The sequence below is a fragment of the Lysinibacillus sp. NPDC097279 genome (genome assembly GCF_044761745.1).
Lineage (GTDB): Bacteria > Bacillota > Bacilli > Bacillales_A > Planococcaceae > Lysinibacillus.
In genome coordinates, this window is sequence record NZ_JBIWDA010000002.1 from 441,752 (window position 1) to 498,231 (window position 56,480).

General features: G+C 36.3%; 64 protein-coding genes, 1 riboswitch and 1 other annotated feature (2 of these 66 running past the window's edge). Of the genes, 45 read left to right on the forward strand and 19 right to left on the reverse strand.

Annotated elements, in window-relative coordinates:
* Positions 1 to 612, reverse strand: partial view of a nucleoid-associated protein gene (locus ACIQ1H_RS12220; protein WP_402889059.1) — the 5' portion only. The gene continues 393 nt to the left of window position 1, outside the view; the window shows 612 of its 1,005 coding nt (coding positions 1-612); its start codon is at positions 610 to 612; its stop codon lies beyond the left edge, outside the window.
* A 287-nt stretch (positions 613 to 899) separates the two neighbouring features.
* Between ACIQ1H_RS12220 and ACIQ1H_RS12225 the strand changes: the two genes are divergently transcribed.
* The 3 genes from ACIQ1H_RS12225 to ACIQ1H_RS12235 all read left to right on the forward strand — a co-directional run bounded on the left by ACIQ1H_RS12225 (position 900) and on the right by ACIQ1H_RS12235 (position 2,968).
* Positions 900 to 1,346: a hypothetical protein gene (locus tag ACIQ1H_RS12225; protein WP_402889061.1), complete on the forward strand. Its 447-nt coding sequence runs from the start codon at positions 900 to 902 to the stop codon at positions 1,344 to 1,346.
* A gap of 339 nt (positions 1,347 to 1,685) precedes the next feature.
* On the forward strand, positions 1,686 to 2,075 hold the full coding sequence (locus ACIQ1H_RS12230) for a hypothetical protein (RefSeq protein WP_402889063.1): 390 nt from the start codon (positions 1,686 to 1,688) through the stop codon (positions 2,073 to 2,075).
* A 425-nt stretch (positions 2,076 to 2,500) separates the two neighbouring features.
* Complete coding sequence (locus ACIQ1H_RS12235) at positions 2,501 to 2,968, forward strand: hypothetical protein (protein ID WP_402889065.1); 468 nt, start codon at positions 2,501 to 2,503, stop codon at positions 2,966 to 2,968.
* Between the two features lie 259 nt (positions 2,969 to 3,227).
* Here ACIQ1H_RS12235 and ACIQ1H_RS12240 read toward each other — a convergent pair whose 3' ends face one another.
* Entirely contained in the window at positions 3,228 to 3,635 is a 408-nt protein-coding gene (locus tag ACIQ1H_RS12240) for a hypothetical protein (RefSeq protein WP_402889066.1), read from the reverse strand.
* Positions 3,636 to 3,938: 303 nt separating this feature from the next.
* Between ACIQ1H_RS12240 and cntE the strand changes: the two genes are divergently transcribed.
* Complete coding sequence (gene cntE / locus ACIQ1H_RS12245; protein ID WP_402889068.1) at positions 3,939 to 5,135, forward strand: staphylopine family metallophore export MFS transporter CntE; 1,197 nt, start codon at positions 3,939 to 3,941, stop codon at positions 5,133 to 5,135.
* Positions 5,136 to 5,307: 172 nt separating this feature from the next.
* Here the strand turns inward: cntE and ACIQ1H_RS12250 are convergent, their stop codons facing one another.
* Complete coding sequence (locus ACIQ1H_RS12250) at positions 5,308 to 6,246, reverse strand: BMQ_0737 family morphogenetic spore coat protein (RefSeq protein ID WP_402889069.1); 939 nt, start codon at positions 6,244 to 6,246, stop codon at positions 5,308 to 5,310.
* Between the two features lie 266 nt (positions 6,247 to 6,512).
* On the opposite strand from ACIQ1H_RS12250, the gene ACIQ1H_RS12255 reads away from it, so the two are divergent.
* The 6 genes from ACIQ1H_RS12255 (at position 6,513) to ACIQ1H_RS12280 (ending at position 11,281) form a co-directional block, all read left to right on the forward strand.
* On the forward strand, positions 6,513 to 6,911 hold the full coding sequence (locus ACIQ1H_RS12255) for a DUF3992 domain-containing protein (RefSeq protein ID WP_402889071.1): 399 nt from the start codon (positions 6,513 to 6,515) through the stop codon (positions 6,909 to 6,911).
* A gap of 339 nt (positions 6,912 to 7,250) precedes the next feature.
* On the forward strand, positions 7,251 to 7,427 hold the full coding sequence (locus ACIQ1H_RS12260; protein WP_402889072.1) for a hypothetical protein: 177 nt from the start codon (positions 7,251 to 7,253) through the stop codon (positions 7,425 to 7,427).
* A 125-nt stretch (positions 7,428 to 7,552) separates the two neighbouring features.
* Positions 7,553 to 8,200 (forward strand): response regulator transcription factor, encoded by a 648-nt coding sequence (locus ACIQ1H_RS12265; RefSeq protein ID WP_402889074.1) that lies wholly within the window; start codon positions 7,553 to 7,555, stop codon positions 8,198 to 8,200.
* Positions 8,184 to 9,584, forward strand: coding sequence for a sensor histidine kinase (locus tag ACIQ1H_RS12270; protein WP_402889076.1), 1,401 nt, complete (start codon positions 8,184 to 8,186; stop codon positions 9,582 to 9,584). Before ACIQ1H_RS12265 ends, ACIQ1H_RS12270 begins: the two co-directional genes overlap by 17 nt.
* A 141-nt stretch (positions 9,585 to 9,725) precedes the next feature.
* Positions 9,726 to 10,559, forward strand: coding sequence for a metallophosphoesterase (locus ACIQ1H_RS12275; RefSeq protein ID WP_402889077.1), 834 nt, complete (start codon positions 9,726 to 9,728; stop codon positions 10,557 to 10,559).
* Positions 10,560 to 10,669: 110 nt separating this feature from the next.
* On the forward strand, positions 10,670 to 11,281 hold the full coding sequence (locus ACIQ1H_RS12280; protein ID WP_402889496.1) for a peptidylprolyl isomerase: 612 nt from the start codon (positions 10,670 to 10,672) through the stop codon (positions 11,279 to 11,281).
* A gap of 81 nt (positions 11,282 to 11,362) precedes the next feature.
* On the opposite strand, the gene ACIQ1H_RS12285 is transcribed toward ACIQ1H_RS12280, so the two are convergent.
* Both ACIQ1H_RS12285 and ACIQ1H_RS12290 read right to left on the reverse strand, forming a co-directional pair.
* Positions 11,363 to 11,689 carry a BRCT domain-containing protein gene (locus ACIQ1H_RS12285; protein ID WP_402889079.1) on the reverse strand — a complete coding sequence of 109 codons (327 nt, stop codon included), beginning with the start codon at positions 11,687 to 11,689 and terminating at the stop codon, positions 11,363 to 11,365.
* A 24-nt stretch (positions 11,690 to 11,713) separates the two neighbouring features.
* Positions 11,714 to 12,076, reverse strand: coding sequence for a YbgA family protein (locus ACIQ1H_RS12290; RefSeq protein ID WP_402889081.1), 363 nt, complete (start codon positions 12,074 to 12,076; stop codon positions 11,714 to 11,716).
* A gap of 211 nt (positions 12,077 to 12,287) precedes the next feature.
* Positions 12,288 to 12,501 (forward strand) — a binding site (T-box leader).
* A gap of 50 nt (positions 12,502 to 12,551) precedes the next feature.
* On the opposite strand from ACIQ1H_RS12290, the gene proS reads away from it, so the two are divergent.
* The 18 genes from proS to ACIQ1H_RS12380 all read left to right on the forward strand — a co-directional run bounded on the left by proS (position 12,552) and on the right by ACIQ1H_RS12380 (position 31,434).
* Positions 12,552 to 13,988, forward strand: a complete 1,437-nt coding sequence (gene proS / locus ACIQ1H_RS12295; RefSeq protein ID WP_402889083.1) for a proline--tRNA ligase — start codon at positions 12,552 to 12,554, stop codon at positions 13,986 to 13,988.
* A 519-nt stretch (positions 13,989 to 14,507) separates the two neighbouring features.
* Positions 14,508 to 15,374 carry a polyprenyl synthetase family protein gene (locus ACIQ1H_RS12300; RefSeq protein WP_402889085.1) on the forward strand — a complete coding sequence of 289 codons (867 nt, stop codon included), beginning with the start codon at positions 14,508 to 14,510 and terminating at the stop codon, positions 15,372 to 15,374.
* 14 nt (positions 15,375 to 15,388) lie between these two features.
* Entirely contained in the window at positions 15,389 to 15,565 is a 177-nt protein-coding gene (locus ACIQ1H_RS12305) for a hypothetical protein (RefSeq protein ID WP_402889087.1), read from the forward strand.
* A gap of 647 nt (positions 15,566 to 16,212) precedes the next feature.
* Positions 16,213 to 16,464 (forward strand): phage holin, encoded by a 252-nt coding sequence (locus ACIQ1H_RS12310; protein WP_173478208.1) that lies wholly within the window; start codon positions 16,213 to 16,215, stop codon positions 16,462 to 16,464.
* A gap of 88 nt (positions 16,465 to 16,552) precedes the next feature.
* Positions 16,553 to 18,631: a DUF2339 domain-containing protein gene (locus ACIQ1H_RS12315; protein WP_402889089.1), complete on the forward strand. Its 2,079-nt coding sequence runs from the start codon at positions 16,553 to 16,555 to the stop codon at positions 18,629 to 18,631.
* Positions 18,632 to 18,930: 299 nt separating this feature from the next.
* On the forward strand, positions 18,931 to 19,389 hold the full coding sequence (locus tag ACIQ1H_RS12320) for a hypothetical protein (protein WP_402889091.1): 459 nt from the start codon (positions 18,931 to 18,933) through the stop codon (positions 19,387 to 19,389).
* Between the two features lie 6 nt (positions 19,390 to 19,395).
* Complete coding sequence (locus tag ACIQ1H_RS12325) at positions 19,396 to 19,830, forward strand: PulJ/GspJ family protein (protein ID WP_402889093.1); 435 nt, start codon at positions 19,396 to 19,398, stop codon at positions 19,828 to 19,830.
* Positions 19,830 to 21,344: a DUF7305 domain-containing protein gene (locus ACIQ1H_RS12330; RefSeq protein WP_402889095.1), complete on the forward strand. Its 1,515-nt coding sequence runs from the start codon at positions 19,830 to 19,832 to the stop codon at positions 21,342 to 21,344. Before ACIQ1H_RS12325 ends, ACIQ1H_RS12330 begins: the two co-directional genes overlap by 1 nt.
* A 312-nt stretch (positions 21,345 to 21,656) precedes the next feature.
* A complete protein-coding gene (locus ACIQ1H_RS12335; RefSeq protein ID WP_402889097.1) occupies positions 21,657 to 22,997 on the forward strand; it encodes a VanW family protein in 1,341 nt (446 codons plus the stop codon).
* A gap of 18 nt (positions 22,998 to 23,015) precedes the next feature.
* Positions 23,016 to 24,683 carry a GspE/PulE family protein gene (locus ACIQ1H_RS12340; RefSeq protein ID WP_402889099.1) on the forward strand — a complete coding sequence of 556 codons (1,668 nt, stop codon included), beginning with the start codon at positions 23,016 to 23,018 and terminating at the stop codon, positions 24,681 to 24,683.
* Between the two features lie 15 nt (positions 24,684 to 24,698).
* A complete protein-coding gene (locus ACIQ1H_RS12345; protein WP_402889498.1) occupies positions 24,699 to 25,748 on the forward strand; it encodes a type IV pilus twitching motility protein PilT in 1,050 nt (349 codons plus the stop codon).
* Complete coding sequence (locus tag ACIQ1H_RS12350) at positions 25,745 to 26,950, forward strand: type II secretion system F family protein (protein ID WP_173478215.1); 1,206 nt, start codon at positions 25,745 to 25,747, stop codon at positions 26,948 to 26,950. Before ACIQ1H_RS12345 ends, ACIQ1H_RS12350 begins: the two co-directional genes overlap by 4 nt.
* A 104-nt stretch (positions 26,951 to 27,054) precedes the next feature.
* Positions 27,055 to 27,507: a prepilin-type N-terminal cleavage/methylation domain-containing protein gene (locus ACIQ1H_RS12355; protein ID WP_402889102.1), complete on the forward strand. Its 453-nt coding sequence runs from the start codon at positions 27,055 to 27,057 to the stop codon at positions 27,505 to 27,507.
* A gap of 106 nt (positions 27,508 to 27,613) precedes the next feature.
* Positions 27,614 to 28,588, forward strand: coding sequence for a type IV pilus biogenesis protein PilM (gene pilM / locus ACIQ1H_RS12360; RefSeq protein ID WP_173478217.1), 975 nt, complete (start codon positions 27,614 to 27,616; stop codon positions 28,586 to 28,588).
* Entirely contained in the window at positions 28,588 to 29,181 is a 594-nt protein-coding gene (locus ACIQ1H_RS12365) for a PilN domain-containing protein (RefSeq protein WP_402889104.1), read from the forward strand. Before pilM ends, ACIQ1H_RS12365 begins: the two co-directional genes overlap by 1 nt.
* Positions 29,178 to 29,888: a potassium transporter gene (locus tag ACIQ1H_RS12370; RefSeq protein WP_402889105.1), complete on the forward strand. Its 711-nt coding sequence runs from the start codon at positions 29,178 to 29,180 to the stop codon at positions 29,886 to 29,888. Before ACIQ1H_RS12365 ends, ACIQ1H_RS12370 begins: the two co-directional genes overlap by 4 nt.
* A 58-nt stretch (positions 29,889 to 29,946) precedes the next feature.
* On the forward strand, positions 29,947 to 30,699 hold the full coding sequence (locus ACIQ1H_RS12375) for a prepilin peptidase (protein WP_402889107.1): 753 nt from the start codon (positions 29,947 to 29,949) through the stop codon (positions 30,697 to 30,699).
* 12 nt (positions 30,700 to 30,711) lie between these two features.
* Positions 30,712 to 31,434, forward strand: coding sequence for a gamma-glutamyl-gamma-aminobutyrate hydrolase family protein (locus ACIQ1H_RS12380; protein WP_402889108.1), 723 nt, complete (start codon positions 30,712 to 30,714; stop codon positions 31,432 to 31,434).
* Positions 31,435 to 31,471: 37 nt separating this feature from the next.
* On the opposite strand, the gene lexA is transcribed toward ACIQ1H_RS12380, so the two are convergent.
* Positions 31,472 to 32,089 carry a transcriptional repressor LexA gene (gene lexA, locus ACIQ1H_RS12385; RefSeq protein ID WP_173478222.1) on the reverse strand — a complete coding sequence of 206 codons (618 nt, stop codon included), beginning with the start codon at positions 32,087 to 32,089 and terminating at the stop codon, positions 31,472 to 31,474.
* A gap of 175 nt (positions 32,090 to 32,264) precedes the next feature.
* Here lexA and yneA point away from each other — a divergent pair, with 175 nt between their 5' ends.
* Entirely contained in the window at positions 32,265 to 32,579 is a 315-nt protein-coding gene (gene yneA, locus ACIQ1H_RS12390) for a cell division suppressor protein YneA (RefSeq protein ID WP_173478223.1), read from the forward strand.
* The gene (locus ACIQ1H_RS12395; RefSeq protein ID WP_402889111.1) at positions 32,576 to 33,241 is read left to right on the forward strand and encodes a YneB family resolvase-like protein; all 666 of its coding nucleotides are present in this window, start codon (positions 32,576 to 32,578) and stop codon (positions 33,239 to 33,241) included. The genes yneA and ACIQ1H_RS12395 overlap by 4 nt, the downstream gene beginning before the upstream one ends.
* A gap of 61 nt (positions 33,242 to 33,302) precedes the next feature.
* Here the strand turns inward: ACIQ1H_RS12395 and ACIQ1H_RS12400 are convergent, their stop codons facing one another.
* Positions 33,303 to 33,830, reverse strand: coding sequence for a GNAT family N-acetyltransferase (locus ACIQ1H_RS12400; protein ID WP_402889113.1), 528 nt, complete (start codon positions 33,828 to 33,830; stop codon positions 33,303 to 33,305).
* A gap of 184 nt (positions 33,831 to 34,014) precedes the next feature.
* Here ACIQ1H_RS12400 and ACIQ1H_RS12405 point away from each other — a divergent pair, with 184 nt between their 5' ends.
* Together ACIQ1H_RS12405 and tkt are read left to right on the forward strand one after the other, a co-directional pair.
* A complete protein-coding gene (locus ACIQ1H_RS12405; RefSeq protein WP_173478226.1) occupies positions 34,015 to 34,248 on the forward strand; it encodes a DUF896 domain-containing protein in 234 nt (77 codons plus the stop codon).
* Positions 34,249 to 34,466: 218 nt separating this feature from the next.
* On the forward strand, positions 34,467 to 36,461 hold the full coding sequence (gene tkt / locus ACIQ1H_RS12410; RefSeq protein ID WP_402889115.1) for a transketolase: 1,995 nt from the start codon (positions 34,467 to 34,469) through the stop codon (positions 36,459 to 36,461).
* Between the two features lie 542 nt (positions 36,462 to 37,003).
* On the opposite strand, the gene ACIQ1H_RS12415 is transcribed toward tkt, so the two are convergent.
* Positions 37,004 to 37,885 carry a LysR family transcriptional regulator gene (locus ACIQ1H_RS12415; protein WP_402889117.1) on the reverse strand — a complete coding sequence of 294 codons (882 nt, stop codon included), beginning with the start codon at positions 37,883 to 37,885 and terminating at the stop codon, positions 37,004 to 37,006.
* A gap of 99 nt (positions 37,886 to 37,984) precedes the next feature.
* On the opposite strand from ACIQ1H_RS12415, the gene ACIQ1H_RS12420 reads away from it, so the two are divergent.
* Positions 37,985 to 38,752, forward strand: a complete 768-nt coding sequence (locus tag ACIQ1H_RS12420; protein ID WP_402889118.1) for a sulfite exporter TauE/SafE family protein — start codon at positions 37,985 to 37,987, stop codon at positions 38,750 to 38,752.
* Positions 38,753 to 38,868: 116 nt separating this feature from the next.
* On the opposite strand, the gene ACIQ1H_RS12425 is transcribed toward ACIQ1H_RS12420, so the two are convergent.
* From ACIQ1H_RS12425 to ACIQ1H_RS12450, 6 genes are all read right to left on the reverse strand, one after another.
* Positions 38,869 to 39,501: a response regulator transcription factor gene (locus ACIQ1H_RS12425; RefSeq protein WP_402889120.1), complete on the reverse strand. Its 633-nt coding sequence runs from the start codon at positions 39,499 to 39,501 to the stop codon at positions 38,869 to 38,871.
* Positions 39,476 to 40,513: a sensor histidine kinase gene (locus tag ACIQ1H_RS12430; protein ID WP_402889122.1), complete on the reverse strand. Its 1,038-nt coding sequence runs from the start codon at positions 40,511 to 40,513 to the stop codon at positions 39,476 to 39,478. Before ACIQ1H_RS12430 ends, ACIQ1H_RS12425 begins: the two co-directional genes overlap by 26 nt.
* The gene (liaF, locus tag ACIQ1H_RS12435) at positions 40,510 to 41,190 is read right to left on the reverse strand and encodes a cell wall-active antibiotics response protein LiaF (RefSeq protein WP_402889124.1); all 681 of its coding nucleotides are present in this window, start codon (positions 41,188 to 41,190) and stop codon (positions 40,510 to 40,512) included. The genes ACIQ1H_RS12430 and liaF overlap by 4 nt, the downstream gene beginning before the upstream one ends.
* 50 nt (positions 41,191 to 41,240) lie before the next feature.
* Positions 41,241 to 42,368, reverse strand: coding sequence for an alpha/beta fold hydrolase (locus ACIQ1H_RS12440; protein ID WP_402889126.1), 1,128 nt, complete (start codon positions 42,366 to 42,368; stop codon positions 41,241 to 41,243).
* A gap of 98 nt (positions 42,369 to 42,466) precedes the next feature.
* Positions 42,467 to 43,105 (reverse strand): PspA/IM30 family protein, encoded by a 639-nt coding sequence (locus tag ACIQ1H_RS12445; protein WP_402889128.1) that lies wholly within the window; start codon positions 43,103 to 43,105, stop codon positions 42,467 to 42,469.
* Positions 43,106 to 43,121: 16 nt separating this feature from the next.
* Positions 43,122 to 43,475, reverse strand: a complete 354-nt coding sequence (locus ACIQ1H_RS12450; RefSeq protein ID WP_173478237.1) for a lmo0954 family membrane protein — start codon at positions 43,473 to 43,475, stop codon at positions 43,122 to 43,124.
* 230 nt (positions 43,476 to 43,705) lie between these two features.
* Between ACIQ1H_RS12450 and sirA the strand changes: the two genes are divergently transcribed.
* The 5 genes from sirA to ACIQ1H_RS12475 all read left to right on the forward strand — a co-directional run bounded on the left by sirA (position 43,706) and on the right by ACIQ1H_RS12475 (position 45,851).
* Complete coding sequence (gene sirA / locus ACIQ1H_RS12455; protein WP_173478238.1) at positions 43,706 to 44,131, forward strand: sporulation inhibitor of replication protein SirA; 426 nt, start codon at positions 43,706 to 43,708, stop codon at positions 44,129 to 44,131.
* A 100-nt stretch (positions 44,132 to 44,231) separates the two neighbouring features.
* Positions 44,232 to 44,450, forward strand: a complete 219-nt coding sequence (locus ACIQ1H_RS12460; RefSeq protein ID WP_024361518.1) for a YneF family protein — start codon at positions 44,232 to 44,234, stop codon at positions 44,448 to 44,450.
* 160 nt (positions 44,451 to 44,610) lie between these two features.
* A complete protein-coding gene (locus ACIQ1H_RS12465) occupies positions 44,611 to 45,051 on the forward strand; it encodes a PH domain-containing protein (protein WP_402889130.1) in 441 nt (146 codons plus the stop codon).
* A gap of 75 nt (positions 45,052 to 45,126) precedes the next feature.
* A complete protein-coding gene (locus tag ACIQ1H_RS12470; protein WP_402889131.1) occupies positions 45,127 to 45,639 on the forward strand; it encodes a cysteine hydrolase family protein in 513 nt (170 codons plus the stop codon).
* A 23-nt stretch (positions 45,640 to 45,662) separates the two neighbouring features.
* Positions 45,663 to 45,851 carry a hypothetical protein gene (locus ACIQ1H_RS12475; protein ID WP_402889133.1) on the forward strand — a complete coding sequence of 63 codons (189 nt, stop codon included), beginning with the start codon at positions 45,663 to 45,665 and terminating at the stop codon, positions 45,849 to 45,851.
* A gap of 68 nt (positions 45,852 to 45,919) precedes the next feature.
* Here the strand turns inward: ACIQ1H_RS12475 and ACIQ1H_RS12480 are convergent, their stop codons facing one another.
* Positions 45,920 to 47,092 carry a M20 metallopeptidase family protein gene (locus ACIQ1H_RS12480; RefSeq protein WP_402889135.1) on the reverse strand — a complete coding sequence of 391 codons (1,173 nt, stop codon included), beginning with the start codon at positions 47,090 to 47,092 and terminating at the stop codon, positions 45,920 to 45,922.
* Positions 47,093 to 47,106: 14 nt separating this feature from the next.
* Entirely contained in the window at positions 47,107 to 48,375 is a 1,269-nt protein-coding gene (locus ACIQ1H_RS12485) for an MFS transporter (RefSeq protein ID WP_402889137.1), read from the reverse strand.
* Positions 48,376 to 48,609: 234 nt separating this feature from the next.
* A riboswitch (cyclic di-AMP (ydaO/yuaA leader) is annotated at positions 48,610 to 48,756 on the reverse strand.
* 294 nt (positions 48,757 to 49,050) lie between these two features.
* On the opposite strand from ACIQ1H_RS12485, the gene ACIQ1H_RS12490 reads away from it, so the two are divergent.
* Complete coding sequence (locus tag ACIQ1H_RS12490; RefSeq protein ID WP_402889139.1) at positions 49,051 to 49,521, forward strand: S-ribosylhomocysteine lyase; 471 nt, start codon at positions 49,051 to 49,053, stop codon at positions 49,519 to 49,521.
* Positions 49,522 to 49,589: 68 nt separating this feature from the next.
* On the opposite strand, the gene ACIQ1H_RS12495 is transcribed toward ACIQ1H_RS12490, so the two are convergent.
* Positions 49,590 to 50,561: an alpha/beta hydrolase gene (locus ACIQ1H_RS12495; protein WP_402889141.1), complete on the reverse strand. Its 972-nt coding sequence runs from the start codon at positions 50,559 to 50,561 to the stop codon at positions 49,590 to 49,592.
* A gap of 251 nt (positions 50,562 to 50,812) precedes the next feature.
* Here ACIQ1H_RS12495 and ACIQ1H_RS12500 point away from each other — a divergent pair, with 251 nt between their 5' ends.
* Together ACIQ1H_RS12500 and ACIQ1H_RS12505 are read left to right on the forward strand one after the other, a co-directional pair.
* Positions 50,813 to 51,997: an acetyl-CoA C-acetyltransferase gene (locus tag ACIQ1H_RS12500; RefSeq protein WP_173478253.1), complete on the forward strand. Its 1,185-nt coding sequence runs from the start codon at positions 50,813 to 50,815 to the stop codon at positions 51,995 to 51,997.
* A 22-nt stretch (positions 51,998 to 52,019) separates the two neighbouring features.
* Entirely contained in the window at positions 52,020 to 52,286 is a 267-nt protein-coding gene (locus ACIQ1H_RS12505) for a YqkE family protein (RefSeq protein WP_402889143.1), read from the forward strand.
* A 184-nt stretch (positions 52,287 to 52,470) separates the two neighbouring features.
* Here the strand turns inward: ACIQ1H_RS12505 and ACIQ1H_RS12510 are convergent, their stop codons facing one another.
* Both ACIQ1H_RS12510 and ACIQ1H_RS12515 read right to left on the reverse strand, forming a co-directional pair.
* Positions 52,471 to 52,935: a VanZ family protein gene (locus tag ACIQ1H_RS12510; RefSeq protein WP_402889145.1), complete on the reverse strand. Its 465-nt coding sequence runs from the start codon at positions 52,933 to 52,935 to the stop codon at positions 52,471 to 52,473.
* Positions 52,932 to 53,831 carry an aldo/keto reductase gene (locus ACIQ1H_RS12515; RefSeq protein ID WP_402889147.1) on the reverse strand — a complete coding sequence of 300 codons (900 nt, stop codon included), beginning with the start codon at positions 53,829 to 53,831 and terminating at the stop codon, positions 52,932 to 52,934. The genes ACIQ1H_RS12510 and ACIQ1H_RS12515 overlap by 4 nt, the downstream gene beginning before the upstream one ends.
* 77 nt (positions 53,832 to 53,908) lie before the next feature.
* Here ACIQ1H_RS12515 and ACIQ1H_RS12520 point away from each other — a divergent pair, with 77 nt between their 5' ends.
* The 4 genes from ACIQ1H_RS12520 to xerD all read left to right on the forward strand — a co-directional run.
* A complete protein-coding gene (locus ACIQ1H_RS12520) occupies positions 53,909 to 54,454 on the forward strand; it encodes an NUDIX domain-containing protein (RefSeq protein ID WP_173478257.1) in 546 nt (181 codons plus the stop codon).
* Between the two features lie 65 nt (positions 54,455 to 54,519).
* On the forward strand, positions 54,520 to 55,032 hold the full coding sequence (locus ACIQ1H_RS12525) for a hypothetical protein (protein ID WP_228134421.1): 513 nt from the start codon (positions 54,520 to 54,522) through the stop codon (positions 55,030 to 55,032).
* A gap of 99 nt (positions 55,033 to 55,131) precedes the next feature.
* Complete coding sequence (fur, locus tag ACIQ1H_RS12530) at positions 55,132 to 55,596, forward strand: ferric iron uptake transcriptional regulator (protein WP_069510924.1); 465 nt, start codon at positions 55,132 to 55,134, stop codon at positions 55,594 to 55,596.
* Between the two features lie 175 nt (positions 55,597 to 55,771).
* Positions 55,772 to 56,480, forward strand: partial view of a site-specific tyrosine recombinase XerD gene (xerD, locus tag ACIQ1H_RS12535; protein ID WP_402889150.1) — the 5' portion only. Its footprint extends 194 nt past the window's final position; only the first 709 of its 903 coding nucleotides appear in the window; the start codon lies at positions 55,772 to 55,774; the stop codon falls past the right edge of the window.

The following is a 56,480-nucleotide window of genomic DNA, read 5'->3' on the forward strand; positions in this document are numbered from 1 at the left end:
TGTTTTATGATAATGCTCGTCAGCTACTTTCACTTTCAAAAAACGCTCTTGCCAGTAAACGACATCTTCTTTCTTTTTCGTTTTCATAAAGACAACTGGCGCTTCATCCGCCCCCATATCTACAATGACGGCCATATTATTGATTTTCTTTACATTAATGCCGTCAATGCCATTGACAGTCATTTTATTTTGTTCATTTTTCACATCTAAAAACATTTCTTTTTCTTCAATTTTCACAATGGCTATGACTTTTTTGGCTTCTGTCGACATCAAACAATTGTCAAATAAGCCGATAAACAACTCACCACTTTTAATATTTGGATGCCCAGATGCACTATGTAAGTGCGTGGCAATATGCTTCGACTGTTCAAGGAAACTACCTTCCTCATCAAAAATGGCTTTTACATACGTATATACTTCATTTAAACCAATATTGGATTCATGAAAAAATTCATATTGCTGCTCAAAGTCTAGTTTGTTAAAGGCTAATTGTGTAAACGCCGCTTCTAACATAACCTCTGGCTGCGAAAATGCTTCCTCCCCGAAAACAAGGCTCTCACTTACATAATGCATAACATATTGTGCTAACTTACTATCGCTTACCTCTAACATAATTTTCCACCTTTATCTAATTGTCTCGATAATTTACCATAGCACACCCCACGCAAAATTTACATGGATTTTATATGTTGATAGACCAGGAGTTGGTGAGGTGTAAATAAAGATTCACTTGAGGTGAAGGTGTTATTCTATCCATGTGTGTGGTAGAAAGTGGTGAAATCTAGTGTTCACATTCTTAATATATAGATTAAATCGCGTAATATTCTGACTTCTATTTAATGTAATGTTAGTGATTTGTTATAATTAAAAGTAGAAAATAAGGTTAATAGGAACGGAGGATGATGGATATTCGCAATAAAAAAATATGGTTTTTGTTGATAGTAGTTGTGATTTGGCTAATATGGTTTTACACTAGACCACTAATTACTTTTAAAGAGGCTGTACCAGCATTGGATATTGCGAGCATCAATAATGTTTTGATTTCAGATATGAGACAATCGCATTATATTGAACAAGAGGAGACAAAACGATTTATCTCAATACTAGATAGCCTCTTGATGAAAAAGAAAATAATTCCTAATAGACCAGCTTTTAATGAAGATACTTATATTTACTTTAATTCAGCAAATCCAGATCAATCCTATACAATAATTTTAGACTATGAAAGAAATATAATTGGAATTATCGAAAGGCCCAAGATGATGAAGCAATACATTTTGGAGGATAGTTCTGAATTTTTTCCGTTTGTTCAAAGTTATATACATAATAATGAGGTAGTCGAATAAATTCGACTACCTCATTATTTTATACAGGGATTCGATTACCTTTTTCATCGTAGTAGGCGTGGATTTTTCCCACTCCTGTTACTCCTTTAGTAAACGTACAATTTAAAATTTAGCATAGCCTTTATATGTATTCGATTATAAAAAATATATTTACCAAAAAGGAACTTGGAATTTAAATATAAGTAATTAAAAAGGATTTCAAATTGATAATTTTTGTATTAATATAAACGCAATACTATGAATTGTAGGTTGTAATATAAATAGTTTGTACATATTGGTCATCAAATCCAATGACTTTGGCATTTTGAAACAAAAAAGTGATTAAAGGGTGTGGAAAAGTTGTTGAGAAATAAATTGATTGCAGCAGCCGTTACACTAGTAATCGGAATATTTATTGTTCCACTATTTATTGGCTCCTCATACAGCATATCATTTGGTATTTATGGTGTTACATTTACTGGACCTGCAATGCTTGTAGCCGTACTGGTATCTATCCTGATTGAATACTATAGTAAAATTAAGAATATAATTGCCATGTATATTAAGCATTTACTTTGTGCATTGACCTATTCTTTAATATTTAGTTTGGTCATGTCTAATAGCAAAGCGATGTTCAACGATAGCATTTATTTAACTGTTTCAATAAGTAGTATATATATAACAATATTTGTGATTTTCGATTATTTGCTGAAAGTTTTTTATAAATGGCGATTAAATAATCTTTCTTAATGATTTATCTAACTAAAACAAACCATAGCCAAAAAAGACCGTAAAAACGGTCTTTTTTTGTTGGTTGCCAACTATAATAGGAACGTCCAACGTTTACAAATTCACTTATACAGAAAAAAGATAATATTACGTGAATATATAGTTAAATAAAGGGAAATATATGAAATTTAATATAATTTTTAAAAAATAAAAATGAGGAGGAACTCTATGCGGAAACGTTGGTCTATTTTCAATTGAAATAACTAAAAAATTCTGATAAATTATTAAAAAATAAATGGAGGGGGTTGAAATAGATGAAAATTTAAGTATCCTATCGTTAGAAAGGGTGGGGTGATTACATATTTCAAAGATGTTATATTTGAAAGCCTTTGGGAGGAACTTTAGAAGTTTACTAAAAACAAGTAAATGAAGAAGGTGTGATATCGATGAATAGCAAATCTAAAAAAACAATACTTTTTTCGATGCTTCCTGTGACTTTTGCTGTATCGTACTATCTTATTGGACAACCAAAACCAAAACCCGAGGTTACAAGTGAATTGACTGAGATATTGCCAAATGGTGAAATGAAGGTATCCATTATGGAAAAAGTCGATGAAGAAACAATGAAGTGGCTTGACGAAAAAAAAGCAGATATACAATCACTCATAGCAGAACAAACAGGTTTAAAAGTTGAAGATGTTCTAGTTTCGGCAACCTCTGAATCAAATATAGACGATACAAAGAATCAAGAAATAGCATGTTCCGTTGTGCTACGCACGGAGTCAACATTTGATGACCAAATTATTCAAAACGTAGTAGATGGGATCATCAATGTTTTCAAACAAGATTCGGAGGAAGCAAATATTAGTAAAGAAAACATTGTAATTACAAATAATACTGATGTCCTCCATTAAAAATACAACTGCTATGTAATACAAAAAAAATAACCTTTTGGAAGTAAAGAGGGGCTAAGTTGAAAGTACCTCACTATCACAATTGATATGCTCTCAAAATTTTATTTGTTTTATATACCTACACCTGGGAGCATATCTTGCTTCATTTGGTGCTTTTTTTATGCCAAAAATTCTTTGGCTTATTCCTAGGAACTTGATTAATGCTTTCAATACTAAAAGGGACTTTAGTGACCAACTATCAACTTTAAATATTAAATTTTTATCGAGAATGATAGATTCTATAAACTATGTAAATAATGGAATTTAATAACGACAAGATAATCATCTGTATTGTTATTGTAATAACAACAAATAACACATCTGCAAATAATACAATTTCGCCAGGTGGCAATTCTTGAGCAGGAGTTGATAGAACGGCAATAAACGTAATAATAATCGAACTAAAGAACGCCGCGTAAGCAAAAAGGACGTGTTGATAAAACTGTAGTTTAAATTTGCTAAACCAAAAAATTATATTAATCAGCACTAAAGTAAAAGGGAAAAATATAAATTGATAAATCATCATATTTATTGAGTCTTTTAGGACTGTCCAAAAAAGAATTTGGATAAAAGATATAATGATAATATTTATTGACGCTACAATGAATGAACTATTGCTTTTATGCATTACGTCACCCCATAACTACTTTTTTATCTATTTTAAATACATAAATCTTTGTTTGTAAATTGAAAAGAAACGAGGCAAAACTGTTTTATTTTTCTTGGAAAATAGTAAATAAGAGGAGAAAATGAAACGTAAATATGTACCTTGATAGCGCCTTTAATGAGGTGCTTTGTCTACTCCCAAAACAATTTAAAATAATTGACGAAAAAAAAAGAATAGACTACTATATCATTAAATGAAAATGATTATCATTATCATGCAATAGAGAACATAAGGAGATAGAGCAAAAGGTAGGCGTAACATCGGATGACAGGTAATAATAGTAGTTTAATGAATCGTACTTTTACACCACTGTCTGTAGCAATGCTTCAACTATATGTATTATCTATGTTATTTTTCACGGCGTCGTCCATTTTAACAATTATTTTCCCATTGCAAGCAGAAAAAAGTGGTATTTCTGAAGGTGAAATTGGCTTTATTATGGGCATCACTATGTTTGTATGTATGATTTTAAGACCGTGGGCAGGTCAGATGATAGCGAAGTATAGTGTGAAAGTGATGATGAAATGGCTTTTAGTAGGGCATGCAGTTACACTGACGCTTTATGTATTATTTGGTATCGATAGCATTTATGTTGTGCGTTTGTTGCAGGGTGTTGTGCTCGCTTTTTTTTCAATGTCGATGCAACTAGGCATAAGCGATATGTTAAAAAATGAAGATCGTGGACAAGGCATGGCAATGTATACACTTTCAACGGTTATGCCTTCTCTCTATGGACCTGTTGTGGCTATACTACTTTGGCAACAATTAAATGGTAACTACTTAATAGGGTGTATTATTTTATTAGCGATTATGCCGCTACTTTTACTTATTGGTGCCCCTTTACCACAACAACAAAAGAAATTGGTTTCTTTTTCGTTTCGAGAATTAGTAAGTGCAGTAAAACAATCGACAAGTAATAAAGGACTTGTTATTGCATCAATGACAATCATATTAGGTTCGACAATAATTGGTGCTATATCGACGTTTTTACCTCTATATATGTTGAAGTTCAATCTTGGTAATATAGCCGTTTATTTATTTATTCAAGCACTTGTCGTTGTAGGAAGTCGGTTTATTTTGCGTAAACAGATTCCTTCTGACGGACATTGGCATCCGTATTTCATTGTCCTTGTGCTTTTGTCATCAACCATTGGAACAACAATGCTAGCCTTTGGAGAGCAGCTCGGCAATTTCATTTATTTATCAGCTATTTTTAATGGTTTAGCATCTGCCATGCTATATCCAACAATTATGACCTACATATCGTTTGCCATTCCAGAAAAGAAAAAACATATTTTGCTTGGAGTCTTTCTTGCAACCTATGATTTAGGATTTTCGTTTGGGAGCTTGGCTATGGGGATAGTCGTGCAACTGTCATCGTATGCCATGATGTTTATTGTTTGCTCCTTTGTAGCTCTTATAGCTATTGGGGCAGTTATGTTAAAAAGAAATATTCGTTAAGCGATAAATATCCCTCTGCTCAACTAGTTTGAACAAGAGGGATATTCTTTGTTAACTTTCGAATTTACCGATATAACGGCTATATTAAATTTTACTATTATAGGATATAAAGAAAAATCGAGGAAATGGGGAGGAAGGAAAAGAGCACAAAATAGGAATTAGAAAAACTTACTTATGGAACACTTTCATGAACTTCTAAATGACAGTCGGTACATTTACGTGGCTGACAAAGAGTGGCGATAAGTTCAATGATTACCTTATTAAAAGAATAAATGCTTTGACAAATGGAGAGCATGATAACCAACTCTATGCAATTAGTCTTATTATGAAATGATGATGATGGAATAATATGAGTTCTACAATTAACATCGATAACTTTGAAATTAATTTCTGTCCCTGGAGGTGCACATAAAGCGACTGTTTCAACCTCAGAAAAGGGAAAAATACATTTAGAACAAATTTCTCCTTGATTATTCATAAATTGAACACAAATAAAACCTTCTACTAAAAAATCGACTATATGCAATAAAATAGTTTCTCCTCGCTCATCCGTAACATGAACGCACTCTCTATTTTCTGAACATGTCAATTCTTTGCATGTAATTGAGCTACCACTATCAGAAGAAATAGGGTTCCCATGACAATCCGATACATAACAAATTGTTTGCTTAATATCTCTCGGTGAATTTAGTTTGTAATCATTGCCTGGATGATAATGAAACATAATTTTAAATTCCCCATGGCAGTTTGGCGTATTTCCAATACATTGGACTTCTATCGAGTCAAGATGTGTAAAGGTTGCTGAAAATGAACTACCTTCGTTAACTTCTGCTTGTTTTTCACCATTTACAAATACAGATAAAATATTACCATAGCCGCTTTTAAAGTTTATGCAAATAGAGCCACCAATTTGATTAATGCCGTATGTTGTCCATAATATGGTGCGTTCCAATTGTCCACTCGGAACCGAAAAATCACAACAAATATAATCATCAAACTTTTTTTGCTCTAGTTGAATCATTTCCCTTAACTTTATAACCGTGGAATTATTAACCCAATCGTATATTTTAGATACCTTTACACAATGAACGGATGGTTTCTCATTTTGCATGATTCCCCTTGTTCCTCCCTTCAAAGTAATAGTCTTATCTAGACTATGTTTTTACCATAAATGTGGTCACGGCCATGTTCGAGCATTCGTCTGTCAATTATTTATACAGAAGTAGTTGAGAGATTAGGCAATTCAAAAAAATTATGGGCTCTTAATTACTTTTTATCTATTTAATTTAGCGTTACAGTAGTCTAAATTCTTTCGAACATAAAGCATTTACTATAGAGAACGAATAAATCAGGTGAGTAAGGAGTTGAATATAATTTATGTGTCAAGGTTCTAATGGAAATATTGTCGGTAATTTCAGTTGTTGTGAACCGAAAAAATACGTACAAGATAAAGTATGTAATAGTTTCACAGTTGCAGGTGACGATGTAGTTGGCGCTGAAATCATTTACGCTACTAATGCAAACGAGGTTATTTTCGCATCAGGGTTTATAAAAAATATAGGTAACTTTCCACTTACAGTACAATTTGTAAAAGGAGCTGACCCTGTTGCAGGTACTGGTGGTACAGTCGTAAGACAAACTGCTATCCCAATTGGTGGTGCTTTTACTTTTACAATTTCACGATTCGATACGATTCGTGTATTTGCCACAGGTGCAACAGAAGTACTACCTGCTGCAGGAGAATTCTGTATTACGCCTCGATATGAACTTTCTTAATTAGTTAAGATTTAACAACAATAAAGGTATGCAAAAAATATGGAATTTCATAATAAAAAAGCTGATAGCCGATTTCCAAAATGTTGGGAAATTGGCTTTTTAGGCTATCATTGCTAAATTATTATAGTTATTAAAGAAATAAAAATATCGATTTGTATTGTGTAGAATGCAATCATCTTCTATCTGGAATACTACCTCGTTCAAAAAGCATTGTACCCAGTGTTTAATATGACTTTCTTATATATACATAAGAGATACCGGAATAATTAATTATATTTTTTTATGTGACATGCTTGTGACTTTAGTATTTTACAATGCTTGTGAGGTGAGGGAATGAGAGTGAATCCAAATCGTTCGAAAAGGAGTATTCTTTCGTTAATTTTAGTGATTGTCCTATTATTTGTAGGAGGATGTGCTAGTAAACAGGAAAAAGAAAAACAAATAAATATAGAAGCAGGTACACTAGCAAGCATGTTATCATTTTGGGATGCCCTGAAAATTGGATTAGAAAAGTAAAAATACGTATGCTACGCTATCGTATAAATGTTAGAAAAAAGGTGAAGTCTTCTTTTAAGGTTTTCACCTTTTGCCTTTTATTATTAGAAGAGTTACTGGTAAGACAGATAAGGAGTTTATATAAAGTGAATATACTAATAGCTGATGATGAGAAACACATGACTGCTATCTTGAAAACCTATTTTGAAAAGGAAGGTTTTAATGTCAGTATTGCTTTTGGAGGAGAAGAAGCACTTGAAATTTTTTATTCAAAAAAAATCGACCTTGCAGTATTGGATTGGATGATGCCTAAGGTAAGTGGCATTGAAGTATGCAGAGAAATAAAGAAAGTAAGCTTAACGAAAGTGGTCATGTTAACAGCAAAGTCGTCCAATGATGATGAATTTATGGCATTAGATATTGGGGCAGATGAATATATTCGCAAGCCATTTGATCCGCGAATATTAATTTTAAGAGTGAAAAAAATGCTCGGAACAGAAAAGTTGGCTGAAATAAGAAATTTGAAAATCAATTTACAAAGTAAGAAAGTATTTAAAGACGAAGAAGACATAGTACTCTCTAAAAAAGAATATGACTTATTGAAGATTTTATATGAAAATAAAGGGCAAGTATTATCTAGAAATTCCTTGTTATCGATGGTTTGGGGTTTGGACTATCTTGGTGAGGAACGAACAGTCGATACGCACATTAATAGGCTGCGTGATAAGATTGGAGATGACCATATTATAACCCATAGAGGAATGGGGTATAGTTTTAATGATAAAGTTGAATAAAATTGGAAAGAAATTATTATTGATGGTGAGTTTAATTATGCTCATCGTTTTCGGTGTTTCCTTTTTGTTAAACAATTACTTTTCCGCTGATTATTATTTATATAAAATGAAAAATAATGTTAACGCCGTTTATGAAGAGCTAAAGGATTTAACAATTCAACAACTAATAGATACACAAGAAAACATTGAAAATGATAATAACGTTACAATTGTTATTATTCAAAATAGCGGTAGTACCGATGAAATTAATGAAAATATCGAATTTGCATTGTTTAAAGATAAAATTGTTTTAAATAAATTTTGGATTACAGAGAATTCTCTAGAAAAAATAAAGGAAGGAAAAACTGTACGGCTATTATTTAATCAAGGAAAACTAAAGTCGAGCCTTTTAACTGTGTTGTATGCGAAAGAGCAACATTTAGTGTTAGTAGGAACAGTAGTTGCTCATAATACAGATGCTTTAAAAATAGTAAACCAATTATATTTATATTCCTTATTTATAGGAATTATAATTAGTATATTATTGGTAGCACTTTTCTCTAAGAAAATTATTACTCCTTTAGAGAAATTAAAAAATGTAGCAAAAGATATTACAAATTTAAACTTTAAACAAGTGGAGATAACCTCAGGCGATGAAATTGAGGAGTTGTCACACAGTATTAATGAAATGAGCAATTCTTTGAAAAATGTTCATTCACAATTAGAGAAGAAAAATCAAAGTTTAAATACGTTAATTTCAAGTATCTCTCATGAAGTAAAAACACCATTGTCTTTAATACAAGCATATACAATTGGTATTAAAGATGGTTTTGATAATGGCTCCTATACGGATATTATTTTAGAACAAGTAAATTACACTTCAGAAATGGTCGATTATTTAATCAAACTATCTAAAATCCACGAATTAGAAGTGAAAAAAGAGCCATTCGAATTAAAGAATCTTATTCAAAAAATTATTAAACAATATAATATTGCATTAAGAAATAACAATGTGCATGTAGTGCAAAATTTAGATTCAATACAAGATTCCTTTATTTATGAAGATAGTAATCAAATAGAGATTGTAATGAATAATTTAATAAGCAATGCCATTAAATATGGAGAAGAACAGTATTTTGAAATCAACTTAACAAATGAAGATAAAAACAAAATAAAGTTTTCAATACGAAATAAAACGACAAGTTTGCAACAAGAGCATCTTCCTTTTATTTGGGATGCATTCTATGTAGCAGAAGAATCGAGGAATAAAGAAATTAGCGGGACAGGCTTAGGATTGTCGATTGTTGCTAGCATCTTAGCTAAAAATGATTTACAGTATGAAGTGGTGTTAGTAGACTCGTATATTCGTTTTACAATATGGTTTGATTTAGTTGAATCAAAATAAAACAAAGAACGGGCATCTATTAGGTGCACGTTTTTTTCATTTATTGAGTGCCTTTTTCAGACGAACATAAAAGTACACATTACTGTAACATAGCACCTTTATAATAATGGTTATAGATTTGAAAGGGGCATTCACATTCGAATGAAAAGTTTTAAAAGGATTATAAAAATAGTTTTATTACTGATGGTATTAATAGGTTTATTTATAGGGTACGCTTTTAAAGTTGAACCAACGAGGCTGGTCATTCATTCGTATGATTTAAATGAAGACAAAGGTCAATCAGTCAAAGTAGTTCAAATATCTGATATTCAAGTTAGTGAAACTTACACAATAAAACAATTAAATCGTTTAGTAGAAAAGATTAATCAATTATCACCGGATATTATAGTTTTTACAGGCGATTTATTCGAAAATTTCTCTACATTTCAAGAGAAACAAAAAGTGACTGAAAGTTTATCGAAGCTACAAGCTACGGTAGGGAAATATGCAGTATGGGGAAACCGCGATTACGGTGGTGGTGCATTTAAAATATATGAGGATTTATTAACGAATTCAGGTTTTACTTTATTAAAAAATAGTGGAGTGAATGTCACTGTATTAAATGGTAAGAAGCTATTTATCGGAGGATTAGATGATGGTTTGCTGGGCAATCCAGATGCAGATCAATTACTAGCGACAATGGATGTTGACTATGATTACCAAATAGTCCTTATGCATGAGCCAGATATGGCAGACCTTCTAAAAGATACGTCTATTAATTTGATATTAGCAGGGCATAGTCATGGGGGACAAATTAAAATACCATTTATGAAAACAATGACTACTTCCTTAGCTGAAAAATATAGTGATGGATTTTATACTATTAATAAAAGTAATGGCATGCAGCTTTATGTAAATACAGGAATTGGCACGTCTAGAATTCCTGCTCGTTTTATGGTTCCACCTGAAATCTCTGTTTTTAATATCTATTTGTAAGATAAAGTTGTCGGTCATTATCTTATAGTTATATAATTCAATTAACTGACTAGATAGGGAGTGAAAGAGCGTTGGCACGATCTAAAGTATTGTATTTTGTCGTTAGCCTTATGGCACTCGTTTTTGTTCTGACAGGTTGTGGAACATCAAAAGAGGATAAGACAGCGGAAGAAAATGTTGAATATGCATCTAAAGTGAAGGAAAATCCAATTGTAACGATTACAATGGATGATGATAAAAAAATTGTGATCGAACTAGAGCCTAAAGTAGCGCCAAATACAGTTGCGAATTTTATTTCCTTAGTAAAAGATGGTTTTTATGATGGGCTTATTTTTCATCGTGTAATTCCTGGCTTTATGATTCAAGGAGGCGACCCTGCAGGAAATGGATCTGGTGGTCCTGATTATTCGATTGCGGGCGAATTTACGAATAATGGCTTTGAAAATAATTTAAAACATGAACGTGGTGTTATATCAATGGCACGGACGAATGGCAATCCAAATTCTGCGGGTTCACAATTTTTTATTATGACTGAAGCATCGTCTCATCTTGATGGCGACTATGCTGCTTTTGGAAAAGTCATTGAAGGTATGGAAACGGTAGATGAGATTGTAGCAGTTGATCGAGATGCGACAGATAAGCCGTTAGAAGAACAAAAAATGAAAAAGATCGAAGTGGATACAAAGGGCTTTGACTATCCTGCACCAGTAGTACAAAAATAGAATAATTCTACTATTTAATTTAATAAGCACGTTGATTGACCGCGGGAATGCGGTGGGTCAACGTGCTTTTGTATGGAGGCGCTAAAATTTTTGCATTGAAATAAGCCAAATAAAATCATCTTCCGCAATAATTTGAATGTCATGCCCAAGCTGAATTAAGCGTTCGGCTTTTAAATGTTTTGTGCTCTTCTCTCGTCGGTTCTTACCGAGGATAAGGAAATCTGTCTCTTTTGTTACGGCTCCTTGCATTATTGCGCCATAAGCTCGCGCATTTTTTGCAGCTTCAGAACGTGTCATCGTGGAGAGGGCCCCTGTAAAGACGATTTGTTTATGATAGAATGGATGCATTATACGTTCGGATGGATTCGATAGGTAGATAACTTCGGTATTGTCTTGATTTTTGCTCATGTCGGTTCTCCTAAGAGGTTCATTTTAGAGAAATGTAATATTTAAAATAGTACTTTCTCGTAAATATGTAATGTTATATTGTATCGCTAATTGCTGTAAAAAGTAAAGAAGCGCCGTTATTTTACCAGTGATGAGCAGTTGCTCGTATTGTTGCTTTTCTTCTATTGTGGCAACTTTACGGAAATAACCCCACATATGCTGGCACGCATTGCGCATGCTGCCATTAGTTGGTGTTTGTTGTAATGCCTCTTCGATTAATTGTTCAATTTGTTCATGGGGGAGTAAATCGCGCATTGCTTGCCGAAGCTGATTGTAATGTTTTTGGCTATGAAACATAACACGATATTTTTCTTCACGCCATAATTGTTCAGTTTGTTGACGATTCATACAAGCACCTTCCCTTATAATTGTTTAAGTCTATTACAGTATAAACATCATACATGTTGAGTAACGACATTTCTATGATATATTTAGGCTGATTTATGTTTATCCTAGGACCTTTGACCAATGTAGTTAATCGTTGGTAGAGTCATAATTGTAGATAGATGACAGTAATGATTGAATTACATATAGCAAATTGGTATATTAATGTATAAATAATAAATCGATGATGTGATCAAGTAAATAAGTATTGTGAAACAGATAATATAGCCTAGGCTGAGAGCTATATCACCTCTTCTTATTGAAACCTACCACGGAGATGTCAGTTAACAACTAACCGAGTCGTTTCGTTACAAACGTTTAGAGGGCTTATATATATTTAAGTCGAACTAAGGTGGTACCACGTCAATTAGCGTAAAGACGTCCTTTATGAGGATGCTTTATGCTTTTTTTATTAGTTAAAACATAGGAGGAAAAGAAGATGGCTCAAAAAATAAACGATTTTTCAAAATGGTATGTAGAGACAATTCAAAAAGCAGATTTAATGGATTACACACCAGTTCGTGGTTGTATTGCTTTTAAACCAGACGGCTATGAATTATGGGAGCACATTCAAGCTGAGATGGATAAGCGGTTTAAGGAAACAGGTCACCGTAATGCATACTTCCCAATGTTAATACCAGAATCATTTTTTCAAAAGGAAAAGGATCATATCGAAGGATTTTCACCAGAGCTTCCATGGGTCACAGAAGCGGCAGGTGAGAAGTTAGAAGAGCGCTTGGCTTTACGTCCAACCTCTGAAACAATGATTGGACATTTGTATTCAAATTGGATAAAAAGTTATCGTGACCTTCCAGTTTTAATTAATCAATGGGCAAATGTATTCCGTTGGGAAAAGAAAACACTTCCGTTTATCCGTACTTCTGAATTTTTGTGGCAAGAAGGCCATACTGCTCATGTTGATGAAGAAGATGCACGTAAAGAAACAATGCAAATGTTGGCGATTTATAAAGAAGTTGTAGAAGGATTACTAGCAATTCCAGTATATGATGGACAAAAGACACCATCTGAACGTTTTGCTGGAGCGGTTGATACTTTCTCTATTGAAGCAATGATGAAGGATGGCAAGGCTGTTCAAGCAGGTACATCCCATTACTTAGGTACAAAATTTGCTGAAGCATTTGATATTAAATATTTAAATAAAGAAAATAAACATGTTTATGTCCATACAACTTCTTGGGGTACATCGACACGACTAATCGGCTCTGTCATTATGGTGCATGGCGATGAGCAAGGTCTTGTTTTACCACCAAAGATTGCACCGACGCAAGTGGTATTAATTCCTGTTGGACCATGGAAAAAGAACCCTGCTATTATCGAGAAACTAGATGAAATTTTTGCAGCGTTAAAAGCAAAAGGAATTCGTGTTCGCCTTGATGACTCAGATCAATCGCCAGGCTATAAATTTAATGAGTGGGAGCTAAAAGGTGTACCAGTACGTATTGAATTAGGACCACGTGACTTAGAAAATCAACAAGGATTAATGAAAGCCCGTGATGAAGAGGAGAAAGTTTCTGTAGCGTTAGAAACTATAGTTGAAAGAATTGAAACAGAGCTTGAAACGATGCAAACACGTCTGTTCGAAAAAGCAAAAGCTTTCCGTGCGAACAATTCGCATACACATATTGATTCAATGGAGCAGTTAAAGCAACATTTAGCACAATCTGAACAAAATGAAACAATTCCAGGTTGGATTTTAGCAGGCTGGTGTGGAGACGATGCTTGTGAAGAAAACGTAAAAGAAGAGACAAAATTCACAACGCGTAATATCCCATTCAATCCACCAGTAACAAAGGACACTTGCATCCATTGTGGGAAAGAAGCAAAGCATACTGTTTGGTTTGCTCGTGCATACTAATTGAAGAATTGATATAAATAAAAAGCGTTTCAACAATTTTGTTGAACGCTTTTTTTATGACTTTCTACTCAGGATTCTATAACTTGAACGTACTTCATAACATGAATATGTATTCAATGAAGAAAATTGGTATTATAATACATAATTTTAATAAGAATTGGTTTTAAAATGATAATAGTTTAAAATATGTATATATTTACATTTTAAGGGTATATGATATACTAGTTACTAGTAGGAAAAGTAGAACCATCATAACGGATGGACATGGAAGACACATTATTTTTATTCTGCTAGTTTAAAAATAATGATACATATGGAAGTTCAATTTCATGCATGTTTAGTATTTTTCAGGTCACTTTAGTAAGCGCTTTCACGTTATTGGGAGAGGAATAGAATTATATATGCTAAGTATAATCTATTGTCCATTACCAAGATATCGTACTTTGTTAACCGACCATTTTAATCGATAGAAGACTTAAGGTGAAATCTCAATAAAATAATTAATTGGTAGGGTGAATGATGAAGGAAATGAAGCAATCATTAAAGATAATTGTCGATAATTATCAACTATCAGATGAGTTTAATCGCTGTTTAAACGACTTATTAGATCAACATGAAGGTGGTGATTTCAGTGATTTAAGTAAATTGCATTTTCAAATGAATGGTGGCACATTAACGAAATCGATAGAAGAAGTTTTTAATCTTCTAGAATTATGGATTCTTTTTACAGATATCGTTGATGATATTGAAGACGGTGATGAATCAAAGTGGGGAATAGATGGGAATATATTGCTGAATGCTTCTACAGCTATAGTAAGTATCGTATTGTTGGAGCTAGAAAAGCTTGAGATACCTTATAAAAGAGAGGTTACCCGTTTATTTTGCCATTACTTACTACAAGCGGTTGACGGACAGCATCATGACTTAATGAACAAGATAACATCTGAAGAAATGTATATAGATGTTGTTAAAAAGAAATCAGGTTCATTAATCGCACTTTCATCAACCCTTGGAGCAGTATTAGCGACTGGAAAGTATACATCAAAGCTTGAAATGAGTGCGTACTATATCGCAATTGTTGCCCAATTAAAAAATGATTATCACGACTTATTAAATTCACAAAGAGATTTACAAGTCAAAAAAAGAACCTTGCCATTACTATATCTATTACAATTCGAAGATTCGGCATTTGACGAATTGCGATTGTATTATAGACAGCAGAGGGAGGCAAGTACGAAGATTTGCATAACTAAACAGCAGATTGTAGATTCTGGATTACACGTTTACGTGCATCTAATGCAATCTAAATATCTTAATCTTGCACTAGATTTATTAAAAGAAGTTTATCCAACAAAAAATGTTGAAATATTCAAACAATATATTTAGATGAGGTGAAGGACATGTTAGAAATTACTCAATATCTTCAAAAAAACCGTAACATTTTAGACCTTTTAAAAGAGAATAAAATATCACTTTTAAACATCAATGAATTTGAAAAAAAGTTAATTTTAGAGTCTTTTGAACAAGGTGAAAAGAAAGTATTGAAGAATGCTCTCTCTGCTTACTGGCGCGCGTAGTAATTAAATTAAAGGTCATTTGTATTGTCTTTTCAATGTGGTTAATCCTCCTGACTTCAGGAGTAATTGCTTAAACACAAAATGGGAAGATTTTACGAATTCATGACATATAAGAAAAAAATTAAAGGGATGACGCTATTTATCAATAGTTCATCTCTTTTTTTTAATTCATACATATTCGAAACAAATCTAAATGGGCTAGCTAAAAAAATAGACAGCCCATTTAGATTCACAGTACTTCTGTAATGCAGACAAGTGGTAGGCTGGAAATGCCTTATTTTATCACATGACTTCGACCACCGTCATTTTCCCAACGATCAATATCCCTTCCTTCTTCGTCCCACACTTCAGGTCTTTCACTGTAAGACATTTTTGTCATCACCCTTTATTCTATAGTTCATTTCTATATTATGTTATGCTGTATATTTTCGTTCATAGAAATGGCTGTAATCGCCGATAAAACAATGAAAATCGCTGATAAGCTCGGGCAAATCGCCGATAAAACTGTAACTATATTGATAGAAATTGATACGACAAATTTATTGGGATGAAATCATAAATTCGTCTTGCTAAAGCTATATTTTTGCATATGTGCCAAATTGTAAAGGCGCATATACTGTAGTGAGGAAGGGGGGAGGTGAGGAAATATGAGAATTAACTGGAAAGTACGATTTATGCATAAGCCGTTTGTATTAGCGTTGTTTTCCATGCTGTTACTACTCGCTCAACAAGTAGGAGCTTTGTTCGGCTTTGATTTAACTAGCGGGATGAGCGAGCAACTAACATCCATATTGAATACTGTGTTATCGATTCTTGTATTGATGGGGGTTGTTGTGGATCCGACTACAAGTGGCACCAGTGATAGTGAACGTGCTTTAATGTATCGCAGACCAAGATAGCATTTCATTACATGTAAAAAGTGTAATTTTACAATAGAATGAATATGATATAATGTAAGAAAATTCTAATAGCTAGGGGGATGATTAATTGTCGCTTGAAATGGAGCAGCGAATCGCTAAGCTTGAAAAGGAAATGGAAGCGTTACGACAGGAAATGGACGTGTTAAAGCAACAACAGCCACAACAAAAGACAACTGTAAAAAATGTGAACCGATCCATCACTGTACAACCTGCATTACCAACACCAAAGCCAACACCAACACCGAAACAAATACCGAAAACAAATGTTCAGTCACAGCGTTCATTTGAGGAGCAAATTATGTGGGCGCTCCCGAAAGTATTTATGGTTATTTTAGTGCTGGGCGTGTTATGGGGGCTAAAGCTAGTTAGTGATTATGGCTACTTATCGAACGAGGTGAAAATCATCCTCGCTTATTTATTATCAATCGCATTAGGGGCTATAGCTTATATTTTAGAACATAAAAAGAAGGCATCACCAGCCGTAACTATTTCCTTATATGGTGGAGCATTTATCGTAGGAATTTTAACAACTGCCGCTGGTGCTATTTTATACGAGGTATTAGGTTTAACTTTAGCATTGTTCATCGCCTTTGTGTTGATTGTCTATGGGATAGCCATTAGCTACCTAAAGAAAAATGAGGTGCTTACTTTATTTGTAGCCTTTACCTCGTTGTTACTACCTTATTTACTAGAGTACATGGATTTTAGCGCGTTCATTATATTATTTTTTGTCATCATCCTATTTACAATGCTGCAATTCGTTATTCTTCAGCATAAGCAAAAAATTGCGCTCTATGTCACAACCTTTTTCTCTATTATGGCAGTAAGTATTGTAGCGTTTATGAATAGTGACAATCGAGTAATTTTTGCAATAGGACTGCTCATTACACTTGCAATCTTTTATATGAGTTGGTGTCGCTTATATAATGTGGAATCAAAATGGAAGCATATTCATGCTGGGCTACAATTTAGTTTAGGGCTCTATAGTTTATTACTTCTGAATCTTGTCAGTAGTCGACTTGAATATAATGAAATAATTCTGCTTGGACAATGTATTTTGTTTGTAACTGTAGCGGGTTATAGCTATAAGCAAAAATGGCAGGAGGCATTTGATAGTGCTGTAACACTCGCATTTATTACACTTTGTAATACGGTATTGATTATGAATTTACCAGAAAAGGTTGGCGATTTACTTTTACCATTCATGACATTTGCAGGTGTTATGATGAGCTTACGTCTACGAGCAAGTTTAATGAAGGTCGTCAGTTCATTTGGGTTTGCAATGGCACTTATTTTAAGCTATATCGTCCACGAGCCGACTCCGTTTTTTAGCATTGAACATATTAGCTTAATACTGCCTGGCGTATACCTAATAATTATTTATCTATATACAATACGTGAGAAGGAAACATTAAATGCTTTTGAGAAGATTATGAAGGATTTATACGTGACTGATATTTTAGCTGTTATGACCGCTGGATACTTCCTTGCTTATATTGCTAAGCTTGATAGTGTTTATGTTACAAGTGTGAGCAATTTCCCACATATGATGACTATCGGTATCGTCATCCTGTTTGTCGGCTCGCTATTACTACCAGAAAAATATAAAGGTAGGGCATTAACGCCAGTCGTCGGTGTGTTTTTCCTTTTTGTTACGCTCATGCTTAATGTGATTCCTTATAATATACAAGGGATTGAATGGCTAAATATTGGTACTAGATTAATCTATATTGCAGCATTTGTAGCGATTATCCTTGATTTACTGATGAAGGGGCGCATTTATCAAATTTATCAACAGCTTATGCCGAAATATTTAGATCTAATTGTCAGTACAAGTGTAGTGTTCACAATGATTGCACTTTGCGGTCTAGTGTCCCAATTAGCTTACAACGACCTGATGGATTGGAAGCTTAGCGTTGCACTAACAACCGTTACACTATTCTTGTCGGCAAGTCTGTCATTATGGCTCGGCACTGTCCGTCACTTACGAATACTTCGGCTTTCTGGCTTTGCCATACTTGCCATAGCATTTATAAAGCTTATCTTCTTCGACTTATCGGCACTAGACTTATTAATAAGAGCAGTGCTATTCATTGCAATTGGTGGCATTGGCATGCTACTGTCGGGGCGGTTGTTGAGGAAATAATGATGCTTGGTAAAATAAATATATTAATATAAAGACCATTTGCTAGTGTTAGCTAGCAAATGGTCTTTTCTGTTACAGGGAAATATATGTTGTGGTTCTTTGTGTTCATTTTAAAAGAGAAGAATATACTAAATAAATAAAATTTCATATTGATAAGGAGTATTGTAATTGTTAGGCATATATGGAATAGTATAAATAGCATAATGTAAAGGAAATTTATAGAATGCTAGCACACTGTTACTTGCTAATATATGCCATTCGTTTTACATAATTCATTTAAATAATAGGGAGAGAGGAAAATGCAGGTTAAGAAAAAGGGATTTCATAATAATAACATGGGATTTTCATTAGTTGAAGTCGTTGCCTCCATTGTCATTATTACATTCATTTTATTATCATTTTTCGGTCTGCTTATTCAATCCAATAAGACGGGAAAAAGCTCTGAACAAATAGTAGACGCAACTTATTTAGCACAGCAAGAAATGGAGAAAATGTATAGTTATTTCAAATATGCTACTAAAGATACATGGGAGTCGGCTTTTCCTTATACAAAGGATGAAGCGAATTCAACAAGTAATCTTACTTTATACAATCCAACGATACCTTCGTATGCTAAAAACAAAGAACAAATAATCGTGAAAGCAAAAGATTTGTCACCTGATAATACAGTGAGAATTATTATAGAGGTTTATGATTCTAGTGGTAAGGTCTTAAAAGCTAAAGTAGAGAACATTTTTAGTTTTGTGGAAAAGAGGTAGATTCTTATGTCGAAACTTCAAAATGAAAAAGGCATGACCCTACTAGAAGTTCTAGCCGCAACAATAATAGTAACTATCATTTCGGTATTATTACTAAGCATTTTAATAAATAGTAATAATACTAGTAATAAACAAATGAAAGCGAGCATGCAATTAACGGATACAAGTTATGTTTTAAAAGTTATTACGAAAGATGCCCGCAAGTCTACACAATTAAAATCTAATAAAGATGAATATACATTAAAAAACGATCAAAACACAGAAGAATATATATATAAATTTAATCGTGAGGATCAATTGCTAACAAGAAATACTGAAGTAATAGCTTCAAATGTTTTAGATTTTAAGATTGATAACATGGGTAATTACATTACAATTGAGATTACCCAATCAGGTAATAAACCATTTTTATCCACTATCTATTTTAGAGGAGGGATTTAATGTTTAAATATATTAGACAAGAAAAAGGCTATTCTCTAATTTTAGTCATTTTATTAGTTGCTTTAATTTCCATTCTTGGAATTTCTCTTTTGACATTAACATCTAATTCGCTAGCAATTTCTACGAGTGAACGTGACGATCAATCGGTGTATTATATTGCAGAGGGCGGCTTAAACAAAACTAAAAAGAATTTCGAAGAACTCGTAATAACTACATATGATGAAACTCGATTGATATTTAACAAATTACCAGCTAAGGAGAAAACACCAGAAAAATTCAAAGCACATTTTGTTAATGCATTTGAAAGTAGCTTAAACACCCTCCCAAGTTCAGTAACTTATGAGGAACAATTTAAACAAACTCCTATAGCAGAGATTACAGTCGAACAAGTGAATTTAGAGCCATTGCAATATAAGATAAATTCCGTAGGGACATTAGGAAACAAAAATAGAATTGTAGCACAAACGATAACAATTGATTTAGGCAAGGGAACTTCGACGGGATCGACTTTTACCAATACGTCTGCAATCCATGCGATAAAAAATATCGACATTGGCGGGGGTACATTTAATGGGGATGTTGTCACTGATAGTGGAAAAATTAATATTGATTGGGGAACTACCATCAATGGGAAAATTGGAACGACAGCAGAAAATTTTTCAAAGCCAACTTGGATGAATATTTCGAATGAGTTTATTGGAAATGTAGCATTTCCTGAAAACATATTACCTTCTTTCCCTGAAAGTCTGTTTGCTAATTTAAGTTCAAAACCGCATACAAAGTCCATACAAGTAACGATTGATGGCAAAAAGACGCAATTAAATTTAGATAATAATTCTATTAAAATTGATGGTGGTGGGAATGGAAATATAAACGGAGTTGCAAAATTCAGTGGCGTTCTTCCACTTACTCAAGATATGTATTTAAAGAATTTCACCGTTGCATCTAATAGAGTATTAACGATAGATGTAGGTGATTCAGATAAGAATTTATACATTGATAACTTTGCATTTAATGAACAAGGAAATTTTAACATAATAGGTTCGGGCAAGCTCAACATTTATATAAAAGATAGTTTTAAATTTATGGCTAGTTCAACGATGAATAATAGTGGGAGTTTTGAAAACTTGAATTTATACTATAACGGGTCATCCAATATGGAGTTCGCTGGCGATTCTAGAACGAAGGCATCTATTTACGTTAAGTCTGCAACAATTAAGATTGATGGTTCAGGTAGCATCCAAGGGCGAATTTATTCTGGAGGTCCAAGCATTTCAATAGGTGGAGGGTCCTTTAATCATAATACGTATATCTATGCACCGAATGCTGAAGTGAAATTAAGTGGTTCAGGTACAGTTGTTGGGGGTATAATGGCCTATAGTGTGAAAAGTAGTGGTAACCCTACAGTGACTTATCAAAAGAATTCCAATTCTGATATTACTTCAGGAGAAGAGATAAAATACGAGGAAAATGATAATTTAACCATTTCTAATAGTATGCTTGAAGTAGAATAATTGATAATACTAGAAGTAATGAACTTTGATATTAAATTCAATAAGCAAATAAGGTCTAAACTCGAGATTATACGGGTTTAGACCTTATTTTCTTTTCATCCAACCTATTATTCTCCTATTTATTATTAATAAATTGAATAATATAGCATAAAAAATGATGTCGAAATTCTGAAACATGCCAAAGTTTGGGTAAAAAGGTATATTCAAACGAGATACCTTTGTAGTATTATAAAAATATAGATATATAGTAATGATTTTTAATAATATAATAGACATTCATTTTTTCAATAAATTAGTAAAGGTCGTGAGGCTATGAAATTATATTTGAAGTTGGGTGCGATAATAGTAGGTATAGTTGTGCTGTTAGCTATATGGCTTCCGAACCTAATCATAGATCGTGCGCTAGCAAAAGGTGATGGCTCCACGATTGGAGGCGTACTAGTAAAAAATTTAGATGAAGATGCGATGGAGGTAGCTATACAAGAAGCTATTCGTGTTTGGCAGGATACACCGATTACTGTTGAAGGTGGAGGTGTCACAGCAACAGTCGATCCAAAATTGTTAGTATTTGACGTCGCAAGTTCGATGGCTGAATATCGTACGTTAACGGATAAGCCTTGGTTTGCCTTCTGGGAAGGAAAACGAACAGTTCATCTTCCTTTACAAGTCATAGGAGACGAGCAGCTGACAAAACAGCTTGAATCGATGGGAGTATGGGAGGCAGAAACAACTTTAAATGAAGTTATAGCGCAAGCATCTTATTTAAATAAACATAGCATTGAAGCAACCGTTGCAGATACAACTTCTATGGAAGCAGAGCGACTAGCATTATCAATCGAGCAAATACCGACAAATGCAAAAGGTGTTTTAGCACTAGTAAATACGTTAAATGACTACATTATCGCTCCGAATGAGCCGTTCTCATTGTTAAACGTCTTAGAAGAAAAAGCGGAGGAAGCTAATAATGAAGGGGTAAATTTTGTAGCTTCTTTAATTTATCATACGGTACTACAAACAGAATTTGAGATTTTAGAGCGCCATGCACAAGACAAAAAGATTGAGTATTTACAACAAGGTTTGGATGCAGCAGTCAATAGTGCATTAAATAAAGATTTACAATTTATCAATTATGCTACCCAACCGACTAAATTAAAACTCATGATTGAAAATGACTCATTAAAAGTAGAATTATTAGCTCAAAACAAAGAAAAAGAGATTACAGTTCGTGTAAGTAAAGATAAAATCGTACAGCCGAGAATCATTACTCGTTATTCTAAAGACTTAGCCATTGGACAAGAAGAGATTATTCAAAATGGACAAGAGGGTGTGCGAGTAGAAGTGTACCGTTCAATCGTGGAAAACGGCAGTTCTAGGGAAGAATTGGTGAGCCGTGATTACTATGCACCAATCAATCGAATTGTCGTTCAATCTTCTAGACAACCTGATGTCAGTGATGGAACAAGTAATACTTCCAATGATGCGGATTTACAGGTGGATTTAGATGGGGATGGGTTGGCAGATTCACCTGTACAACCTCCATCTACAAATGGCAACACCTCATCAAACACAACAACGCCAGTAACTACGAATGATCCTGAAATTGTTTATGGTTACTACGATAAAGGCGGTAATTTTGTACAAACAAGTCCTTAATGAGAGGAGCATATGCAAATGGCTGTAAGAACAGGGCGTAAACGTCTAGGAGATTTACTAGTTGAATCGGGAGTTATTACGAATGAGCAGTTAGAATATGCTCTTACGACGAAAACAAAGGAAGAAAAGTTAGGGGATTTTCTTATTAAAGAAAATATCTTAACAGAGCAACAATTAATCGAGGTGCTAGAGTTTCAATTAGGCATTCCACATATTCATTTAAATCAATATTCAATAAGCCCTGATTTACTTCAACTTGTGCCCGCGGAGCTAGCAAAACGTGCAAATATTATTCCAATTCGACGAGAGAAAAACAAGCTATTTATCGCGATGGCTGACCCGATGGATTATTTTGCAATCGAAGAGGTCCGCATGGCAACGGGCTGTCAAATCGAAACAAGTATTGCCGCAAAAGATGATTTATATCGAACACTTACGAAATATTATGATTTACAAGAATCAATGGAAGCGGCATTGCAAGACATTGGGGCGACTGAAGAGGCACAAGTAGAAATCGAACGTGAAGATTCACCGATTGTGCGACTCGTCAATCAAATTATTGCCAATGGTGTTGCGCAACGGGCAAGTGATATTCACTTTGACCCACAAGAAACGGATTTACGGGTTCGTTATCGTGTAGACGGTGTGTTGAGAACGGAACGGTCTTTGCCTAAGCATATGCAAAATATTGTCTTAGCTCGTATTAAAATTATGGGTAACTTAAATATTACAGAAAATCGTATTCCGCAAGATGGACGTATTAAAACGAATGTCAATTTCAAGCCAGTGGATATTCGACTTTCTACGCTACCAACTGTTTATGGAGAAAAAGTTGTCATGCGTATTTTGGATTTAAGCAATGTCGCAAATTCAATAGATCAGCTTGGCTTTACAGAGCGTAACGAAGCATTTTTCCGTAAAATGATTGCGCATCCGAATGGCATTATGCTTATCACTGGTCCTACGGGTTCAGGTAAGTCTTCTACACTGTATGCTGCTTTAAGTAACTTGAACGAAGAGGGCGTCAATATTATTACAGTAGAAGATCCTGTGGAATATCAGCTCGACGGCATTAACCAAATCCAAGTGAAAGAAGAAGTTGGGCTAACATTTGCTACTGGATTACGTTCTATTTTGCGCCAAGACCCAGATATAGTAATGATTGGTGAAATACGAGATTTAGAGACTGCGCAAATTGCTGTGCGTGCGTCCTTAACAGGGCATTTAGTGTTAAGTACATTGCATACAAATAGTGCGGTAGAATCCATTTCACGTTTGCAGGACATGGGGGTAGAGCCGTTTTTACTATCATCCTCATTAGTCGGGATTATGGCACAACGGTTAGTACGCAAAGTATGTCGTGATTGTGGAGAAACATATGCATTTACGAATCACGAATTAGAAATCATGCAGAAAAACGGCATTGAAGGGGTAACACATGGCAGACGTGGAAGGGGCTGTCCTTCATGCAACCAAACGGGGTATCGCGGGCGTATGGCCATCCATGAAATTTTACCAATCGATCGGGCGATTAAAGATATGATTTTAAATCGTAGTGGAGATAGTGCTATTCGCGACTATATGAAACAAGAAGGCTATTACACGTTACTAGCAGATGGATTGTTAAAAGTGGTTGAAGGACAAACGACAACTTCTGAAGTATTACGTGTAGCAAATGCAGACTAGGATGTGAACCGAATGATGACAACATCAAGAAATATAGAAGAGCTATTGACACGTTCATTTGAGGAAAAGGCGTCAGATTTACATTTAACAAAAGGTATTCCTCCTGTATATCGCATCCATGGTCAGTTGGAGCATTACGGAACTGAACCACTTACTTCAGAAGAATTACAAACGATGGTGGAAGCTATTTTACCTGAACATAAACGACAAGAATTTCATACTAAAGGTGAAACAGATTTTAACTATTCATTGCCCGGGAAATGTCGTTTTCGTGTAAATGCCTATCATCAACGAAATGAAATGACAATCGCGGCACGTTTAATAGAAGCAAAAATTCCGTCCATTGAATCGTTAAATATGCCTCAAGTGTTGTATCAGCTTGCTGAAAAACCACAGGGACTTATTTTAGTAACAGGTCCTACAGGTTCTGGGAAATCGACAACACTAGCGGCGATGATTGACTACATTAATGAAACAAAATCAAAGCATATTATTACACTTGAAGACCCAATTGAGTATTTACATACACATAAAAAATCGGTCATCAATCAACGTGAAGTAGGAGTCGATACACAAAGCTTTGCCAATGGTTTGCGTGCTGCACTACGTCAGGACCCTGACATCATATTAGTCGGTGAGATGCGTGACTATGAAACGATTTCAACTGCTATTACAGCCGCTGAAACAGGTCACTTAGTGATGGCAACATTGCATACAAGTAGTGCGCCAACAACGATTGATCGTATTATTGATGTCTTTCCACCACATCAGCAAGGACAAATTCGTGTACAGTTAGCCAATGTGTTAGTAGGTATTATTTCGCAGCGTTTATTTATACGAAAAGATGCAAAGGGGCGAGTTGCAGCAACTGAAATTTTAGTACAAGCACCGTCTATTGCGAACTTAATCCGCAATGAAAAGGTCCATCAAATTCCAAGTGTCATGCAGACAAGCCGTGCGCTCGGCATGCATACATTGGAGTCCTCGATGCAGCAGTTAATTGCGATGGGGAAAATTTCACTCGAGGATGCAAGACCATATATGAATGCGGGTGAGTATCAGTGACCGTTTTTCGCTATAGCGGACGTACTAAAACTGGCACACAGAAAAAGGGAATTATTGATGCAATCAATAAAAAGGCAGCACTCGAAAAATTACGTGCGCAAGGTATTAATGCACGAGAACTAGAAGAGTCAAAAAGTCTTTTGCATAAAGAATTAAATTTCGGCGGTAAAGTGAAGCATCAAGATTTCGTTATTTATTGTCGGCAATATGCAACGCTTATCCGTGCTGGGGTGTCAATCGTTGAAGCTACACATATTTTAGGTGTGCAAACGAAAAGTAAGCCGCTTAAAAAGGCTTTGGAGCAAGTAGAAGAGGACATTCGAAGCGGTACTTCATTTTCAGATGCTGCGGCCAAACATCCAAAAGTTTTCCCAGTAATGTTCGTCAATATGATGCGTTCTGGAGAGGCGACGGGAAATGTTGATGATACTTTAGAGCGACTAGCAGGTACGTTAGAAAAGCAATTTAAAATAAAGAAAAAAGTGCAATCAGCATTAACTTATCCAGCTATTTTATCGGTGCTAACAATCGCAGTAGGGATGTTTTTAATGATTTTTATCGTTCCCACATTTATGGCAACTTTTGAGGATATGGATTTAGAAATGCCATTATTAACGGTAATTGTCGTTAGCGTGTCAGATTGGTTAGTTGAATTTTGGTATATAGTGATTGGTATTTTATTGTTAGCAGTCTTTCTCTTTAGGTATTTCTATAACCATAATAAGCTATTTCATTACAATGTGAATTATGTGGCACTACGAATCCCTGTATTCGGTGTACTAATGCAAAAAAATGTCATTGCTCGGATGACGAGAACATTATCATCTTTGTTCAGTAGTGCAGTGCCGATATTACATGCACTCACGATTGTTGAAAAAGTTGTAGGCAATCCAGTAGTAGGGAAGGTTGTTTTGGAGGCGCGGGAAAATCTCGAAAAGGGTGGTACATTATCAGAGCCATTAGAAAAAAGTTGGCTGTTTCCACCTTTAGTAACACAAATGACATCGATCGGTGAAACAACAGGTTCCCTCGATTACATGTTAGAGAAAATAGCTGATTTTTATGAGGACGAAGTCGATCGCTCGGTCGATACTTTAAAATCGTTAATCGAACCATTAATGATTCTCGTTTTAGCAGGGGTAGTTGGTGTAATTGTAGCAGCAATCTTCCTACCGATGTTCGCACTCTATGAAAGTATGTAAACAATCGAAAACTGAAAGGAGGTGATGGAGAAAAAAGCTAGGTCGTTTCGGGTGTACGTGTTTTCGCACTAATTATATTGAATTATTAAAGGAGGAACACATCGATGTTCAAAAAATTACTGAACAAAAAACTATTAAAAAACCAAAAAGGTTTAACACTTATCGAGTTACTAGCTGTAATCGTGATTTTAGCGATTGTTGCAGCCATTGCGATTCCTGCGATTGGGAATATTATTAACAATTCACGTGATAAAGCGACCGTGTCTGAGGCATTAAATTATATTTCAGGTGCTAAATTAGCGAAAATAGATGATGTTTGTGGAGAAGATAATTCCCCATGTACACAAAATACAACTGATATAGGCAAGTATATTGAAGGAATAGATGGTACTTTTTCAATCGAATTAGAGGGTAATGATTGGGTAATAACTTGGAGCAAATTCGATAAAATAAAAGATACTAAGAAATATAATTTTAATACAACAGATAAAATTAAAGAAACTGCATTAAAAAATAGTTTAGATAAAAAAGATACAACAGAAGAGAAAAAAGATTAACCCTCCCAACTCACTCAGAAGCGTAGCCAAAACTGCGCTTCTGGTTGGGAAATGGATGGTTAATTGTTTAGACACTTCATGCAGTCAAAAGGAGGCATCTTTTCACATGTTTAAAAAGAAAAAGAATTCGCATGTGTCGATTGAGATAAAGGATTATGTTTTGCGTGCGCTTGTGGCAAAAGGTGCTGATCCATCGCAGTGGAAGGGCTATGAGTTGCCATTGGCGCAAGGAATAGTCGAAGGTTCCATCATTAATGATGAAATCGCATTGTTTGAAATGATGAAAACGCATGTTGCTAAATGGGCAGGCAAAAAGCAAAATGCGCGTATTTTTGTGCCTGATACTTCTGTGTTGCTAAAAAGTTTTGAGCATCCGCATGATGTGGAGTCAAAAGAGTTGAAAAGCTACGCGGAAATGGAGCTTGGGCAAACGATACATTTACCATTTCACGAGCCCCTTATAGATGTTTATGATCCAACACCGAATGATGGGCAAGCAATGTTATTTGCGGCGCCATCAGAAGAAGTAAATAAAACGATTGGCTTGTTGCTCGATGTTTCGCTAGAACCGCAAGCTGCCGATATTCGAGCATTGTGTAATATTCGTCTATTAGAGCATATGAATTTACTTGAAATGGACAGAACTTATTTAATAGCAGATTGGTCGATAAACGAATTGTCGATTAGCATTTATTCGTATGGGCAACTAGAGTTTTTACGCTATCAATCGTTTGAGACAAATTTAGCAAAATGGCAACCAAAAGAACAGGAAGAGTTTAGCTACTCATTTCATTTAATCGATGATCAAGACAATTATCAATTGACACTAACGGATCAAATTCTTGAAATTGATCGTATTATGAACTTTTTTAAATTCTCGTTACATAAAGGTGAGAAAAGTGTAGATGATATTTTCCTTTTAGGCGATAATCCATTATTGCCTACGATTACTGAGTTTTTAAGTAATAATTTTACGATGCCTATTACTGTGTTAAATGATGACATGGTGCAAAAATCATTCCCTCAATTTTCAGAGAAGTTTGCGAGTCTCATAGGGCTGGCTTTGAAGGAGGTACACTGATGGTACCTGAAATAAACCTCTTACCGAATTTAGAAAAACAGAAATCAGCACCAATACTGTTATATATAGTTATTATTGTACTCGTTAGTATCGTTTTAGCATTCATGATAATTCAATATTTTCAGGCGAGAGGCGAGGTAGCGACATTAAATGCACAGGAAATAGAGCTGACGGCACAGCAAGAAAAACTACAAATTGAATTAGATGGTATACGGAATATGAACGCAGGCTCGCTTGAGCAATCGGTTCAATTTGTCCATCATGTCTCTTATCCTGTGACACCTTTAATTGATGAGACGCAAGTGTTGTTGCCAGAGCAGACATATTTACGCAATTATAAATTTAATGAAACAACTATAGAAATTACCGCAGATTTTGAAACGATGTCAGCTATTTCAAACTATCTTGATAGCCTAAACGTAAGCCCTTATTTCACGGATATTCAAGTTGGAACAATTGAAAATTTTGAGTTATCGATTGGAGAGCAAAACGAAAGTAATTCGAAAGATAAGTATCAGGAAATACCGCGTTATTCGGTAACCATCACGTTGGCAATTGATTTTATTTATTTGGCTGGAGGTAGAGAATCATGACAAGCAGCAAAAACTCAGCGATTCTTCTGCTTACCGCATTAATCGCAGCCCTGTTATTTGCACTCTATTACTATCTATTAACACCTAAATTGGAAGAGGTAGAGGCGAAGGAACGAGATGTTCGTGCACTGCAACAAGAAATTGCAACAATCCAGGAGCAAATTACGGCATTAGATACGGTACAGCAATCACATGGTGCAAGTGTGCTATCTTTGCGTAAAAAGGTACCTCAAACTCGTGCCATTGAAGGAGTCATCCGAAATATCGAAGAAATAGAAGCAGTAACAGGAACACGGGTTGAAGCTGTAGAATTTAATAATTATGATTCACTCGTGATGGACTCTTCGATTATTGACCCAAACTCGCCAGCAAATGAGGAGCAAGCGGTCACAGCACAACAACCTACTGAAAATAGCGAGCAAGCAGATAGTGAAGAAGGGGATAATGCATTACCAACCTCTACTATTGCTAAAGAATCATTACCAGCAGAGTTGAAGCTAGTGACATTTAGTATTGATGTCGTCGCTATTGATACGAAGACTATGCTTGAATTTTTAAAGGAAATTGAAAAAATTGAACGTGTGATGAAGATCGACACATTGGATATTACCTTAACTGGGGAAGAGGTTGTATTTGAGGAGGATGCAGATTCATCCATTAAAGCTACCGTTCAGGTAACAACCTTCTATTATGAGGGTGAACAATGATGTAATGGCGCGCATACTCCAACGTATGGGCGCTATGTTAGTTTAGGAGGCAATAAAAATGGAAATGGCTTATACAATACTAGTATTCGTATTTGGACTAGTTTTTGGATCGTTTTTTAATGTTGTAGGCTTACGTGTGCCGCTAAAGGAGTCGATTGTTAAGCCGCCATCGCATTGTACAAGCTGTCAAAGACAACTAACCGTAATTGATTTAGTGCCAGTTTTGTCTTATGTTTTTTTAGCAGGTAAATGTCGGCGTTGTGGGCAAAAAATTTCTTGGATTTATCCGCTAATGGAGTTGCTCACAGGCGTATTATTTGCCTTTTCATATTGGCAACTGGGCTTTAGTGAGGAGTTTGTCGTAGCGATACTATTCATTTCATTATTAATAATCCTTGTTGTATCGGATTTTGCATATATGCTTATTCCTGATAAAGTGCTGTTGTTTTTTTTACCTTTACTAGCTATTGGGCGTGTGCTATCACCATTAACGCCGTGGTGGGATAGTATCGTAGGTGCCGTTGTTGGCTTTGGCATATTATATTGTATTGCTGTTGTATCACGCGGTGGTATGGGTGGAGGCGATATTAAATTATTCTTTTTGCTTGGACTTGTACTTGGTACAATAAATACATTATTGACATTATTTGTAGCAGCGGTAATTGGTATGATAGTCGGCATAATCGTGCTTAAAGTACGACAACAAGGGCGAAAAACGCCGATTCCATTTGGACCATCGATTGCTTTAGCTGCAGTTATCGTGTATTTCTATGGGGATGTCATCATTGATTGGTATGTAGGATTATGGTAAGGGGGTATATGGATGAAACCGATTATTGGTATTACTGCATTTGCAGAGGATGATTTATCGTCAAGATTGAATATAGCCTATAGCAAAAGTGTTATTGAAGCTGGTGGCATTCCGCTTATTATTCCACTTGGGGTAGAGGAGGATGTAGCACAAATTTTATCGCTAACAGATGGCTTATTATTATCTGGTGGGCAAGATGTTCATCCATTTGAATTTGGCGCTGAGCCATTACCGAAGCTCGGACAAATACATCCAGAACGTGACAAGGTCGAGCTTGCTTTAATTCATGCGGCCTTTACGAGGAAAATGCCGATTTTGGGGATTTGCCGTGGCATGCAAATACTGAATGTTGCGTTAGGTGGAACTTTGTACCAAGATATTGATAGCGAATATCATAGTACTAAGCTGTTAAAACATACGCAACAAGCAGCTCGCGGTGTAGCGACCCATTATGTGCAAATAACACCTGATACGTTGTTACAATCAATTATCGAGGAAGAAAAAATTGCTGTGAATTCTTTTCATCATCAAGCTGTGAATGTATTAGCAGAAAAGCTAATCGTTGCAGCAAAATCGAGCGATGGTCTAATCGAAGCGTTCGTTCATGAAGAATACCCGTTTTGTTTAGCAGTACAGTGGCATCCTGAAGAACAAGCAATTGTAGGCGATTTAGCTGCACAGAAGCTTTTTGCCGCCTTCACTAGTGAGAGCTTAAAATATAAAAGAGAAGCGTGAGTGCTTCTCTTTTTTGTTTGCTAAGTATGAGAATGCCTTAATGTACACGGCGATATAAGCCGACAACTTGTCCTAAAATCGAAACTTGGTCTACAATTATTGGTTCCATTGTAGCGTTTTCTGGTTGTAAGCGGAAATGATTTCTTTCCTTAAAGAAGCGTTTAACGGTTGCCTCATCCTCTTCTGTCATTGCGACAACAATATCACCGTTATCAGCTGTAGCTTTTTGTTTGACGATGACTAAATCTCCATCAAAAATGCCCGCCTCGATCATCGATTCTCCCATAATTTCTAACATAAATAGCTGATCTTCACTAGTACCGTAAATATCAGGTAAAGGGAAATATTCGTCGATATTTTCGATGGCTGTAATAGGTGATCCAGCTGTCACTTTACCAACAAGCGGTACGTGGATGACACTTTGCTTTTGAATCGAATCTTCTGGTTCTAAAATTTCAATGGCACGTGGCTTAGTAGGATCACGTCGAATAAAGCCCTTTTGCTCTAAACGAGCTAAATGTCCATGAACCGTTGAACTTGATGCAAGTCCAACTGCCTCACCAATTTCACGTACAGATGGCGGATAACCTTTTGCACGTACTTCTTCTTTGATAAACGCTAGTATATCCTCTTGTCTTTTCGAAACTTTTTTCATGATTGCTCACCTCTTTTTTTATATTATTCTTCTTACTATCTTCTTACTAGATAGTATAGCAGAATGCGAACACTTATGCAAACATAGGTTCGAAAAGTGTTTGACAAAAACGTCTGTTCGCTTTATCATAAGAACATACATTCCGAACAAACATTCTAAAAAGGGGTTATGATGAATGAATTGGTTTAAAAAAAATACACATATTTCAATTTTATTAGGCGCATTTTTACTATTTGCAGGTTATCTTGTGATAACTGATCCTGGAGACATTACTTACACTGAAATTAATATCGAACATGGCGATAGCTTATGGTCGTTAGCAGAGCAATACCGTGGTAAAATGGGTACGGATGACTGGATAAAACTTGTGAAAGCCGAGAACGAATTACATAGCGTGAAAATAGTTGCAGGAAAATCACTCGTTATACCAGTAGTGGGTGACAATAAGATACCCACCAATTCAATTGAAATTGCGAGAAGTGAAAGATGATGAATAAACAAAAAACGGCAGTTATTTACTGCCGTGTGAGTACCGAAAAAGAGACACAAAGTTCTTCATTGGAGCGACAACAAGAGGAATTACTGCGGTATGCTAAAGAACAAAGCTACGATGTGAAAAATGTTTTTTTGGATAAGCATAGTGGGTATGATGTTGAGCGCGAAGGATTGCTTGAAATGCTCGATTTTATTAAAGAAAAAGAAATAGATGCATTATTTGTGCAGGATGAAACACGTTTAGGGCGTGGTAATGCACGAATGGCTGTACTTCATTTATTGCAAAAAACGGAAACAGATGTTTTTTCCATGCGTGATGCAGGGCCAGTACAATTAAATGAGATGGATACGATGTTACTCGAAATTTTAGCGATTGTTGAGGAATATCAACGTAAAATCCATAATGCGAAAATTCGTCGTGGCATGCGCCGTGCAGTAGAAAATGGCTATCGTCCTGAAAACAACCTTTCCAATCGCGGCAATCCGAATGGTCAGGAGCGTAAGGAAGTGCCAATAGAAGAAATTGTGAAGCTTCGCAATCGGGGCTTTACTTATGAGGAAATTGCTACGACACTTAGAGGTCTTGGCTTCGATGTAAGTAAAGCAACCGTACATAGGCGATATCAAGAATATCAAGAAAGGTTAGCGGGCGATTAATTTGCACTGCTAATCTTTTTTTATGGGTAAAAACGCTCCTGAATATGATAGATAGTATGAATTAATTTTCCATTAAAGCTAGCCATTCTTCTTGTAAAATAGCGTAATAGTATTCATCCCACCAATCGTCACCATATGGAATACATTTTTTAAAGTATCCTTCACGGCGCATACCGATTTTCTCCATCACACGGTAGGAGGCAATATTTTCGGGCTGGCAAGTTGCAATAATTCTATGAAGCTTCATTGTGGTAAACCCGTAATCCAATAGGGCGTGCGCTGCTTCTGAAGCGTAGCCTTGACGATAATATGCAGGATTCAACACCCATCCAATTTCATATGTATGCTCGCCAAAGTAGGGATGGAAAACTAGATGCCCAATGACTTGTGACTGATCATGCAAAACAATAGCAAAATGCTGTGCTTGCTCACCGCTATTATCAGTTATAAATTTTTGTACCTGCTCTTCAGAGAGAACACCTTCAGGCATGTAGTGCATTACCGTTTTATCGGACATATAGCTATAAACCGCTTGCAAATCATGTGCTTCAAATTTGCGGATATGTAATCGCTTAGTTGTAATGTTCACCTTATTTCCTCCAGTAAATTGTATATTTTTTTCCTTGTATAATTAGTTATACACGACTAACATCTGGAATTCATGTAAATTATGGCTAAGAAGTGTTTTTAAGGGTTGGTATAACTGCATTTTAAGGGAAACCATGCTATACTTTGCATACTGAAGTAATAAAGGTATTGAAAGGTGTGTAACAATGTTATCAAAAGAAAAAATTAACCGAATTAATGAATTAGCAGCAAAAGCGAAAGCAGGCAATTTAACTGAGGAAGAGGCGAAAGAGCGCACTTCTCTTCGCAAAGAATATTTAGATACATTTAGAGCGTCAATGCGTGATACGATTGAAAATGTTAAAATTGTTGATGAAGAAGGTAATGACGTTACACCTGAAAAGGTGAAACAAGCGAAAAAAAATAAATTCTTAAATTAATATGTCACATTTAACCGAGCGCTAGAAAAGTGAATTTTCTATTGTTATAGCTAGATAATATTCGTTGTTCGTTCTTACATTTTTAATTGCAAGTTACAGAATGATGATAAAGTATGACATAAATCTTAAATAGTATAACAAAAGCATTGTTTTCTAAGACAATGTTGACTAAACTGTAGTAGAACAATATATAGGACGAGAAAGGATGTCACAACATAATGACTCAACATGCGGATCAACTAGCGATTAATGCTATCCGAACATTGTCAATTGATGCAATTGAAAAAGCAAATTCAGGTCACCCAGGCTTACCGATGGGGGCAGCGCCAATGGCTTACACGCTTTGGACAAAACAACTTCGCCACAATCCGGCTAATCCAAAGTGGTATAACCGCGATCGTTTCGTACTTTCAGCAGGTCACGGCTCTATGCTTTTATATAGCCTACTTCACCTTGGAGGTTACGGCCTTCCAATGGAAGAAATTCAAAACTTCCGTCAATGGGATTCATTAACTCCAGGACATCCAGAATACGGTCATACTGTTGGAGTAGAGGCAACTACAGGTCCTCTTGGACAAGGTATTGCCATGTCAGTTGGTATGGCAATGGCAGAGCGTCATTTAGCAGCTACTTATAATAAACAAGGACATGATATTGTCGATCACTATACATTTGCACTTTGTGGCGATGGTGACTTAATGGAAGGTGTTGCAGCTGAAGCCATTTCATTAGCTGGTCACTTAAAACTTGAAAAATTAATCGTCTTATACGATTCAAACGATATTTCATTAGATGGTGATTTAGAAAAATCATTCTCTGAAAACGTACAAAAACGCTTTGAGTCATATGGCTGGAACTATTTAAAGGTTGCTGACGGTACAGATGTAGATGCTGTGAACAAAGCAATCGAGGAAGCGAAAAAATCTACTGGCAAACCAACACTGATTGAAGTGAAAACAGTTATCGGTTTCGGTTCACCGAACAAATCAGGTAAATCTGATTCTCACGGCGCGCCACTAGGTACAGATGAAGTTGTATTAACAAAAGCAGCATACGAATGGGCACATGAGCCATTCCAAATCCCTGCTGAAGTATACGATACGTTCAATGCAGCCGCTGAAGTGCAAGGGGCACAATCAGAAGCAGCTTGGAATACGAAATTTGAAGCATACAAAGCGGAATTCCCTGAATTAGCAGCTCAATTCGAAAATGCAATGAATGGTAAGCTACCAGAAGATTTTGCAGCAGAATTACCAGTATATGAAGCAGGTAAATCTGTAGCAACACGTTCATCTTCAGGTGATGCAATTAATGCGATTGCAAAGAAAACACCATCATTCTTCGGTGGTTCAGCAGACCTTGCAGGCTCAAACAAAACAACGATGAAGGGCGCAGGCGATTTCTCAGCAGACGATTATGCTGGTCGCAATATTTGGTTCGGTGTGCGTGAATTTGCAATGGGCGCAGCAATGAACGGTATGGCACTTCACGGTGGTCTAAACGTCTTTGGCGGAACATTCTTTGTATTCTCAGATTACGTTCGTCCTGCTGTACGTCTTTCTGCATTAATGGGTCTTCCTGTAACATATGTATTCACACATGACTCAATTGCTGTAGGGGAAGATGGACCGACGCATGAACCAATCGAACATTTAGCTTCATTACGTGCAATGCCAAATCTTTCTGTTGTTCGCCCAGCAGATGCGAATGAATCTGCAGTTGCATGGGAGCTTGCTGTATCTTCTGAAAACACACCAACTGTGTTAGTATTATCTCGTCAAAACTTACCAGTGCTTGACGCGTCAATCGAAACAGTTCGTGAAGGTGTTACAAAAGGTGCTTACACAGTATCACCTGCTTCTAAAGAAGTAGCAGATGCAATTATTATTGCAACAGGTTCTGAAGTTTCACTTGCTATCGAAGCACAAAAAGCATTAAAAGCTGATGGTATGGATGTAGCAGTTGTGTCAATGCCATCAATGGATCGCTTCGAAAAACAAGATGCAGCATATAAAGAATCCGTTCTTCCGAAAGCTGTCACTAAACGTCTTGCAATCGAAATGGGTGCATCATTCGGTTGGCATAAATACACTGGCTTCGAAGGAGACGTTCTTGCTATCGACAAGTTCGGCGCTTCTGCACCAGGTGAATTAGTAATGGAAAAATACGGTTTCACAGTAGAAAATGTTGTAGCGAAAGTAAAAGCGCTATAAGATTAGCTTTCATAAAAAAACGCAATGCTCTAAGGGAGCACTGCGGCCAGACTGTAGACAAACTCGGAAATTTTCGAGATTGTCTACAGTCCTTTTTTTATTTAAAATATTGATATAGTCGACTACCATTGTTGATTTCCGTTGCGGGAGGTGCTAATTTTTGCAGCAATGAATATAAAAAAGCTTGCTACATGTACATAGCAAGCCGCTTAACTGAAAGAGTGTTCTTGATGACCTATATTCAATTCGTCAAAAAATATATTTAGTGTCTTTGAAAAAGTGAAAAGAGCAACAGTCTGAGGGTAGCAAAAGCTACGGAATTTTATTTAATTATTCTTTTATACTGAAGACCAGTATAAAAGCTTCCATACCAATTGCTCGCATAAGATACAGCATAAGTTGCAGTAAATACTGCATCAAGTATGAAAATATTATTTAAAGACAGTGATAAAAGTGAAAGCACAAGTAAACAAAAAGTACACCACGTATATAGTGGTGTACTTTTTGTTTGACTTTAAAATGTATCGGAATAGCATCTATTGTTATTGCGATATAAAATGTTCTTGTAAATAACTTACAAATTTAGGGTTTGTCAATTCGCTTTTTCTAGTACAAATAAATAAACTTTGCTTAATCTCTACATTTTTTATAAAGATAGGGGCCAATTTCCTCGTTTCTATGCTGTTTGTTACGCTAAGAAGTGGGGCGAGGACAATACCATAGCCAGCTTCTACAGCCTTTAAAGATTCAAATAGCCCTTGCATTTGTAAGCCAATCTTAGGCAATGGACAATTTTGAGCATAAAAAACAGCCTCTAATAAATCGCGTGTCGAACTTCCTTTTTCGCGATAAATTAATTCTTCCTTGGATAATGCACTTAACGAGACACTTTGATTAGCTAATGGATGTGATGGATGGGCAATAAATGCAAATTCGATTTCCATTAATTTTTCAAAATAAAGATCTTCGTGTCCTATATTACTTTGTACAACAAATCCGAAGTCTGCTTCGTAATTTCGAATTTTATCTTCCACTGATTTTACATTTCCTAGTGATACGTAAAATTCTACACCAGGATACATTAATTTGTAATTTGCGATATATTCAGGTAGGACATAATTAATCGGAATGTAAGAAGTCGCAATATGAATTTTTTCTTCTTTTGCGACAAATGCTTTCAGCTTATCCTCAATTTCGGCTTCTAAGTGGAACAAGCGTTGTCCTTGTTCATAAACAAAGCGCCCTTCTTCTGTTAATTGAATTCCTCGTCCTTTACTTTTCGTTAGTTGCAAACCCAACTCTTTTTCTAAATTACGAATTTGGATTGTCACAGCAGGTTGGCTTAACCGTAATTCATTTGCTGCAGCCGTTATGCTCCCTAAATCTGCAACTTTTGTGAAAATTCTTAGTGCATGTAAATTCATTGTTATCACCATATTATAAATTTTTTTTATGATTAGGAAAAAAATATATATTTGTTTTATGTAAATTATAGCAGTAATTTAGAAAGAGAGGTGAGCGAAATGGTAATTTTCTTAAATGAATGGTTTTCAGTAAATGGATTGATGTTATTTTCTATCGGAATAATTGCCGCGATGATTGGTGTTATGTTTGGGGCAGCGGGCTTTGTCTTACTCCCAGCAATGTTATTAGTTGGTGTACCAATTCATGCTACGGTGGCAGTGAATAAGTTCGCAACAGGGATTTCTTCATTTACAAATGTCCTGACACTATTATTTAAAAAAGACATTTCTCTCAAAGAGATGTTGCCATTTATGTTGATGGCATGTTTTGGGGGAGTTACTGGTGCATTTTTAGCAACACGATTGTCCGAACAAATAATGAATATTATGGCTTGTATTATTCTTACTTTTTCCTTTTTTATTGTGCTAAAAAATAATAAAAAGCTAGGGATGGTTACAGAAGGCAATCAGGAAAAAAAGCCATCATCCATCACGCCATTTTTTATTAGTATGTATGATGGTGGTTTTGGTCCAGGCTCAGCATTAATGAATATTATGTATTTTATTAAGAGGCAACATAGCTATGTAAAGGCAGTTGAATTAACGCGTTTCGTGATGTTTTCCAGTTGTATGAGCGCTTTTGTATTTTATTATCTTTTTGGCATTGTCGATTGGGGGATTGCGATTCCAGTTACGGCTGGTTCGATTTTGGGCTCTCATGTAGGAATGAGAATGGTGCAATATATTAAGGTGAAATGGCTTCAAATTACACTGCCTGCTATCTTTCTTTTGTTGATTGCACAAGTTGTGCGGGATTTATTGTTCTAAATTATATGTAAAAAAAGGATAACTGAATCAAATGTTCAGTTATCCTTTAATTGCCGATAGAACCTGATGAATCGCCACTATAAGCACTTAAATCGCCACAAAAACAGCACCTACAGTTATTTTGCCAAACCATTTTGGAAGGCGTAGACGACGGCTTGTGTACGATCTTGAACATCTAATTTGGCTAAAATATTGCTGACATGGGTTTTCACCGTTTTTAATGCGATGTATAAGTCATCGGCGATTTCTTGATTTGCTTTGCCCTTTGCCATTAATAGAAGAACTTCCATTTCTCGGTCTGTTAATTGCTCATAAAGCGGTGTGCTTGAACCGTAGCGCATACGGTGCATCATTTTAGAAGTAACTTCTGGCTCTAATACCGTCTGGCCGCCGATGGTTTTACGGATGGCGTCAGCAATTTGCTTAGCGTTGGATGTTTTTAAAATATAGCTAATTGCACCAGCCTCCAAAGCTGGATAAACTTTATCATCATCTAAAAAGCTTGTGACCATCATGATTTTTGCTTCTGGCCATGATTCTAATATTTTGGCAGTTGCTTCGGCGCCTGTCATGACAGGCATGACATTGTCCATTAAAATAATATCGGGGCGAAGGGCAAGGGCTCGTTCTACAGCCTCTACACCATTTTCCGCTTCGCCAACAACCGTAATATCAGGCTGTGCTGACAAGTAGGCAGATACGCCAATTCGGACCATCTCATGGTCATCCACTATTAGTACTTGTATCAACTTCAACAACCTCCTTCTGTAGGGGAACTTTTACCTCTACAATCGTACCTTCTTCAGGTACAGAAACAATTTTATACGTACAGCCAATTTCAACTGCTCGCTCGGCGATATTTTGTAGTCCATAGGAAGTCGATTTGTCTGCTTCCACATCAAAGCCGAGGCCATTATCTTGTATCCGTAAAATCGCCAAATCATCTCGTGCAACAAGCAATAATTCAACCTCAGTTGCCTTTGAGTGGCGCAACGTATTTGATAAAGCTTCCTGCGCAATGCGGAATAAGTGATCTTCTTCTGCCTTTGATAAAGATATTTCTTCTAGCTCATATTCAATATGAAAATAAACTTTTTGTTGAAGCTCAATAATTAATTCCTCTAAGCCTTGGGCAAGAGTTTTATTGTGTAAGGCAACAGGGCGTAAATGTAATAATAATGCGCGCATTTCAAGCTGTGCCTGCTGTACAACTTTTTCTACTTGCTTTAAGCTTTTAGCATTTTCATCGCTTTCTGTTAAGGCAGAAAGTAACATCGAAGCGGCAAATAATTGCTGTGAAACGGAGTCGTGCAGTTCACGTGCAAGACGTTGTCGTTCGGCAATAATACGCTCTTGGATCACTTTATCGTTCGCTTCAGCGCGTTCATTGGAAAGACGCTGTAAGCTTTTTCGTTGTGTATCAATTAGCTCGCTCGTTTGCACAAGTGCTTTTTTTAGTGGCTTCGGTAGTGCCTGTTTTTTAGGAAGTACAAAATCAGGCTCGACTAACTCCTTCACAAAGCGGGTAGCTTGTGCTTCGCGCGCTCGAGCTGTCATACTAATCCAGCATGAAATGATAAAACTAAGTGCAAATAGACTTATTAAAATAACGCCACCTAACGGGATATTATCATAGTTTTGTTGCCATAAAGGCTGCCACACTTCTTCATTTGGTTCGCCCCAGACAGCAAAGAGAAGGCCGAATGCTGCCCCAATTAATATAAAAAATAAAGTAAAAACTCGCGAAAGAAATGCAATCATTTACGTAGCACCTCCAAATCTCCTAGCCATGTAGCAACATGAATAACGAGGGTACGCTTTGCATCTTCAGGGTTGCCATCTGAGAACACAATACTTTCATTCATGAGCCGCTGTGGACTACCTTGGAGACATGTAAAATCTCCAAATAACGTCGTGTAGTGTAATCGAAACGGAATTTCATAAGGAACATAAATTTGTACTTTGCCAATTCCTTGTCGAATGGTAACTAGACTCGGGCCAGCAGGTAAAATCGTTTGGGTTGTATCAATCGTAATGTCACCAGCAAGACGTTGAATTTGCACATCTTGCCATTTATAGGCATCTACAGGTGCAGGTATTGTACCAAATAGTTCATTTTTGCTGGCTGGTAGCTTTTCGAATTCTAAAGTAACGATTTTCGGTTCATTTTCTCGTTGTAAGTATTGATAGAGCATGTATAAGAGCAAGATAACGATAAATAGGCGCAAACTCCACATCGTAAAGAGGGAGATGGCGATAAAGAAAATCCCAGTCCATTTTAAAAATCGGATGTTTTTCGAAAAGCTTAAATAGAGCAAAATAGCCCCAATGATTAAACAAAAAGCACCACCATTATTGAAAATTGTGAGCTCTACAAAAACGAGTAAAAAGAAGCATAGTACCCAAAATGTAAGTTTATTTGTTGTAAAGTTTTGCAAGAGGGTCACCCTTCTTTCTACTAAATTAAATTCCGAGAAATATTAGAATTCTAGTCATGTGCTTCTACCATCGTTTTAATGGCATTCGGTATTATATTAGCATCGAGGGCATTCGGATAATGAGCAGAATGTTCTAATGTAATAAACTGTTTACCATTTGGTGCATCTATAAATTCATAATATTGTTGTGCCAATTCATAATTAGTCTGTTTATCGTATTTACCTTGAATAAAATATACAGGGACATCAATACGTTTGGTAGACTCAAAAAAGTTCGTCTCTAAAATTTCTTTCTTTAGTTCAGTGCTTTTTACTAAACTAAATTGTGGACCTGAAATAAATGCTTTATATAAATCATGTAGTGAGTAATCAGGGGAAGTAAACGCCCCTTTTATTAAATTAATGACATTCACTTTTTTGATTGTATCATCATCATAATTCATGCCTTTATATTGATTGATAAGATCGCTAAATTGATCTTCCTCGTCTGCAAAATACGGTCCTTTTCCTAAAGTCTCTAATACTTGCAGTGTTTTTTTATCATCATTCGCAATAGCTTCACTTTTTAACCAATGATAACCAAGTTCTTGCCCCTTACTACTATTCGTTAATTGAGAGATACCCATATAGGCGTAAATTTTTTCAGGATAGTGAGCAACTAATTGAGTTCCAATTACTGTACCAAATGATTGACCAATGATAAATATTTTTTCTTGATGATAAGTTTCTCTAATATAATCAACGATAACATTTGCATCATCTGTGAATTGACGAAGGTTCATTGTAGAAATAGATAATTCCTTGTTATAACTTTTACCTGAACCTCTTTGATCATAATACACAGCCACACAGTTATCGGTTATTTCCGAATACAATGTTCGAGCGCTGACGCCATATGGGAAAGGAGAGCCAGGACCACCATGTAAAAATAAACAAAATGGTTTATTCTTATCTTTCCCTTCAACTAATAGAAACTGTCTGTCTCCATTTACATTTACTTCTTTTAGCTCACTAATCCCGCCATTATCTATTAGTTCACTACTTTTTTGTTTAATGTGTTGTTGTGCGATAAAACGATAACTACATAATAGGAAGGTTATAAATAGAAGTATAAGAAAAGTAAAAATACATATAGTAATCAATAGATTAAACCGTTTCCTTTTTTTATTCTTTTTCATGAATCATTATCCTTTATCTCTTTTTATTCCCCCTATGCTCAAAGAAATGGGATGCTTCAATAATTGAGGCATCCCTTATTTCTTTTCATTATAACATGTTATTTCTTTTCAATGAGTAGGGGTGAAGTAGCTTCTGTTGAATTTTTTTCTAGTGCGGCAAGGCGTGCCTCAAAAGTTGTTACCTCATGATCTTTGTCGATACGGTAAGCAAGCTTATCGATATAAGATTCTAAATCCTCGAAATTAGCTTTATTGTTGTTGGCAAGCATACCGTCCATTTGATGGTGCGCACGCGTAACATTTTCTTTCCCCATTAGCTGTAATTGACGAACTTTCATATCTTTAATTTTATGCTTCATTGTTTCAAATTTACGCTCTAACTCAAAGTATTCTTGCGTGCTCGCCTCAATGCTCGCCTGCAACGTATGATTGCGAGTTGTATAAGCTGCTACTTCGTCAGATGCGAAATCGATTAAGTCTTGTTCGCCACTACCTAATGCTAATTGCAGTTGCGCTTCACGTTTAGCTAGTAATTCGGCATTTTGTTTAAGCTCAAGTTCCATTTTTTCTTTTAGCTTACCTTGACGTTCTAATAATTTGCCTGTTTGCTCTGTTTGCTTCTCTGCCTCGCGAATATATTGATTTAACATAGCGATAGGATTTTTTTGTTCCTTTTTATCAAATACTTGATGTAAATCAGCCTCAATTGTGTATCTAAAACGTTGAAATAAGTTCATTAGTAAATCGCTCCTTTTATTTTGTTAAATTTGACCATTCTTTTTCGAAGTTAGTAAACGGGTCTTCTTCTTTCGCTTCCACTGTTGGGATTTTAACGTCTTCCCCATTCCATTTTTTATAGATAACATAAATAATGGCGATTGCTGCAAGACCAATCATTGCTGGAATATTAGAAACAGCTGAAAGCACACCAATTAATCCAACAGTAAACCAAATGATTTTTGCAAATGTCGATTTACTGCCAATGTAGAAATGCATGCCTAGTGCAACGAGTACACCTGAAAATAATAAGCCTGTAATTGGGCCGATTAAGGCAAGTGCAACACATGCTGCAATAATACCTCCAGTTAGTAAAAGAAATTTTTTCATATGTTTTAGCTCCTTTCGTTTGTACCTTTATGTTACCTGTTTGAAAGATCATCTAAAACGGACTGGAAATGGATTTTCATCTAGGTCTTGAGGCTGAGCCATTTTTTTATAAGCTGAAACTAGAAGCTTTTCGACAAAAATAGAAGATGGTTACCTCCTTCGTTTGACAAATTAACATGTTCCAATCCGCTATACTTACGTTAAAGAAACTGAGCGAAGGGGGATTTCTGGTGAGAACCTATTCCATATATAAAATAAAAGAAGAGCATTTAACGTTTATTTTCGGCAGAGAGCGTAAGTTATTAGAAATGATGCAGGGCTGTGAAGATGCCAATGAGAAATCCTTAAAAGAACTCGCGTATATATGTGAAACTGTCCGCTTCGATGAAATTGCTGCAATGCTAGAAGCACAGCTAGATTCTAAATATGCTCATTTAGAACGAGCGCGGAATGCTTTATTTTTAGAGCATCCGATAAAAGGGAAGATGGCGATTTATTTAGTAGATCGTAAAATCTGTGTCTATTGTGAAGGCTCACGAATGCTTGATTTGGATTTATTTCAAATGCTAGCAAAAATGAGTGAGCGTTTTATTGCCTTTAATAAACAAGATAATGAGTGTGGTTGGTTAAAGCCGATGAAGTATACAATGCACTAGGATTTTTCACTATAATATATAGTAACACGCTAGTATTTGGTGTATAATGGAGCGTGGAGAGTTTTTTTCTCGGTATATTGTAGTGGAGGAGGTTGGTTGTATGCCTACATGGGGCTGGATTATTATTGTAATTATCGCATTAGCAGCTGGTGCAGCACTTGGTTTCTACTTTGCACGTCAAGCTATGATGAAATATTTAAAAGAAAACCCACCAATTAACGAACAAATGATTCGAATGATGATGGCACAAATGGGTCGTACGCCGTCTGAAAAGCAAGTACGCCAAATGATGACTCAAATGAACAAATTCCAGAAATAATTGGAATTTTTAAGGAGCAACTGGTTTAGTAAACTGGTTGCTTTTTTCGTTGTTGTTTGAATGAATCGGTACATTCTTATGTACAGCACATTTTTGAAAATAATTACAATTCCATGGAATGTTGATTATAATGTAAGTATAGTAGAAAGGGGATGGGCACATGGTTTTCCGTGCAAAAGTAGACATGTTTTTGTTAATACTCATCTTTTTAGTCGTTTCAATAATGGGTACAATCCCGCTGCTTTCTTTATATAAAGAATTACCTTTCCCCGTTTTATTGATTATTGTCGTGATTTTTATTATTGCTGCAGCATTTGTATGGTGGTATGGCACGTCGATACAATATGTTTTCTATAAAGAGTATTTATTAATTAAAGGTGGACTATTTAAACGTCGTATTCCTTATCAACATATAACGAAAGTTTCACCAACAACAGAAAATACCACTGGCTATAAAAGTACGATATATGATAAAGCCATCGAATTATGTTTGGAATCTACATCCTTTGGAAGTATCAAGATTTTACCAGAGGACAAATTAGCATTTATAGAGGAGTTGAAAAAACGCTGTCCTAATTTGCAAATACAAAACTTTGAGTAACAGTGTACACTAAAGTCTTTTGCTTGATGGATACTATATATATGAAAACATTCGTAAATGAAAGAGGGAAGAGTGATGAAGACTAGTGCAGATGTTTTAATCGTCATCGATTTACAAAATGGGGTTTGTTACAGTAACGAGCATTTATTTGAATTGCAAAATTTACTGACGAAAGTAAATGATCGCATTGCTTTATATCGAGCATTACATAAACCAATTATTTTTGTTCAACATTGTGATGAAGAATTAGTACCTGAAGAGGAACTATGGGCTATTCATGAAAATCTAAATGTGCAAGAACAAGATTATTTTGTAAGAAAAGAACACGCCAATTCTTTTTACAAAACGAACTTAAAAATGATTTTAGACGAGTTAGCTATACAACGTATTGAATTTTGTGGTGCCCAAACAGAATATTGTATGGATGCTACGATTAAATTTGCACATGGCTTGGGATACGAAAACTTTATGGTACGTAAAGCGACTTCTACTGTAAATAATCCATTTATGTCGGCAAGTAAGACGATTGATTTTTATGAAAATATTTGGAACAACAGATTTTTGAAAATGATAGAAGATGAATCGTAAATGCAAAGGGGATGGTGACAACGATGAATTTTTTCTTTCAGTTTGTTGTAGTGTTACTCATTGTTACTTTCCTACATTTTATCAATCAATTGCTATTGATGAAAAAGAATGATTATCAAATCCATTGGAAGTCTATGACGATACTACTGACAATTAGCTTGATTGTGACAGTGCTCCTAAACGTATCTGCCCATTCTATGGAATATAGATAGCAACAAGAAAAGGAAGGTAGAAGAACTCGGTTTATACAAGTTCTTCTACCTTTTGAACATTAGAAAGACTAAGCCTGATTTAACCAGCTAATAGCACTATGCACAACGACCGCTACCCCTAATGGAATAACACCTTCGTCTAAAATAATATTAGGGTTGTGTAATGGGTAGTTGTTGTCACCTAACCCATTGGAGCCTGCCCACATAAACATTGTTGGCACTTGCTGGCTAATGTAAGAGAAATCTTCTGTGCCAGCTAATGGTTCAGCGTCCACTTGTAAATGATTTTCGCCAACAATTTCTTGTACAAAAGGTACGATTTGTTCGCACAGTGCTTCATTATTATAAAGTGATGGCGTAGAGATAGTCTTTAATTCATATGTTCCACGCATCATTTTCACTGTCGCATCTATAATTTGTTGAACTCGATTAAATAGATGATCCCTAACTTCTGGTTTGAAAGAGCGTAATGTAGCCTCTAACTGTGCTGTATCTGGAATAATATTGGCTACTGTGCCGCCACCCATTTTACCAATAACGAGGACAGCTCTTTCTTTAGGATCGATTTCCTTGCTAACTAGTGTATTCATTTGATTGTAAATCGCATTGACAATCATTAATGGATCAATGGCATTTTGCGGCTCAGAGCTGTGTCCACCTTTACCTTGCACTTTTAGAAAGAAGCCATCTAATGATGAAGCGGCGATGCCTGGTTTGTAGCCAAATTTCCCTACTTCTAAATCTGGCGTGACATGGAGGGCAAGGGCAGCATCGACTTTTGGATGTTCGAGTAAGCCATTTTCTATCATATCTTTTGCACCAAGACCAATTTCCTCGGCGGGCTGGAACATTATTTTGACAGTACCTTTGATATCTTTTTCTTTCTCTTTTAGAAGCTTTGCAGCGCCGAGCATGAACGTCGTATGGATGTCATGGCCGCAAGTATGCGCTAATCCATTTGTTGATTTAAACGGTAAATCCGTGTTTTCCTCCATCGGTAATGCGTCCATATCGCCTCTTAGTAAAATTGTTTTCCCGTTGCCATTACCAATCGTCACAACAAGCCCCGCTTGCCCTACTTTTTGAGGTGTTAGGCCCATAGAAAGTAATGTTTTTTCAACGTAAGCGACTGTATTTGGTAGATCGAATCCAATCTCTGGATGTTGATGTAGATGTCTACGATGCTGAATGAATTCTTCTTGAAAATGTTCCGCCATTAGTAATGTTTCATGTTTCGTCATATGAATACACCTCTCTAGTCTAATGAATATTCTATATCTGAAGTCGTATTAACTTTAGGTTTTGTTTTAATGGCAATGACAAACAATGCAAATAAAACGATTGAAAGTACAATTAAGACATTTAACAGTAATCCATAGGAATGATTAATATTATAAATGGCTCCAGAAACTATTGGTGTCAGTGCAGCGCCTAATGAGGAGAATAATGACACAATCCCGAATTTCGCGCTATATTCTTTTTCCCCAAATAGTGATGAAGTTAAGTAAGCAGGTGTAACTGTAACGGCCGTCGCCCCAAATCCAGTAAATATCGTATACAGGATACCAGGTATTAATAGGTCGCCTCTCATTAAAAATAAAAAGCTTACTAAACCAGAGCCACAAATAATAAGTAATGTCGTAATAGTACCCAACTTATCATATAAGCGACCGACTAATAACTTTCCGATAATTACCATTGCTGAACCTAAAGAGAGTAATAATGCAGCATGTTGAGGTGTGCCACCAATATCCTTTAAATAAGGTGCAAGGTTAATGATCATCCCATTGACGACAACACCACCGACAACAATTGCCGCACAAAGTGCCCAAAATGATACAGATCTAAGTGCTTCTCTTTGTGAAAGCCCTTCTACTGATTGTGAAGGTGTCGCAATATTTTTTATTTCACCTAGTGGAACGAGCCCTTTATCTGCAGGCTTAAGTCGAATAACAAACAAGGCCATAGGTATGATTAACACAAACATTGAAATACCCGTAATGAGGTAAGCACTTCTCCAACCGTAATCTGTAATAAGCCAGTTTAAAATAGGGCTAAGAATGACACCGCCAAGCCCACTCCCAGCTAGTGCAATCCCTAAACATAATCCACGCTTTTCGTTAAACCAATTTGTAATTAATACTGGTGCAGGAATAAGTGCAGCTCCAGCCAAAGAAGCCCCCATTAGCACTGCGAATAAGTAAAAGTGCATCGCAGTCGTCGCAAATGAAAATCCTACATAGGAAATGGTGCCAAGCGTCGTAAATATCGTCAAATAAAGACGAATGTCCATTTTCCTCATTACTTTTCCAGCAATCGGGCAAAAAACCATTGATACTAAAGCCATAATCGTATAATACGTCATAAATTCAGTTCGTCCAATGCCCAATTCTTCCGTTACTGGGACAGTATAAAGTGACACTAAATTAATAATTGGTGCATATAAAAATGTCATAATCATGACACATGCCACTACAATCCACCAACCATAAAAGATGCCTTTTTTCTCTTGTTGAGTAGTCATATTGGTTTCCTCCGTTTTTACTTAGTAATCGGGGCATTCCGCTAGTAGATTAGTGACGTTGAATCCGTTTTCAATTATCTCTAACATAATAAATGGCGATACCGACGATTGTTTCATCACGCTTTCTAATTCATTAAAAAGTAATGATGGGGAGTTTTGGAGGTTGTATTGATCATAAGTATTTTAAAGCCCTAAGACCTGTAGATACATCATTTTCAAATGTACAAGCTCCATCTTCCTTCTCATTTAACGCTTACGAGGTTAGCTGACGGATTCGGGCCTTTGAGTAGCCCTACCTTAACAAGGATTCACCCCTTGGATTGAATGTTCATCCAAAAAATTTGGTTCCCCCGCATCCATTGGTTTCAGCGATCTAGAAAGTTGAAACTGCTATGATACTACTATTACAAGAAAAGTTAGTAAATACAGAAAATTTTTTTGACAAATTAGAAGAAAAATTTTTTTACTTAATAAAACCTTTTATCAATAGGGTATTAGATAAACGATAAATAAAAGAAAGAAAATATTTTTTCAAAAGGAAGAAGATTTAGATTGTTATAATTTATAAAATTTGTGTAAGGCTTCAACCTAATTATCATTCTATTTTAAAAATTTACACATTTCATAGAAAACTAGTTATAATAGTTAGTATTGTAAGAAAAGGAGCTGTTAGCAATGGAACGCGAAAAAACAAATGTGGAAAGTTTTGATTTAGACCATACGAAGGTAAAAGCACCTTATGTTCGATTAGCGGGTGTAAAAGTAGGGAAAAGCGGCGATGAAGTCTATAAATACGATATTCGCTTCAAACAACCTAACAAGGAACATATGGAAATGCCGGCACTCCATTCTTTAGAGCATTTATCGGCAGATCTTATTCGTAATTATTCCGACCATATTGTCGATTTCAGTCCAATGGGTTGTCAAACAGGCTTTTATGTATCGTTAATTAATCATAATGATTATGATGACTTACTAACGATTTTAGAAAAAACATTTACAGATGTGACGAATGCAACTGCTGTACCAGCATGTAATGAAGTGCAATGTGGCTGGGCAGCAAGTCATAGCCTTGAAGGCGCAAAAGCGCTTGCACAAGAATTTTTAGCAAAACGTGATGAATGGCATATCGTTTTTGCAGAATAATAAAAAACCTTGCAAATTGTAAAATGTCCGTTATGTAGATGGACATTTTGCTTTGCAAGGTTTTTCATTTAACGATGAAAAGGGATGACATTGGAAGAGGAAGAATCGTAATTAATTTTTTGATAAATAAAACTTTCTAAAAAGTCATGTATTAGATCTTCGTAGTCAGCCATATTTTCATTAAAGGACTGAGCGTGTGCACCTTTGTCAAAAAGCTTTAACTTTTTCGGTCCAGTCTTCTTATTATATAAATCGAGTGACATGGAGGCTGGAATAAATGTATCTGGAATACTATGGATAAAGAGAACGGGCTTTTCGATGTGTGATACAGCTTCAGAAGGCGTTACACTTTTGAATGAATACCCATCACGTAGTCGTATGAAGAAATCGGCGAAACGAATTGGGATTATTGAACCATATTTAAATTCTGTCTTGGCAATTTGTTTAAGTAGCATGGAAAAATCTGAAAAGGCACAATCAGCAATATAAAAATCTGCCCCATCTTCAACTGTTCCCGCATACAACAGCATTGTTGCCGCACCCATTGATTCGCCATGAATACCAAGGATAGCATTATCACCAATCATCGCTTTGACGGTTTTTACAACAGCATCTAAGTCATTTTTTTCATAGTAGCCATAGCTTGTTGTTTTACCGCCCGAGTCCCCATGTCTTCGATGGTCAAAAATTACGGAGTTGTATCCTAGTCGTTCAAAAAGACGTGCGTATTTGACCGAGTTGATTTTATTTTCTGTAACGCCATGGCAAATAATCATTGTATTATTGGTTTGCAGAGGTTGGAACATAATACCGCGAATGGAGTAGCCATTGGGAGAGTCAATATTCAATTCGCATTTAAAATTTTTATTGTACCAAGCTTCGTCAAAACGTTTGGCAGTTGTTTCACGTTCACGAATAAATTCAGGGTCTTTTTGTTGAATGTACATTAATTTATTGGAAAGCGCAAAGCCGAACAACCCTGTTGCAGCAGCGGCGAGCGTCGTTGTAATACCTGAAAATAAAAGCATTTTCTTTTTCATCTTCAATACCTCCACGACTTCTTTCTTTGTATGTCTAGGCATTTGTCCTTAAAAGGGAAATGCACGTTTCTTAATAGTAATGTTCCCAACTCCGTTTGTTTAAAACACGACAACATTTTACAACAACTTGTGAAATACTGCGATTATTTCTGTTATCGAAAATCGTCAAAACATTTGTTAAAATATAGTTATCTGCTAGTAGCATATGCATGCAGTGTTGATTTTTGAACGGGGAAAAGGGGAGAATGATTATGACAAACGAGGTAGTGATTGTTAGTGCCGTGCGTACTGCAATCGGTTCATTCCAAGGAACATTAAAGGATGTGCCAGCAACAACTCTTGGAAGTATCGTTATTAAAGAAGCATTAGCGCGCGCTGGCGTAGCAGGTGAACAAGTCGATGAAGTTATTATGGGGAATGTTTTATCGGCTGGCCTTGGACAAAATCCGGCTCGTCAAGCATCGATTGCAGCAGGATTACCAAATACAGTGCCTGCTTTAACAATTAATAAAGTATGTGGCTCAGGCTTAAAAGCAGTACATTTAGCAGCACAAGCAATTGTAGCAGGGGATGCTGATATCATTGTAGCTGGTGGATTTGAAAATATGAGCCAAGCGCCGTATGTACTGAAAAATGCACGTGAAGGCTTCCGCATGGGCGATCAAAAAGTCGTTGATACGATGATTCATGATGGTTTATGGTGTGCATTTAATGATTATCATATGGGCATTACTGCGGAAAATTTATGTGATGCGTATGAAATTACACGTGAGGAGCAAGATACTTTTGCAGCACGTTCTCAGCAACGTGCAGAAGCGGCTATTGCGGCTGGTAAATTTAATGATGAAATCGTTGCTGTAGAAATTCCACAACGAAAAGGCGACGCTGTTATATTTGATCGAGATGAATTTCCGCGTGCAGGCGTGACAGCAGAATCTTTATCAAAGCTACGTCCTGCATTTAAAAAGGACGGCTCAGTAACGGCAGCTAATGCTTCCGGCATTAACGATGGTGCAGCAGCAGTTGTAGTGATGTCAAAAGCAAAGGCATTAGAGCTAGGGCTTAAGCCAATGGCCCAAATTTCAGCAAATGCGAGCTCCGGCGTCGATCCGTCCATTATGGGTACTGGTCCAGTAACAGCGGTGAAAAAAGCATTAGCAAAGGCAAATGTATCTTTAGAAGATGTAGATTTAATTGAAGCGAATGAAGCATTTGCAGCACAATCAATTGCTGTAGATCGCGAACTAGCATTCAATCATGATAAACTAAATGTAAACGGGGGAGCGATTGCTCTTGGTCACCCAATTGGTGCAAGTGGGGCGCGCATTTTAGTTACACTTCTTCATGAGATGGAGAAGCGTGATGTAAAAACAGGCCTTGCTACACTATGTATCGGTGGTGGACAAGGAGTAGCAACAATTGTTCAACGCCCTTAATGTTAGTAAGAAGGTGAAAGCAATGGGAAAAAAACGAAAACAACAACAGCATGTAGATGATCGTCACACAGCTAGTTTACCAAAGCAAGAAGCTGTTACATTAGCCGATCAGCTAGGTGGCGATGTGTTAGCGAAGTTAAAAGCTGCAAAACAAGAATTATCTGCAAAAGAACAGGCAGCAGAGGAAGAGCGTCAAGCACAGCTAGCCTTTGAGCGCAAGCAACGTGAGAAAAACAAATCGTTTGAAGAATTATTAAACGAATACGGTGATAAAGGCTCTAAATTTTAGTCTTAGTTTTGTAGAAACAGTGAATCTCTTTTGGGAGATTCACTGTTTTTTAGTTAATCGCCGATAGAATGGCAGGAATCGCCGGTAACCAGTTGTTCATCGCCGATAGCATGCCGAGAATCGCCGATACCCCCGTGAGAATCGCCGATAGCATGCTTGAAATCGCCGATAGCCCCAGCGAAATTTATTTTTTAAGCATCCGTATTTTCTTTACGGCTAAGACGAGACTAATAAAAACAATTGCGCCAGCTGTATCGACTAGGACATCTTGCCCGTTCATTGTGCGTCCGGGTGTAAAGCTTTGGCGGAATTCATCTAGCATTGCGATTACTGCCGTTAGGGCAATGGCGACACCCGCAGCAAAACGTCGTTTTCCCCATGCAAAGTAGATTCCGAGCGCAATACAGCCAAAACCTATAAAATGAGTAAATTTTCGAATGAGAAATTCTACAAATTCAAAGTAGCCCCGCTCCTCAACAGACACTACTGTATCCCAATATGGAATTTTTAATACTGACAGTTGTGCCTCAAAAGGTTTATTGGCCAACAGCTCCTCTAGCTCAGGAATAATAGACTGTTGTTCGTAGCTCATGCTAGAGGAAATGGCGAGAATAACTAAAAGGAGCAATAAAATGAGCCATTTTTTCATCGGTAATCTGCGTATTGTTCCGCTTTTGTCAGCGTGTTGGCTACTTCAAAGTTGGTAATGGCATTGACTTTTTCGTAGGCTGTCAGTGTTTGGGCAAGTTGTTCCTGTGAACTAGCACCAATTACAGTGGAAGCAATAGTAGGTTCCTTCAAATTAAAGGCAAGCCCGAATGCATGTAAATCCTCATAGTGGTTTGCTAAGTCAGTTAATGTCGCTGTTAATTCATCTGCTGTATAGGTTTGATAACCGTCAACGCCTTGCAAGCGTTCTTTCCAAGTGTTTGTTAGTAAGCCTTTTGCAACGGTACCGCGTGTTACTACCGAAGCACCTTCACCCGCAATAAAATCTAGCCATTCTTCAGGGCGACGATCTAACGCACTATATTGCATCATGACACTTTTTGCAGAGCTTGCAGGTAAAAAACGTTTAAGTACATTTGGCCGAATAGAGGAAATACCATATTCACGAATGACACCTTCTTTTTTCAAGTTTTCAAAAGTATCAATAATGCCATCCCAATCGTCCTCTATTGTGCCACCATGTAGTTGATAGACATCGATGTAATCAGTACCGAGTCTTTTTAGGCTTTTATAAACCGCCTCTTGAATGTAAGCAGGGGAGGCATCCCAATGCCAGCCTTCCACACCTTCTGTCCAACGATTGCCTACTTTTGTTGCTACAATTACATCTTGTCGACGTTTGCCCAAAATGGAACCAATAATTTGTTCGTTGGCACCAAAATCATATAAATCGGCAGTGTCAATATAGTTAATACCAGCATCTAAAGCCATATCAACGATGGCTGCTGCCTTTTGTTTGTTTGTCGAAAGAGACATACCTCCTAAACTAATTTCTGAAATATATAAATTACTTGAACCGAGCTGTCTTTTTTTCATACGAATGCCCCTCCTTCGATTTCTCTACTTGTAATGGTACAATGAACATATCTGAAGAACAAGCGAGGTTATAGGCAATGAAAAAGTTTGAAGAAAAAACGACACAAACGACATCCATTTATGATGGGAAAATTGTAAAGTTACAGGTCGATGATGTCACATTACCAAATGGCAAGTCGGCTAAGCGTGAAATTATAAAGCACCCAGGAGCAGTAGCTGTCATTGTCATCACCAACGAAGGTAAGCTTGTAATGGTTGAACAATACCGTAAAGCGCTTGAGCGTTCTATTGTAGAAATTCCTGCTGGTAAACTTGAAATAGGGGAAGAACCGATTCATACTGCACGTCGAGAGCTTGAAGAAGAGACTGGTTATGGCGCACATCAATTTGAGTATTTACAAGCATTTGCTACCTCACCAGGCTTTGCGGATGAAGTGATTCACCTATTTGTTGCGACCGATTTATATCAGATTGAAAATAGAGCAGAACTCGATGAAGATGAATTTGTCGAATTACTAGAAGTTTCGTTGGAAGAGGCACAAGCGATGGTCGCGGATGGCCGTATTTATGACGCCAAGACAGCGTTTGCAGTACTTTGGTTTGCTTTGCAACAAGATAAATAAAGTTTAGCATAATAGAAGCGGACGAGCATAAGCTGTAAAAACCTTGATAGAAAAGGAGCATGCTAATGTCTCGTACGGTTTCTCTATTTTATCACGCATCAATTGTTGCAGTGAGCTTCGTTTGTGGCGTCATCTGCTTTCATATTATTGGAGGGGCGAACGCAGAGCCTTTTATTTTATTTATAGAACCTCGTTTAGCAGATGTGGACAGGCAATCTATTTTTCGTTTAGTGCTACCTGTCGCCGCTTCAGTCGGCATTGTATTGTTACTTGCTACACATAGTGTCTTAAAAGTTTTAGTACGTGTTACAGTCGCAATACGCGCAACTTTTTTTGGATTTAGCTCCGTATTTTTACTACAAAAACTTGAGGCGTTTTGGCTATATACGATTTGGTGGTTTCCATTTCAGCTTATCTATTGTATATTGTTGCTAGTATTATGTAATTTACTTGTACCCTCCTGGTCGAAGCGAAAAATCGGGAAAAAGATGAATGGACGGACAATTTTGTTGAATTTTATCGCTTTTTTCATCATAATAGTTGCTGAGTTTATCGTAATATCGTATGTACTCAAGTAATGTAACAGCTAAAAGCAGAAATGTACTTGAAATCTAATCACTATCTTGTAATAGGATTTACTCCTTTGGTATAATGAAATGAGTTTAGGGGGGCGTCACATGGAAAGCCGTATTGATCGTATAAAAAAACAGTTGCATAGTGCTAGTTATAAGCTGACGCCGCAGCGAGAAGCAACAGTTGCTGTTTTGCTAGAGCACGAAGAGGACCACCTAAGTGCAGAGGATGTCTATCTTTTAGTAAAAGATAAGGCACCTGAAATTGGTCTGGCTACTGTTTATAGAACATTAGAATTACTAACAGAGCTTAAAATCGTCGACAAAATCAACTTTGGTGATGGCGTATCACGCTATGATTTGCGCCAAGAAGGAGCTGCACATTTCCACCATCATCTAGTTTGTATCGAGTGCGGTGCTGTAGATGAAATTCAAGAGGACTTACTTGAAGATGTGGAAGCCGTTGTTGAGAAACGTTGGAACTTTATTATAAAAGATCACCGACTAACTTTCCACGGTATTTGCTGGCGTTGTCATGATAAAAACGACGAAACGAATGAAGAACAATAACGAGGAACTGTCTGATGAAATCTTATGTATAGATTGCATTAGGCAGTTTTTTGTTTTTTAGTTTGTTTGCTGTAACTTTCTATTAAACTAGTCAATTCGATTGAAGTGAGCCCTTTCGCACTTTTTTTATAGGCGTGCTAAAATAGAGAATAATTGACAGTTAGGGGGCGTTGTGATGAATGAATTTCAATATGCAATAGAGGATTATATCCATTTTATCCAGGTAGAGCGGCAATTATCCGTTAATACATTAGCATCCTATCGCCGAGATTTAGAAAACTATGTTCATTTTTTACAAGAAGCTGAAGGAATGTCCGATTTTCGCAAAGTAGAACGGACAACTATATTACGCCATTTAGAGCAACTACGCATGCAAGGAAAGACAAGCCGTACAATTGCACGCCATATTTCGTCCATTCGTAGTTTTCACCAATTTTTACTTCGAGAAAAGCGAACAGAGTCTGATCCTACAGTCCATTTAGAAATGCCAACGATTGAACAAAAACTTCCGAACATTCTTTCCATTGAAGAAATTGAAGCTTTACTGGCAGCACCGAACCGCAGTAAGCCGCAGGGTATTCGTGATGTGGCGATGCTAGAGCTGTTATATGGCTCTGGTATGCGTATTAGTGAGCTAATTGCACTTGATTTAGCTGATATTCATTTGACAATGGGCTTTGTGCGTGTGTTTGGAAAGGGCGGCAAGGAACGTATCATTCCACTAGGAAAAAGCGCTCTTTCTGCTTTAAGTGTTTATTTAGATGGCGCAAGAGGAACATTACAAGGGAAATATCCAAAAACAGATGCATTTTTTATAAATCAACGTGGAAAACGTTTAACTAGACAAGGTTGTTGGAAATTAATGAAGGAGCACGCATTAAAGG

Excerpts from the sequence above, each read along its gene's own strand:
- ACIQ1H_RS12225 (WP_402889061.1), top strand. The coding sequence starts at position 900 with ATGATGGATATTCGCAATAAAAAAATATGGTTTTTGTTGATAGTAGTT.
- ACIQ1H_RS12235 (WP_402889065.1), top strand. The coding sequence starts at position 2,501 with ATGAATAGCAAATCTAAAAAAACAATACTTTTTTCGATGCTTCCTGTG.
- ACIQ1H_RS12240 (WP_402889066.1), bottom strand. The coding sequence starts at position 3,635 with ATGCATAAAAGCAATAGTTCATTCATTGTAGCGTCAATAAATATTATC.
- cntE (WP_402889068.1), top strand. The coding sequence starts at position 3,939 with ATGACAGGTAATAATAGTAGTTTAATGAATCGTACTTTTACACCACTG.
- ACIQ1H_RS12250 (WP_402889069.1), bottom strand. The coding sequence starts at position 6,246 with ATGCAAAATGAGAAACCATCCGTTCATTGTGTAAAGGTATCTAAAATA.
- ACIQ1H_RS12255 (WP_402889071.1), top strand. The coding sequence starts at position 6,513 with ATGTGTCAAGGTTCTAATGGAAATATTGTCGGTAATTTCAGTTGTTGT.
- ACIQ1H_RS12270 (WP_402889076.1), top strand. The coding sequence starts at position 8,184 with ATGATAAAGTTGAATAAAATTGGAAAGAAATTATTATTGATGGTGAGT.
- ACIQ1H_RS12275 (WP_402889077.1), top strand. The coding sequence starts at position 9,726 with ATGAAAAGTTTTAAAAGGATTATAAAAATAGTTTTATTACTGATGGTA.
- ACIQ1H_RS12280 (WP_402889496.1), top strand. The coding sequence starts at position 10,670 with ATGGCACTCGTTTTTGTTCTGACAGGTTGTGGAACATCAAAAGAGGAT.
- ACIQ1H_RS12285 (WP_402889079.1), bottom strand. The coding sequence starts at position 11,689 with ATGAGCAAAAATCAAGACAATACCGAAGTTATCTACCTATCGAATCCA.
- ACIQ1H_RS12290 (WP_402889081.1), bottom strand. The coding sequence starts at position 12,076 with ATGAATCGTCAACAAACTGAACAATTATGGCGTGAAGAAAAATATCGT.
- proS (WP_402889083.1), top strand. The coding sequence starts at position 12,552 with ATGGCTCAAAAAATAAACGATTTTTCAAAATGGTATGTAGAGACAATT.
- ACIQ1H_RS12300 (WP_402889085.1), top strand. The coding sequence starts at position 14,508 with ATGAAGGAAATGAAGCAATCATTAAAGATAATTGTCGATAATTATCAA.
- ACIQ1H_RS12305 (WP_402889087.1), top strand. The coding sequence starts at position 15,389 with ATGTTAGAAATTACTCAATATCTTCAAAAAAACCGTAACATTTTAGAC.
- ACIQ1H_RS12310 (WP_173478208.1), top strand. The coding sequence starts at position 16,213 with ATGAGAATTAACTGGAAAGTACGATTTATGCATAAGCCGTTTGTATTA.
- ACIQ1H_RS12320 (WP_402889091.1), top strand. The coding sequence starts at position 18,931 with ATGCAGGTTAAGAAAAAGGGATTTCATAATAATAACATGGGATTTTCA.
- ACIQ1H_RS12325 (WP_402889093.1), top strand. The coding sequence starts at position 19,396 with ATGTCGAAACTTCAAAATGAAAAAGGCATGACCCTACTAGAAGTTCTA.
- ACIQ1H_RS12330 (WP_402889095.1), top strand. The coding sequence starts at position 19,830 with ATGTTTAAATATATTAGACAAGAAAAAGGCTATTCTCTAATTTTAGTC.
- ACIQ1H_RS12335 (WP_402889097.1), top strand. The coding sequence starts at position 21,657 with ATGAAATTATATTTGAAGTTGGGTGCGATAATAGTAGGTATAGTTGTG.
- ACIQ1H_RS12340 (WP_402889099.1), top strand. The coding sequence starts at position 23,016 with ATGGCTGTAAGAACAGGGCGTAAACGTCTAGGAGATTTACTAGTTGAA.
- ACIQ1H_RS12345 (WP_402889498.1), top strand. The coding sequence starts at position 24,699 with ATGACAACATCAAGAAATATAGAAGAGCTATTGACACGTTCATTTGAG.
- ACIQ1H_RS12355 (WP_402889102.1), top strand. The coding sequence starts at position 27,055 with ATGTTCAAAAAATTACTGAACAAAAAACTATTAAAAAACCAAAAAGGT.
- pilM (WP_173478217.1), top strand. The coding sequence starts at position 27,614 with ATGTTTAAAAAGAAAAAGAATTCGCATGTGTCGATTGAGATAAAGGAT.
- ACIQ1H_RS12365 (WP_402889104.1), top strand. The coding sequence starts at position 28,588 with ATGGTACCTGAAATAAACCTCTTACCGAATTTAGAAAAACAGAAATCA.
- ACIQ1H_RS12370 (WP_402889105.1), top strand. The coding sequence starts at position 29,178 with ATGACAAGCAGCAAAAACTCAGCGATTCTTCTGCTTACCGCATTAATC.
- ACIQ1H_RS12375 (WP_402889107.1), top strand. The coding sequence starts at position 29,947 with ATGGAAATGGCTTATACAATACTAGTATTCGTATTTGGACTAGTTTTT.
- ACIQ1H_RS12380 (WP_402889108.1), top strand. The coding sequence starts at position 30,712 with ATGAAACCGATTATTGGTATTACTGCATTTGCAGAGGATGATTTATCG.
- lexA (WP_173478222.1), bottom strand. The coding sequence starts at position 32,089 with ATGAAAAAAGTTTCGAAAAGACAAGAGGATATACTAGCGTTTATCAAA.
- yneA (WP_173478223.1), top strand. The coding sequence starts at position 32,265 with ATGAATTGGTTTAAAAAAAATACACATATTTCAATTTTATTAGGCGCA.
- ACIQ1H_RS12395 (WP_402889111.1), top strand. The coding sequence starts at position 32,576 with ATGATGAATAAACAAAAAACGGCAGTTATTTACTGCCGTGTGAGTACC.
- ACIQ1H_RS12405 (WP_173478226.1), top strand. The coding sequence starts at position 34,015 with ATGTTATCAAAAGAAAAAATTAACCGAATTAATGAATTAGCAGCAAAA.
- tkt (WP_402889115.1), top strand. The coding sequence starts at position 34,467 with ATGACTCAACATGCGGATCAACTAGCGATTAATGCTATCCGAACATTG.
- ACIQ1H_RS12415 (WP_402889117.1), bottom strand. The coding sequence starts at position 37,885 with ATGAATTTACATGCACTAAGAATTTTCACAAAAGTTGCAGATTTAGGG.
- ACIQ1H_RS12420 (WP_402889118.1), top strand. The coding sequence starts at position 37,985 with ATGGTAATTTTCTTAAATGAATGGTTTTCAGTAAATGGATTGATGTTA.
- ACIQ1H_RS12430 (WP_402889122.1), bottom strand. The coding sequence starts at position 40,513 with ATGATTGCATTTCTTTCGCGAGTTTTTACTTTATTTTTTATATTAATT.
- ACIQ1H_RS12440 (WP_402889126.1), bottom strand. The coding sequence starts at position 42,368 with ATGAAAAAGAATAAAAAAAGGAAACGGTTTAATCTATTGATTACTATA.
- ACIQ1H_RS12445 (WP_402889128.1), bottom strand. The coding sequence starts at position 43,105 with ATGAACTTATTTCAACGTTTTAGATACACAATTGAGGCTGATTTACAT.
- ACIQ1H_RS12450 (WP_173478237.1), bottom strand. The coding sequence starts at position 43,475 with ATGAAAAAATTTCTTTTACTAACTGGAGGTATTATTGCAGCATGTGTT.
- ACIQ1H_RS12460 (WP_024361518.1), top strand. The coding sequence starts at position 44,232 with ATGCCTACATGGGGCTGGATTATTATTGTAATTATCGCATTAGCAGCT.
- ACIQ1H_RS12465 (WP_402889130.1), top strand. The coding sequence starts at position 44,611 with ATGGTTTTCCGTGCAAAAGTAGACATGTTTTTGTTAATACTCATCTTT.
- ACIQ1H_RS12470 (WP_402889131.1), top strand. The coding sequence starts at position 45,127 with ATGAAGACTAGTGCAGATGTTTTAATCGTCATCGATTTACAAAATGGG.
- ACIQ1H_RS12475 (WP_402889133.1), top strand. The coding sequence starts at position 45,663 with ATGAATTTTTTCTTTCAGTTTGTTGTAGTGTTACTCATTGTTACTTTC.
- ACIQ1H_RS12480 (WP_402889135.1), bottom strand. The coding sequence starts at position 47,092 with ATGACGAAACATGAAACATTACTAATGGCGGAACATTTTCAAGAAGAA.
- ACIQ1H_RS12485 (WP_402889137.1), bottom strand. The coding sequence starts at position 48,375 with ATGACTACTCAACAAGAGAAAAAAGGCATCTTTTATGGTTGGTGGATT.
- ACIQ1H_RS12490 (WP_402889139.1), top strand. The coding sequence starts at position 49,051 with ATGGAACGCGAAAAAACAAATGTGGAAAGTTTTGATTTAGACCATACG.
- ACIQ1H_RS12495 (WP_402889141.1), bottom strand. The coding sequence starts at position 50,561 with ATGAAAAAGAAAATGCTTTTATTTTCAGGTATTACAACGACGCTCGCC.
- ACIQ1H_RS12500 (WP_173478253.1), top strand. The coding sequence starts at position 50,813 with ATGACAAACGAGGTAGTGATTGTTAGTGCCGTGCGTACTGCAATCGGT.
- ACIQ1H_RS12505 (WP_402889143.1), top strand. The coding sequence starts at position 52,020 with ATGGGAAAAAAACGAAAACAACAACAGCATGTAGATGATCGTCACACA.
- ACIQ1H_RS12510 (WP_402889145.1), bottom strand. The coding sequence starts at position 52,935 with ATGAAAAAATGGCTCATTTTATTGCTCCTTTTAGTTATTCTCGCCATT.
- ACIQ1H_RS12515 (WP_402889147.1), bottom strand. The coding sequence starts at position 53,831 with ATGAAAAAAAGACAGCTCGGTTCAAGTAATTTATATATTTCAGAAATT.
- ACIQ1H_RS12520 (WP_173478257.1), top strand. The coding sequence starts at position 53,909 with ATGAAAAAGTTTGAAGAAAAAACGACACAAACGACATCCATTTATGAT.
- ACIQ1H_RS12525 (WP_228134421.1), top strand. The coding sequence starts at position 54,520 with ATGTCTCGTACGGTTTCTCTATTTTATCACGCATCAATTGTTGCAGTG.
- fur (WP_069510924.1), top strand. The coding sequence starts at position 55,132 with ATGGAAAGCCGTATTGATCGTATAAAAAAACAGTTGCATAGTGCTAGT.